Origin of the sequence: Chelatococcus sp. XZ-Ab1, from assembly GCF_029309855.1 — a bacterium.
GTDB lineage: Bacteria > Pseudomonadota > Alphaproteobacteria > Rhizobiales > Beijerinckiaceae > Chelatococcus_A > Chelatococcus_A sambhunathii.
In genome coordinates this window covers 55,415-110,522 of sequence record NZ_JARKII010000009.1, presented here as the reverse complement: position 1 = coordinate 110,522, position 55,108 = coordinate 55,415, and the positions used below count along the sequence as shown (strand labels likewise).

Genomic DNA, 55,108 nt, shown 5'->3' with positions numbered 1-55,108 from the left:
CTCGGCCGGGGGCTCGATCCAGCCCGCCTTGACACGCGCGGCCATGATCATGTCCTCGGCCTGCTGGCGCGAGACCTCGAAGTCATCGAGGATGCCCTTGTGGCGAGTCGTCTCGGAGCCGTTGCGCTCGGTCCAGCCGGCGAGTTCATCCGTGGCGCAGCCGGCCAGATCCTCGATCGACTTGATGCCGTTCTCGCCGAAGGCGACCAGCATCGCCGTCGTCACGCCGTCGATCTCGCGCAACTCGTCGGCGACGCCGAGCTCCCGGCGCCGGGCGTCGAGCTCGGCCTCGAGCCTGGCGAGATATTCCTCGGCACGGGTCTGGATCTCCTGCGCGGTCTCCTCGTCGAAGCCCTCGATGGTCGAAAGCTCAGGCAGCTCGACATAAGCGATCTCCTCGACCGAGCTGAAACCTTCCGAAGCGAGCAGTTGGCCAACGACCTCGTCGACGTCGAGCGCTTCCATGAACAGCTTGGTGCGCTCGACGAATTCTTTCTGACGGCGCTCCGATTCCTCGGCCTCGGTGAGGATGTCGATGTCCCAGCCGGTGAGTTGGGAGGCGAGGCGCACGTTCTGGCCGCGCCGGCCGATGGCGAGCGACAGCTGCTCGTCCGGCACCACGACCTCGATACGCTCGGAATCCTCGTCGAGCACCACCTTCACCACCTCGGCTGGCTGCAGCGCGTTGACGATGAAGGTCGCCGCGTCCTGCGACCAGGGGATGATGTCGATCTTCTCGCCCTGCAGCTCCTGCACCACGGCCTGCACGCGCGAGCCGCGCATGCCGACGCAGGCGCCGACGGGGTCAATGGAGCTGTCGCGCGAGATGACCGCGATCTTGGCGCGCGAGCCCGGATCGCGCGCCACGGCCCTCACCTCGACGATGCCGTCGTAGATCTCCGGCACCTCCTGGGCGAAGAGCTTCGCCATGAACTGCGGATGCGTGCGCGAGAGGAAGATCTGCGGCCCGCGCGTCTCGCGGCGCACATCGTAGAGATAGGCGCGGATGCGGTCGCCGGGGCGGAAGGTCTCGCGCGGGATCAGCTCATCGCGGCGCACGATGGCCTCGCCCCGGCCGAGGTCGACGATGACGTTGCCGTATTCGGCGCGCTTGACGGTGCCGTTGACGATCTCGCCGATGCGGTCCTTGTACTCCTCGTACTGCCGGTCGCGCTCCGCCTCGCGCACCTTCTGCACGATGACCTGCTTGGCCGACTGGGCGGCGATGCGGCCGAAGTCGAAGGGCGGCAGCGTGTCGGCGATCACGTCGCCGACCTGGGCGGCCGGATTGTGGCGACGGGCATCGTCGAGGCTGATCTGCGTCGCCATGTCCTCCACATCCTCGACCACCTGGAGGTGGCGCGCCAGCCTGAGCTCTCCCGTGCGCGGGTTGATCTCGGCGTGGATGTCCGTCTCGGCCCCGTAACGCGAGCGCGCCGCCTTGGCGATCGCATCCTCCATCGCCGCGAGCACGATGGTGCGATCGATCACCTTTTCCCGGGCAACCGCGTCCGCGATCTGCAAAAGCTCGAGCCTGTTGGCGCTGACGGCCATGTCCGTCACTCCTCCTCCTGATGCCCCGCCGCCCGGCATACCGCCCGGCCGGCAGGATGAAATGCGCTGCCGCAGCCCCGCTGCGGCTAGTGGGTTGCGTCCCCTGTGCCGTCGCCCGCATCCTCGCCGGCATCGTCGCCCGTCTGGGCAGCCTTGCCGCGACGCAGCGCCTCGGTGATCAGGGCGTCTGTGAGGACGAGCCGCGCCTCCGCGATATCGGCGAGGGCGAGCGTCACCTCGGGCTCCTCATCCGGCCTTGCGTCGCTGCGCCGCAGCCTGACGCCGCCGTCGGCCAACCCAAGAAGAATACCACGAAAACGCTTGCGGCCCGAAACCGGCAGGCTGGTTTCCACCTTGGCCTCGTGGCCGCTCCAGCGCTCGAAATCGGAGGCGCGCACCAGCGGCCGGTCAATGCCGGGCGAGGAGATCTCGAGGTGATAGGCGCGCTCGATCGGATCCTCGAGGTCGAGCACCGGCGAGACCCCGCGGCTCACCGCCTCGCAGTCATCCACCGTCATCGTGCCATCCGGCCGCTCGGCCATGATCTGCACGGTGCAGCCGTTCTGGCCCGTCACCTTGACGCGCACGAGTCTATAGCCGAGATCCCCGAGCACGGGCGCGACGATCGCGGCGACGCGCGCGGCAACGCCCGTCTCCTCGATGATGCGGGCCTCGTCGAGCTCCATGATACGGCGTCCTCCAGCCGGTGGCGCGGCCCCGGAAGAGGCGCGCAGCAAAAGATGCCGACGTCCAGAACGAAAAAGAGCGGACCCGCCGGGGCCCACTCCGTCACGGTTCCATCCGAACCATTCTGGATGTCAGGATGGCCGCAACATAATCGCGCCGCCGCGCCGACGCAACCCCCGCAGCCGGCAAAGCGGCGTCGCCGCGCCCTAGAGAAGCCCCATGGGGCGCTCGCCCGCCGCCCAGGCAAGCGCCCTTTCCAGCCGGTCGTTGCCCCAGAACATCTCGCCGTCGGCGGTGAGGAAGGTCGGCGCACCGAAGATGCCGCGCGTGCGCGCCTCCTCCGTCTCGGCCCTGAGCCGTGCCTTCACCGCATCGCCCTGCGCAGACGAAACGGTAGACGCGACATCGACGTCGAGGTCGCGCAGGATATCGCTGATGACGGCCATTTCCGAGATCGAGCGCCCCTCGCCGAACTGGGCGGCGAAGACGGCGCGCGTGAAGGCCGGCGCCAGCCCCTTCTCGCGCAGCGCGATGGCGAGCCGCGCCACTATCAGGCTGTTCTGCGGGAAGGGGTCGGGTCGCGTCAGCGAGAGGCCGAGCTGAGCGGCCTCTCGCGCCACGTCCCGCCACATGTAGCGCCCCTTGCTCGGATAGAGGTTGAAGGGCGAGGATGTCCAGCCGTGGCTGGCGAAGATCGGCCCGAGCAGGAAGGGCCGCCACCTTAGCTCGACGCCCGCCGCCTCGGCGAGTGGCTCGATGCGCATGGCGGCGAGATAGGAATAGGTCGAGGCGAAGTCATACCAGAAGTCGAGGACGGGACGTTGCGGCACTGAGAACTCGAAACGCTGGAGGAGGCGGGGCGGGGAAGCGACGTTCCCTCACCCATAATCGCGGCTTTCGCGTGGCATGCACGCGCCACCGCTCTCCGTCCCCGCTATCCACGGCTTGCACCCGGCCGCAGCCTCACTATAGTCCGCCCGCTTTCACTGCTTTATGGCGGCAGCGGCCGCTCACACGAGCCTCACGAGTTCCCGATCATGTCCGACAAGCGCGTGAAGAAGGTCGTCCTCGCCTATTCCGGCGGCCTCGACACCTCCATCATCCTCAAGTGGCTGCAGACGACCTACGGCTGCGAGGTCGTCACCTTCACGGCCGACCTCGGCCAGGGCGAGGAGCTGGAGCCCGCGCGCCAGAAGGCCCTGCTCCTCGGCATCAAGCCGGAGAACATCTTCATCGAGGACCTGCGCGAGGAATTCGTGCGCGACTACGTCTTCCCGATGTTCCGCGCCAATGCCCAGTACGAGGGCCTCTATCTCCTCGGCACCTCGATCGCCCGTCCGCTCATCGCCAAGAAACAGATCGAGATCGCCGAGAAGGTCGGCGCCGATGCGGTCGCCCACGGCGCCACCGGCAAGGGCAACGACCAGGTGCGCTTCGAACTCGGTTACTACGCCCTCAAGCCCGACGTCACCGTCATCGCCCCCTGGCGCGAGTGGGACCTGACCTCGCGCACCAAGCTCCTCGAATTCGCCGAGCAGAACCAGATTCCGATCGCCAAGGACAAGCGCGGCGAAGCGCCCTTCTCGGTCGACGCCAACCTCCTGCACGCCTCCTCCGAGGGCAAGGTACTGGAGGACCCGGCGCAGGAGGTGCCGGATTATGTCTACTCGCGCACCATCGACCCCGAGGCCGCGCCCGACACGCCGACTTACATCACCATCGATTTCGAAAAGGGCGACCCCGTCGCCGTCGACGGCGTGAAGATGTCGCCGGCGACCCTGCTCGCGAAGCTCAATGAGCTCGGTCGCGCCAACGGCATCGGCCGCCTCGACCTCGTAGAGAACCGCTTCGTCGGCATGAAGAGCCGCGGCATGTACGAGACGCCCGGCGGCACGATCCTTTACGTCGCACACCGCGGCATCGAGTCGATCACGCTCGACCGCGGCGCCGCACACCTCAAGGATGAGCTGATGCCGAAATATGCCGAGCTCGTCTATAACGGCTTCTGGTTCTCGCCCGAGCGCGAGATGCTGCAGGCCCTCGTCGACAAGAGCCAGGAATTCGTGACGGGTCAGGTGCGCCTCAAGCTCTACAAGGGCGGCGTCCACCTCGTCGGCCGCGACAGCCCCTATTCGCTCTACGACCAGGAGCTCGTGACCTTCGAGGAAGGCGCCGTCGCCTACGACCACCGCGACGCCGCCGGCTTCATCAAGCTCAACGCCCTGCGGCTCAGGACGCTCGCACAGCGCAAGAAGAAGCTCGGGCTCTGAGCCGCCCTTCACGCCCGCGCCTGTCGCGCGGCCGTCCGTCCCCCTCCCATCATGGCCGGGCTTGTCCCGGCCATCCACGCCGTTGACGTGCTCAACCCTGAAGGCGTGGATGCCCGCGACAAGCGCGGGCATGACGGCGCAGAGGCGAGCCGGGAAAAGCGCCGGCCGAAACGTGTGACCGCTCAACACCTGCGTGACGGCTGAAGCGTTGCCCGAGGAAGATGCCCGTACCGCACCGCACCACGGCCCCTCGTTGACAAACCCCGGCAAAAGCCCAAGACTCTCGCCCCATGTTCCGAGGGGGGCCCCGCTAGGGGGCTGAGATACCGCCGGCGACGGGCGCGAAACGTCCAGACAACGCGGTGACCCTTAGGACCTGATCCGGGTCATGCCGGCGAAGGGACGGAAACGCGCGATCGACGCCAATCCCAAACAAATCGCTGATGCCCGGGTCTCCTTGTCGAGCGAGGAGGAGATCCACATGACAGTGCATACCAAGCCCGCGACCGCCACTCCGGACGCCGTCACCACCGGCCCCATCGCCGGGTCGCGGAAGATCTATACGAGCCCCGAAGGCCGCCCCGACATCCGCGTGCCCTTCCGCGAGATCGCGCTTGCGCCGACCTCCGGCGAGGAACCGTTCCGCACCTACGACACCTCCGGCCCCTACACCGATCCCGAGGCGGTGATTGATCTTGCCGCTGGTCTCGCCCCGGTGCGCGGCGACTGGATTGCGAAGCGCGGCTTCGCTAGGGTCGAGGCCCGTGCCGTCAAGCCGGAGGACAACGGCAACGTCTCGGCCGACAAGCTTGTGCCGCACTGCCCCGCCCGCCGCGAGGTGCTCGCGGGCAAGCCGGGCGAGCCGGTGACACAGCTCGAATTCGCGCGCGCCGGCATCATCACCGAGGAGATGGTCTACGTCGCCCACCGCGAGAACCTTGGCCGCGCCGCCATGCTCGCCGGCGCCGAGGAGCGGTGCGCCGACGGCGAGGCTTTCGGCGCCGCGATTCCGCCCTTTATCACGCCCGAATTCGTGCGCCAGGAGATCGCGCGCGGGCGCGCCATCATCCCCGCCAACATCAACCACCCGGAACTCGAACCGACCATCATCGGCCGCAACTTCCTGGTGAAGATCAACGCCAACATCGGCAATTCGGCCGTCACCTCCTCGGCGGCGGAAGAGGTGGAGAAACTCGTCTGGGCCATCCGCTGGGGCGCCGACACGGTGATGGATCTTTCCACCGGCCGCAACATCCACAACATCCGCTCCTGGATCATGCGCAATGCGCCGGTGCCGATCGGCACCGTGCCGATCTACCAGGCGCTGGAGAAGGTGAATGGCGAGCCCGAGAAGCTCGACTGGGAGGTCTTCAAGGACACGCTCATCGAGCAGGCGGAGCAGGGCGTCGACTATTTCACCATTCACGCCGGCGTGCGCCTCGCCTACGTGCCGCTGACGGCCAGGCGCGTCACCGGCATCGTCTCGCGCGGCGGCTCGATCATGGCGCGCTGGTGCCTCGCGCACCACAAGGAGAGCTTCCTCTACGAGCGCTTCGACGAGATCTGCGACATCATGCGCAAGTATGACGTCTCCTTCTCGCTCGGCGACGGCCTGCGCCCCGGCTCCATCGCCGACGCCAACGACGCGGCCCAGTTCGCGGAGCTGGAGACGCTCGGCGAACTCACCAAGATCGCCTGGGACAAGGGTTGCCAGGTGATGATCGAGGGCCCCGGCCACGTGCCGATGCACAAGATCAAAGTGAACATGGACAAGCAGCTCGCCCATTGCGGCGAGGCGCCGTTCTACACCCTCGGCCCGCTGACGACGGACATTGCCCCCGGCTACGACCACATCACCTCGGCCATCGGCGCGGCGATGATCGGCTGGTTCGGCACAGCGATGCTCTGCTACGTCACGCCCAAGGAGCATCTTGGCCTGCCCAACCGCGACGACGTGAAGACCGGCGTCATCACCTACCGCATCGCGGCGCATGCGGCCGACCTCGCCAAGGGCCATCCCTCGGCCAAGCTGCGCGACGACGCCTTGTCGCGAGCGCGCTTCGAGTTCCGCTGGGAGGACCAGTTCAACCTCTCGCTCGACCCGGACACGGCGCGCGCCTTTCACGACGAGACCCTGCCCAAGGACGCGCACAAGGTGGCGCATTTCTGCTCCATGTGCGGCCCGAAATTCTGCTCAATGAAGATCACGCAGGACCTGAGGGCCGAAGCCGAACGCATGGTCGGCCTCGAGCAGAAGGCGCAGGAGTTCAAGGACAAGGGCGCCGAGATCTACGTGCCTGCCGAATAGGCGGGGGAGGATCGACCTGCCACGTCGCGGGGCGGCCCTCCCCCGCGACTTGACACCGGCAGCACCGCTGCCACAAAGCCTCGACGAATGCCGCTGAGGAAGAGCCAAGGAACAGCCATGACGCACGCCGATCTCGCCACCACCATCGACACCGCCTGGGAAGAGCGGGCCGGCATCTCGCCCGCGACGCGCGGCCCCGTGCGCGAGGCGGTGGAGACGGCGCTCGCGCTGCTCGATTCCGGCAAGGCGCGCGTCGCCGAGAAGGTGGACGGCGCCTGGCAGGTCAACCAGTGGCTCAAGAAGGCTGTGCTCCTCTCCTTCCGCCTCAACGACATGACGGTCATCCCTGGCGGGCCGGGCAAGGCCACCTGGTGGGACAAGGTGCCCTCGAAGTTCGACGGCTGGGATGAGACCGCGTTCAAGGCCGCCGGCTTCCGCGCCGTGCCCGGTTGCGTGGTGCGCCGCGGCGCCCATGTCGCGCCGGGCGTCGTACTGATGCCCTCCTTCGTCAATCTCGGCGCCTATGTAGACGAGGGCACCATGGTCGACACCTGGGTCACGGTCGGCTCCTGTGCGCAGATCGGCAAGAACGTGCACCTGTCCGGCGGCGTCGGCATCGGCGGCGTCCTGGAGCCCCTGCAGGCGAATCCGGTCATCATCGAGGATGACTGCTTCATCGGCGCCCGCTCGGAGGTCGTCGAGGGCGTCATCGTGGGCGAGGGTTCGGTGCTGTCCATGGGCGTCTTCATCAGCGCCTCGACCAAGATCATCGATCGCGCCACGGGCGAGGTCTTCGTCGGCCGCGTGCCGCCCTATTCCGTCGTCGTGCCCGGCAACCTGCCCGGCAAGCCGCTGCCCGACGGCACGCCCGGCCCCTCGCTCTACTGCGCCGTCATCGTCAAGCGCGTCGACGCCCAGACACGGGCCAAGACCAGCATCAACGAGCTTCTCCGGGACTGAGGCTCGTCGATCGTCATTTGGACGTCGTGGCCGGGACAAGCCCGGCCATGACGCCGTAAAGCCGCCTATCCGAGGCTCCCCATGACCTCAGCCGACCCCGTCGCCCTCGCCGAGGCGCTGATCCGCTGCCCCTCCGTCACGCCTGACGAGGCCGGGGCGCTCGCCTTCTGCGAGAAGGTGCTCGCCGAGGCGGGCTTTGCGACCGAGCGCGTCACCTTCTCGACGCCCGGCACGCCGGATGTCGAGAACCTCTATGCGCGCTGCGGCACGGGTGCGCCCTATCTCCTCTTCGCCGGCCACACCGACGTGGTGCCGCCCGGCGACGCCGGACGCTGGCGCCACGATCCCTTCTCCGGCACCATCGAGGACGGTGTCCTCTACGGCCGCGGCGCCTGCGACATGAAGGGCGGCGTCGCCGCCATGCTCGCGGCCGCCATCCGTTTCGTGATGGCCAATCCCGGCTTCGGCGGCTCGATCGGCTTCCTGCTGACGGGCGACGAGGAAGGCCCGGCCGTCAACGGCACCGTCAAGCTGCTCGAATGGGCCAAGGCGAGGGGCGAGCGCTTCGACCACTGCATCCTCGGCGAACCGACGAACCCGAAGCATCTCGGCGATATGATCAAGATCGGCCGGCGCGGCTCGCTGACCGGCCACCTGACGGTGCACGGCCGGCAGGGCCATGTCGCCTATCCGCACCTCGCCGACAACCCTGTCCACGGCATGGTGCGCCTCATCTCGGCGCTGCTCGCCGAGCCGCTCGATGCCGGCACCGCGCATTTCGCGCCGTCGAACCTCGAGATGACGACCTTCGACGTGGGCAATCCCGCCTCCAACGTCATCCCGGCCGAGGCGCGGGCGACCTTCAACATCCGCTTCAACGACACGTGGCTGCCCGCAACGCTCGCCGCCGAGATCGAGCGCCGCCTCGCCGCGGCGGCCGGCAATGCCGTGCGCTACGAGGTCGCCTTCGCGCCCACCAACGCCACTGCCTTCGTGACCGAGCCCGGCGATTTCGTCACCCTCGTGCAGGATGCGGTCGAAGCCCATACCGGCCGGCGGCCGGCGCTGTCGACCACGGGCGGCACGTCCGACGCGCGCTTCATCAAGGACCATTGCCCGGTGATCGAATACGGCCTCGTGGGCGAAACCATGCACCAGGTCGACGAATGCGCCCGCGTCAGCGACATCGAGGCGCTCACCGCCATCTACGAGACGGTGCTCGGCCGGTATTTCATGCCGTCCTGACGTGATCCACCGGCATGGACAAGCCGGCGCGGCGCGGGCACCCTGCGGCGGCACGATTCAGGCGCCGGCACGGCGCATTCCCGACGAGGCGCGCATGGGCTTTCTGCCGCAGGAAATCATCCGCAAGAAGCGCGACGGAGCGGCGCTCACCGAGGAGGAGATCTTCTTCCTCATCGAGGGTCTGACCCGTGGGCGGGTCACCGAGGGCCAGGCGGCGGCCTTCGCCATGGCCGTCTTCTTCCGCGGCATGGGCCTCGACGAGCGGGTGGCGCTGACCGAGGCCATGATGCGCTCGGGCGAGGTGCTGCAGTGGGACCTGCCCGGCCCGGTGCTCGACAAGCATTCGACCGGCGGCGTCGGCGACACGGTGAGCCTCGCCCTCGCGCCCGCCGTCGCCGCTTGCGGCGGCTACGTGCCGATGATCTCCGGCCGCGGCCTCGGCCATACCGGCGGCACGCTCGACAAGCTCGATGCCATCCCCGGCTATGTCTCGCAGCCCGATGCCGGCACCTTCCGCGCCGTCACGCGCAACGTCGGCTGCGCCATCATCGGCCAGACGGGCGACCTCGCCCCCGCCGACAAGCGGCTCTACGCCATCCGCGACGTCACGGCGACGGTCGAGTCGATCCCGCTCATCACCGCCTCGATCCTGTCGAAGAAGCTCGCCGCCGGGCTCGAAGGCCTCGTCATGGACGTCAAGGTGGGCTCCGGCGCCTTCATGGCGAGCCTCGAGGAGGCGCAGTCGCTGGCGAAAAGCCTCGTGACCGTGGCGAACCGCGCCGGCCTGCCGACGAGCGCGCTTCTCACAGACATGGACGCGCCGCTCGCGAGCGCGGCGGGCAATGCGGTCGAGGTCGCCTATGCGGTCGACTATCTCACCGGCCGCCGGCGCGAGCCGCGCTTTCACGAGGTGACCATGCGGCTCGGTGCCGAGATGCTCTTCCTCGGTCGCATCGTGGCGAGCATTGGCGACGGCCGTGTGCGCATGGAAGAGGCCATCGCCAGCGGCCGGGCGGCCGAACGGTTCGGCATGATGGTCGCGGCGCTCGGCGGGCCGACGGATTTCGTCGAGGCGAGCGAGCGCCACCTCGCCCGCGCGCCGGTGGTGCGCGCCGTCCATGCGCATCGCACCGGCTTCGTCACGTCGGTCGACACGCGCGCCGTCGGCATCGCGGTCATCGCGCTCGGCGGCGGCCGCACCCGCGCCGAGGATGCGATCGACCATGCCGTTGGCCTCACCGACCTTGCCGGCCCCGGCGACGAGGTGGGTCCCGGCCGGCCGCTCGCCATCGTGCACGCCCGTGGCGAAGGCGCGGCCGATGCGGCCGAGGCCACGCTGCGCCGGGCCTACGTGATCGGGCAGGACAAGCCGGCCGGGCGCGGCATCATCCTCGAGCGCATGGCGGAGCGTGTGGCATGACCATTCTCGTCGCCCTCACGGGCTGGCACGTCGATTCCTGGGTCGAGCGGCTGGAGCGGCTGCTGCCGGGCCGGCGCGTCGTGCGCCTCGGCGATGCCTACGACCCCGCGGCGGTTACCTATGCCGTGGCCTGGAAGCACCCGCCCGGCGCCTTTCGCGGCCTGCCGAACCTGAAGGCGATCTTCTCCCTCGGCGCCGGCGTCGACCACCTGATGGGCGATCCCGACCTGCCGGACGTGCCGATCACGCGCGTGGTCGACGACGACCTCACCAACCGCATGAGCGAATATGTCGTCCTGCACTGCCTGATGCACCTGCGCCAGCAGCGCCGTTACGACGCGCAACAGCGCGCGCATATGTGGGAGGACGACCGCCACCAGCCGGCCGCGCGCGACGTCAGGGTCGGTGTCATGGGGCTCGGCGTCCTCGGGCAGGATGCCGCCCGCAAGCTCGCCGTCATGGGCTTCGACGTCGCGGGCTGGAGCCGCACGCCCAAGGACTGTCCGGGGCTCCAGGTCTTCACCGGCGAGGCGGAGCGCGCCGCCTTCCTCGCCCGCACCGACATCCTCGTCCTTCTCCTGCCGCTCACGCCGGAGACGCACGGCATCGCCGATTACGCCCTGTTCAGGGGCCTCGCCCGTGGCGGGCGTCTCGGCGGCCCGGTCTTCGTCAATGCCGGCCGCGGCGGGCTGCAGGTGGAGGAGGACATCCTCCGGGCGCTCGACGACGGCACGCTCATGGCAGCCTCGCTCGACGTGTTCGAGACCGAGCCGCTGCCCGACAGCTCACGCTTCTGGGACCATCCAAGCGTGATCGTGACGCCGCACAATGCCGCCATGAGCGACCCGGACAGCATCATCCGCCTCGTGGCCCGCCAGATCGCGCGCTTCGAGGCCGGCGAGCCGCTCGAGCACGTCGTCGACCGGCAGCGGGGATATTGAGGCTCAGAGCCGCTTGATGCTGGTGACCGGCCCGGCACCGGCAGCTTCGATCCGCGCCGCCGCGACGGCAAGCGGCTCGATCGCCGTCGCCATGTGGTGGCCGTTGGCGTGCAGCAGGTTGGCACTGTCGACCATGATGCCGACGTGCCCCTTCCAGAACACGAGGTCGCCGCGCCTGAGCCCCGTGAACTCCTCGGTGATAGGCAGTGGCGAGCCGAGCGTCCGCTCCTGCAGGTCGCTGTCGCGCGGCGCCTCGACGGCGGCAGCCGAGAGCGCGAGCTGCACGAGGCCTGAACAGTCGATGCCCAGGCTGGTCTTGCCGCCCCACAGATAGGGCACGCCGACGAAGCGCTCGGCGATGGTGACGAAATCATCGGCAAGCGGCGGGCCGACGAAGGCGAGGTGCCGCGCGAAGATGGCGCTGCCATCGGCAAGCCGCGCGAAATCGCCCTCGAAACCGCTCACCGTCACGCCCGCCATGAGCGATAGCGCCCCAACCGGCGGCAGCTTGATGGACGGGCCGGGGTAGACGAAGGTACGCAGCACGGCCACCCGATGCGTCGGCGCGGGCTCGAAGGCGCCGAGCGCCGACACCGGCAGGTAGCCGACATAGCCGTCGCCGGCGAGTTGCGCCCAGGCCCAGCCCTCCTCCTCCTCGAAGACGCGCACGGCCTCGCCGGCGAGCGCCTCGGTGTCGAGCGGCGCATCGGGCCGCGGCTCCCGCCGGAGCGGTGCGCTCGCCGCGACTATGCGCCGCTCCCGCGCCCTGACGTAGCGCGTGGCCACCACCGTGCCCGCGAGGAAATCGGCCGCGAGGTCGGGTCGGGCCGGGGTTGTGCGCGGATCGGTCAGCATCATTTCCGTGTATCCCTCTATCGCGGCAGCACCCTGCCATGCGCGACGATGAGGTCGCCCAGCCGCTCCACGGCGAGCGCGCCCTTCACCGTCCGCTGTATCACGACATTGCGGCGGTCCGCATCATCCCTGCGGCGGGCGACGAGATCCAGCCGGCCCATTGTGTCGAGCGCGCGTGTGATGACCGGCTTCGTCACGCCGAGCTTGCCGGCGAGCCCGCGCACCGTGTGCGGCGGCGGCTCCAGATAGATCGTGAGCAAAATGGCAAGCTGCCGCGCGGAGAGGTCATGCGACAGATCCTGCCCGTCCTCGCGCACGAGATCGAGTGTGACGCGATGCCAGAGGGTGAGAGCTTCGAGGGGCCGCAGTTCGACGGGCATGGAACGCAAGGGGGTCGGATCGTTTCGGTTCCGTATTATTTCGGCCGGGCGATCGGCGGGCAAGCACGACCCGTGCGCGCGGTTAAGAAAGGCCTCATGCAGCCTTCGCGAGCAACATTCGGGCACCTGTCGCTTGGCTCTTGCCCCGGCTCGCCACCAGACGTGAAGCGGCAAAGCGCGACGCTTCCCTGTTGTCATGGCCGCGCCTGTCGCGGGCATGACGGCTGAGCGGGACGCGCCACCTCTAGACAAAAGGCCTACGACTTTCGTATTATATGCAACGCAACATCCGAGGCTGACATGCTCATCACGGCCGACGAGGTGGCCCGCTCGCTACGCGGCTGCTGGCAGGTCCTGAACCGCAGCAAGGGCGCGCTCGAAACCTTCGACGTCAGCTTCACCGGCTTCTGGCACTCGTTCCTCGCCATGGCGCTCGCCGCGCCAGCCTTCGTCGTCGGCGTCGCCGCCGCCCGCTTCACCCGCTCCGGCCCGGACTGGATGCACGACGGCGGGCTCTTCGACATGCCCGACATCCTGTTCGCCCAGGCGCTCGTCATCGCCTCGGCCTGGCTGCTCTTTCCGCTGCTGATGCTCGGCTTCGTGCGGCTCATGGGGCTCGAGCGGCGCTATGTCGGCTATATCGTCGCCTACAACTGGTCGAACGTGGCGGCCCTTCTCCTGCTCGCCCTACCGCCGGCGCTGCATGTGCTGGGCCTCGCCACGGCGGGCCTGGCCGTGTTCTACGCCCTCGCCTTCGGCTTCATCGTCTTCTATTTCCGCTGGGTCCTCGCCCGGATCGCGCTCGGCATCTCCGCGGGCCTTGCCGGCTTCATCGTCGCCATGGACATCGCCACCTTCGTGCTGGTGCGCACTTTCGTCGGCTGACGATCAGTAATCGACGCCGACGAGATACAGCCCGCACGCCGGCGCCATCGGCCCGCACGCCTTGCGGTTGCGCGCCTGAAGGGCGCGGCGCACGTCCTCCGGCCGCCACTTGCCAGCACCCACGCGCTCCAGCGTGCCGACCATCGAGCGCACCTGGTGGTGCAGAAAGGAGCGCGCCGAGGCCTCGATGCGGATCTCGTCGCCGAGGCGGCTGACATCGAGCCGGTCGAGCGTGCGCACGGGACCGGATGCCTGACATTCCGCGGCACGAAAGGTCGTGAAATCGTGTCGGCCGACGAGGTGCTGCGCCGCCTCGTGCATCGCCGCAGCGTCGAGCGGCCCGGGCACATGCCAGACGAGGCGCGCATCGAGCACCGGCTGCGGCCGTCGGTTGAGGATGCGGTAGAGATAGTGCCGCTTCACGGCGGAGCGGCGGGCATCGAAATCCGCCGGCACCTCGGCGGCAAGGAGCACCGCTGCCGCATCGCCCATGAGCTTCAGATGCGCATTCGTCGCATCGCGCAGCGTATCCGTGCGCCACGGCCGGGAGAGGTCGAAATGCACCACCTGGCCGATGGCATGCACGCCGGCATCGGTGCGCCCGGCGCATTGCACACGCGGGCTTTCGCCGCAGAAGCGGGCGAGCGCCTCTTCCAGCGCCTGCTGCACTGAGCGCCCCGTCTCCTGCCACTGCCAGCCGACATAGGGACTGCCGTCATATTCGACGATGAGCCTGTAGCGCGGCATGATCACGCCAGTACGGTGCCTGGCGCGAGACGGGCGCCACGCAGAAACTCCTCGCCGCTCGTCACGTCGCGCCCGGCGCGCTGCACCTGCAGAAGCTCGACGGCGCCCTCGCCGCAGGCGACGACAAGCCCGCCCGCAAGCAATTTGCCCGGCGGCCCGGCGCCGTCAGCGCGGCGCGTGCGCAGCACCTTCACGCGCTCGGCCCCCTTGCCGAGGTCGACCATGAGAAAGGCGCCGGGAAAGGGCGACAGGCCGCGCACCAGGTTGTGCACCTCGCCGGCCGGACGCGACCAGTCGATGCGCGCCTCCTCGTTGGTGATCTTGGCGGCATAGGCGACACCCTCAGCGGCCTGCGGCACGAAGGAGAGCGCATCGCGTGAAAGCGCCGCGAGCGCGCGCACCATCAGGTCGGCGCCGAGCACGGCAAGCCGGTCGTGCAGCTCACCGGCCGTCATGTCCGGAGCGATGGCAATCCGCTCCACCATCGCGACAGGCCCGGTATCGAGCCCCTCCTCCATCTTCATGACGGCAACACCAGTCTCGGCATCGCCTGCCATCACGGCGCGCTGGATGGGAGCGGCGCCACGCCAGCGCGGTAGCAGCGAGGCATGCAGGTTGAGGCAGCCGAGCCTCGGCGCCTCCAGCACCGGCACGGGCAGGATGAGGCCATAGGCGACGACCACCGCGACATCGGCCGCCAGCGAACGCAAGGTCTCCTGTTCCTCCGGGCCGCGCAGACTCCTGGGCGTATAGACGGGGATGGCGAAACGCTCGGCCATCTCGTGCACCGGCGAGCGCTTCTCGCCCATGCCGCGCCCGGCCCTGGCCGGCGCGCGGGTGTAGACGGCGACGACTTCGTGGCCCTGGCCGACGATTTCGGCGAGCGTCGGCACGGCGAAATCGGGCGTGCCCATGAAAACGATGCGCAGCGACATGGCACCTGCCGGATGTGGGGCGGCGAGCGGCGCCGCAAGCGCCCTTCCCTAAACGCCTGCGGCAGGCAAGGGCAAGCCCCATGCTCCGCGGCCGCCGCACTCTGCTGCCGCTCACAGCCGAAAGCCGCCGTTGCCGACAGAAACAGGATCTGCGCGATGGCCCGCCTTCCACCCGTCATGGCCGGGCGCGTCTCGGCCATCCACGCCCTCAACGTTGCGCAATGAGGCGTCGATGCCCGCGGCTGGGGCGGGCATGACGGGCAATGGTGCTGATTACCCTGCCGCCTCGCGCCGGGCCACCTTGGAGAACTTCTTCATCACGCGGTCGCGCTTGAGCTTCGACAGGTGATCGAGGAAGAGAATCCCGTCGAGATGGTCGATCTCGTGCTGCAGGCAGGTGGCGAGCAGCCCGTCCGCCTCGATCTCCTGCGCCTTGCCGTCCAGGTCGACATAGCGAACCCGCACGCGCGCCGGCCGCTCCACCTCCTCATAATATTCGGGGATGGAAAGGCAGCCTTCCTCGTAGGTGCTCGTCTCTTCCGAGGACCACACGATCTGCGGGTTGATGAACACCATCGGGCGCTTGTCCTCGCCCTCGCGCGAGACGTCGAGCACGAGGATGCGCTTCATGACGCCGATCTGCACGGCCGCGAGGCCGATACCCGGCGCGTCATACATCGTCTCCAGCATGTCGTCGGCCAACTGGCGGATCTCGTCCGTAACCGCCTCGACGGGTGCGGACGGCTGCTTCAGGCGGGGATCGGGAATGACGATGATGCGACGGATGGTCATGGCACACGCTGGGTTGGAAACACAGGCGACATAATCATTCCCGTCGCGCCGGTCAACGTGTTCCGCTTTCGTTCGCATCGGGCGCACGAATCAGCTAGCGTTGGGTGCATGAACGACATCGCCCTCACCATCGGCGCTCACGCCTTCACCTATGCCCAGGTGGCGCTCGGCTTCGCGCTCGCCGTCATCCTGCTGCTCGCGCTGCTCGCCCGCAGCACCGCCCGAGCGGGGCGCGAGCGCTCGCTGGAGGCGGCCGCCGCGGCGGAACGTGCGCGCGAGTTCGACGACAAGGTGGCGGAGATGACGCGCCTGCAGGCGGAGATGCAGGGTCGCATGCAGACGATGGCCGAGATCTTCGGCACCCGCCAGGCGGATCTCGCGCGCCTCTTGAGCGAGCGGCTCGACGGCCTGCAGCACCGGGTCGGCCAGGGGCTGGAGACGACGGCCCGCCAGACGAGCGAGAACATCGCCCGCCTCAACGAGCGCCTCGCCGTCATCGACGCCGCGCAGAAGAACCTCACCGATCTCACCGGCGAGGTGGTCGGCCTCAAGGACATCCTAGCCAACAAGCAGGCGCGCGGCGCCTACGGCCAGGGACGGATGGAGGCGATCATCCGCGACGGCCTGCCGGCGGGTGCCTATACCTTCCAGGCGACGCTGTCGAACCGTACGCGGCCGGACTGCCTCGTGCACCTGCCGGGCGACCATCCGCTCGTCATCGACGCCAAGTTCCCGCTCGAGGGCTTTTCGGCCTTTCGCGAAGCCAAAAGCGAGGAGGCGCGTCGGCAGGCCGGCCAGCGCGTGAAGGCGGATGTCGCGACCCACGTGCGCGACATCGCCGAGAAATACCTCATCCCCGGCGAGACGCAGGACATGGCGCTGCTCTTCGTGCCGTCCGAGGCCATCTATGCCGACCTGCATGAATATTTCGACGACGTGGTGCAGCGCGCACACCGTGCGCGCGTCGTGGTCGTCTCTCCCTCGCTCCTGGCGCTCGCCATCCAAGTGATGCAGACGTTGGTGCGCGACGCACGCATGCGCGAGGAGGCGCAGAAGATCCAGGTGGAGGTGCGGCGTCTGCTCGACGACGTGAAGCGCCTGAGCGACCGAGTGGAAAGGCTCGATACCCACTTCCGCCAGGCCCAGGAGGATGTGGGCCAGATCCGCATCTCGACCGACAAGATCGTCAAGCGCGGCGAGCGCATCGACGCCCTCGAGTTCGACGATGCCGAGCAGCCGCGCCCGGCCATTGCCAGCCCCGTCAGGGCGGCGGAATAGGGCACCGTTCGATAAGCGGTGCACCGGCCCATCGGGGGTCTCTTTGCGTTTCCGCCGCTCCGTCATGGCCGGCGCGTCCCGGCCATCCACGCCCTTGCGTTGCGCGATGTTCGGCGCGGCGCGGATGCCCGCGACAAGCGGGGGCATGACAGCCCATGGAAGCCGCCGGCCTCACATCCTCAAACGAACTGCCCCGCCACCAGCGCCTCGATCGCCGCCTTGTCCGGAATGCTCGGCTGCGCGCCGGCCTTCGTGCAGGCGAGGCTGCCGGCGGCAACGCCACGTTGCAAGGCTCCGGTGAAGCCGTAGCCACCGGCGAGCGCTGCGGCGAAAGCGCCGCAGAACGTATCGCCCGCCGCCGTCGTGTCGACCACCGCGACGGGCGGCGCCGGCACGGCCCGGCGCACCCCGCCCGTCCAGGCGACGAGCCCTTCGGCTCCGAGCGTCACGATGGCCGCGATGCCGTGGCGGGCGTCGATCACGCGGGCGATGGCATCCGGGTTGCCTTCCGCGATGCCAAGGGCGTCGGCCATGACCCGCGCCTCGTGCTCGTTCATGACAAGGATGTCGAGGAGGGCCACGAGTTCCGGGTCCGGCCGTCCTGCCGGGGCGAGGTTGAGCATGACGCGCGCGCCATGAGCCTTGGCGATGCGCGCGGCGGCGATGCACTCGGCTTCCGGCACCTCGCGTTGCAGGAGCAGGATCGCTCCGTCCTCCCAGGCAATCCCGGCGAGCGTCTCGGCGCGTGCATGGCCATTGGCGCCGGCCGCGACGACGATGGCGTTCTCGCCCGCCGCATCCACCGTGATGAAGGCAGCGCCCGTCGGCTCATCGAGACGCGCGACAAGGGAGAGATCGACACCCTCGGCGGAGAGGAGGCCGAGCGCCGCCTTGGCGAGCCCGTCATGCCCGACCGCCCCGGCCATGATCACCCGCGCGCCCGCCCGGGCGGCGGCGAGCGCCTGGTTGGCACCCTTTCCCCCGGGGTGCACGGCATAACCGGGACCGATCACGGTCTCGCCCGGCGCCGGAATGTGCCCGACGCGCGTGACGAGATCGGCGTTGAGCGAACCGAAGACGACGATCATGGCTGCAGTCACTTGGTGCCGTACATGCGGTCGCCGGCATCGCCGAGACCCGGCATGATGTAGCCGTGGTCGTTCAGTCGCTGGTCGATGGCCGCTGTCCAGATCGGCACGTCCGGATGCTCTCCACGCAGCTTCTCGATACCCTCCGGAGCGGCCAGCAGACAGACGAAACGCATCTCCTTGGCACCGCGCTCCTTCAACCGGTCGATGGCGGCCACGGCGGAATTGGCCGTCGCCAGCATCGGGTCCATGACGATGACGAGACGCTCGGCGAGATTGGCCGGGGCCTTGAAGTAATATTCGACGGCCGTCAGCGTCTCGGGATCGCGGTAGAGACCAATGTGAGCGACACGCGCGGAGGGCACGAGATCGAGCATGCCGTCGAGGAATCCGACGCCGGCGCGCAGGATGGGCGCGAAGACGAGTTTCTTGCCCGCCAGCATCGGCGCGCGCATCGGCATCAGTGGCGTTTCGATGTCGACGTCCTCGAGCGGCAGATCGCGCGTTACCTCGTAGCACAGCAGCATGCCGATCTCGTTCAGCAGCTGGCGAAAGCCCTTGGTGGAGCGCGACTTGTCGCGCATCAGCGTCAGCTTGTGCTGCACCAGCGGATGGTCGACGACGGTAACGCCTTCCATGGATCGGCTCCGGCCTCTGGATGGTTGACACGTGCGGTTCTGCGCCGCTTGCCCGACAATAAGCACCGGCGCGCCACCGCGGGAAGGCGGAATCAGAACACCGTGCCGTCGCTGGCGATGGAAAGCGGTGGAGAACCGTCGCCGCGAGTCTCGCGCGCGATGCGGCGGCCGGCCGCCCAGGTGCCGCCCTCGAGCACGCGGGCAAGCGGCATCGCCCGCTCGTCGCAGCCGAGCCGTTCGCGCACGAGGCGAGCCACCGCGTCGAGCAGGGCCACCGTCAGCGCCCGCCACTCGACGACCAGCGGCGAGGACACCTCGTGGGTGCGCGCCAGATCCTCCGGATCCTTCAGGCGAATCGCGCCGAGGTCGATGAGGAGGCCGCCGTTGCGATATTCCGGCAGGCCCGTGAGCCCATCGATGCCGGTGACGACAAGCCCCGCCTCCTCCAGCGGCTCGATGAGCGAATAGGCCAGCCATTGCGACAGCTTGTGGAAGGGTACGAGGCCGGCCGTGCCCCCCTCGCCCGGCATCAGCGGGTGCATCCACGTGTCGCCGAGCTCGATGCCGGCGATGGTGAGCCGCGCCGGCCAGACCGCGGACAGATGGGCGAGCAGCATGTGCAGGATCAGCTCCGCCGGCACCTCGCCGCCAGCGCCCTCGGCCACGAGGGCATCGAACAGCCCGCCGGGGCGCGGCCCGTCGGCGCGGGCGAAGACCTCGGGCTTGGCCGCAGCCACCGTGCCGAGGCCGTAGAGCAGCGCGGCCCGGCCCTCGAGCCCGACGAGCGCGTTCTGCTCGCTCGCCTTGAAGCCGGTGGCGAGGTCGCGCGCGGTCACCTCGCGCAGCCGCTTGGCGTCGGCACGCAGCGGATCTTCGGCGCAGAAGGAGAAGAGCCCCGCCTCGAACATGCGCAGCGAGGCGACCGCGAGGCCCTCGGAGCGGGCATAGGCCTCCCCCGTCTCGTCCTCCCGGTAGCGCCAGACGGGACCCGCGCCGGCGTCGAGGAGCACGCTGAGGATGGCGAGGTCGAAGGCGGCCCGGGCCTTGCCGGCGGTATCCGGCCAGCGCGTTCGCGCCGCGAGCGCCCCCCAGCGGTCATGGCCGCCCGCCGCGAAATGCCGCCAGCGGGCGTGGAAGGGGATGGCGAGCGTCGGGTAATTGGCCCGGATCGTGTCGACGACATAATCCGCCACGAGGGGCAGCCGGTCCATATCGACGGCGCAGTGGAGGAGGCGTCCGTCCTCAGCGAGGCCGAGCATGGTGCGAGCCCGCTCGCGCACCGCCCGCGCCGACAGCAGCGCCCTGACCGCATCGGGCGAAACGCCCCCGGCCTCGCTCGTACGCACCGACAATTCCGTCATCACCCGCCAGTCCCTCAATAGCGATCGAGGTCGCGGCCGACCGTCGCCTTGAGCGCGGCCTCGTCCGGCGGCGTCTCCGGCGTATAGTAGCCGGCCGCCTTCTTGGCCGCGAGTTCCACCTGCGCATCGGGCGGCACGAGTTCGTCCGGGATCGGCACCCGCTCTCCGATCTCAATGCCCGAGCCGGTGATGGCGTCGTACTTCATGTTGGACATGGAGACGAACCGGTCGATGCGGCGGATGCCGAGCCAGTGCAGCACATCCGGCATCAGCTGCTGGAAGCGTGCGTCCTGCACGCCGGCAACGCATTCCGTGCGCTCGAAATAGGTGGCCGCCTGGTCGCCGCCCTCCTGGCGCTTGCGGGCGTTGTAGACGAGGAACTTCGTGACCTCGCCGAGCGCCCGCCCCTCCTTGCGGTTGTAGACGATGACGCCGGCGCCGCCCTTCTGCGCTTCGCGCACGCATTCCTCGATGCCGTGCACCAGATAGGGGCGGCAGGTGCAGATGTCGGAGCCGAAGACGTCGGAGCCGTTGCACTCGTCGTGCACCCGGCAAGCGATGGTGCGCTTCTCGTCGGTCAGCGCCGCGACCTCCCCGACGATATAGACCGTGGTACCCCCGATGGGCGGCAGGAAGACGTGCAGGTCCGGCCGCGTCACGAGCTCCGGGAACATGCCACCCGTCTGCTCGAACAGCGTGCGCCGCAGCTTCTGTTCGCTCGTGCCGAAGCGCTCGGCGACCCCCGGCAGGTGCCAAACCGGATCGATGGCAATCTTGGTGACGGCGATGTCGCCGGAGGCGTGCAGGATGGTGCCGTCGGCCGCGAGGCGGTGGCCGGCGATGGCGGCGAGGATCTCGAGCAGGTTGAGCCGCGCCCGGGTGACGGCGATGGAGGGCCGGATGTCAGCCCCCTCCGCCACATCGCGAGCAAAGGCGCTCGCCACCATGTGGCCGAAGGGATCGAGCGAGACGATGCGGCCGGGCTCGCTCCATTGCGGATGCGGCCCGATGGCGACAACGGGATCGGTGTTGGTGAGGTCGGGCCGCACCAGCGGGTTGAGCGCGCCGGACGAGACAGCGAGCGCGCGGTAGAGCGCATAGGCACCACCATGCGCGCCGATGACATTGCGCAGGCCCGGATTGGTGACGGTGCCGATCACCGGCCCCCGCTCCGCGGGCGTGTCCGCGCCCCAGCGGATGGGAAAGCGCGCAGGCGTCTCGGGCTCGGGATGGGAGGTGAGACGGATATGGCTCGACCGATTCGGCGTCGTCATGGCCTGTGCCCCGAAGAGAACGAGCCCTCGCCGAAAAGGCTGGAGGGCTCGAAGGGTCTCGACCGGAGGGAGCTTGCTGCACCGCGGCGATGGCGTCAACTCGCAGCGCAAATGGTGCGCGTGTGACCTGCATCAAACCAAACGGCGTCGCCTGCGCCGAACATAGCGACTGTTCTCGATGGGATGAGTGCATGCGTAAGATCACCATTCTCCAGGGCCACCCCGACAATGATCCCGCCCGCCTGTGCCGCGCCCTGGCGGCCGCCTATGCGGAAGGCGCCCGCGCCGGCGGCCATAGCGTGAAGGAGGTCGATATCGCCCGGCTCGACGTGCCGTTCCTGCGCACGCAGAACGATTTCGAGCTCGGGCTGATGCCGGAAGGCCTTGCCGAGGCGGGCGAGGCACTCGCCTGGGCGGACCACGTCGTCCTCGTCTTCCCCCTCTGGCTCGGGACATTGCCGGCCCTTGCCAAGGCCTTCCTCGAGCAGGTGCTGCGCCCCGGCACCGCCTTTCGCTACAACGACGGCGGGGTGCCCGAGAAGCTGCTCACCGGCCGTTCCGTCCGCATCGTCGTGACCATGGGCATGCCGGCCTTCATCTACCGCTGGTGGTACGGTGCCCACGGCCTGCGCGGCCTTGAGCGCAACATCCTTTCCTTCGTCGGCCTGGGGCCGATCCGCCGCAGCCTGTTCGGCGGCGTCGGCACGGCCAACGAGGAGAAGCGCCGGCTCTGGCTTGCGCGCATGGCGAGCCTCGGGCGCGAGGGCCGCTAGCGGCAGATATCAGATGAAGGACCACGGCCTGCCAGGCCCCGAACCTGGCAAGCCGAGATGGGCGGCGAGCGTTTCGCCGATATCGGCGAAGGTTGTCCTGAGGCCGATCGACCCCGGCGCGACGGCCGGACCGAAGGCAAGCACCGGCACCTGCTCGCGGGTATGATCGGTGCCGCGCCAGGTCGGGTCGTTGCCGTGATCGGCGGTGACGACGGCAACATCCGCGGGTCCGAGCAGGGCCTCGATCTCCGGCACGCGCCGGTCGAAGGCCTCGATGGCGGCAGCATAGCCGGCCACATCCCGGCGGTGGCCGTACTCGGTGTCGAAATCGACGAGATTGGAGAATACGAGGCCACCGTCCGGCAGCGTGCGGAAGGCTTCGAGGGTCGCCGTCAGCACGGCGTCGTTGCCGTGCGGCTTGATCTCCCGCCCCGTGTGCCGATGGGCGAAGATGTCGCCGATCTTGCCCACCGTGACGACGGCGCGGCCGGCATCGTCGAGCCGGTCGAGAATTGTTCCTTCCGGCGGGGGGATGGCAAAATCCTTGCGGTTGCCAGTGCGGGTGAAGCCACCATCCGGCGTGCCGACGAACGGCCGAGCGATGACGCGGCCGATCCTGAGCGGGTCGACCAAGGGGCGGACGATGCGGCACAGCTCGTAGAGCCGCTCGAGGCCGAAGGTCTCCTCATGCGCGGCGATCTGCAGCACGGAATCGACGGAGGTGTAGAGGATCGGCTTGCCGCTCGCTACGTGCTCGGCGCCGAGCTCCTCGATGATGGCGGTGCCGGAAGCATGCCTGTCGCCGAGGATACCGGGCAGCTTCGCCGCCGCGACGATCTTCGCCACGAGCTCCGGCGGGAAGGCGGGGCGCGTGTTCGGGAAGTAGCCCCAGGCGAAGGGTACCGGCCGCCCCGCGATCTCCCAGTGGCCGGAGGGAGTGTCCTTGCCGATGGAGGTCTCGCGCGCGACGCCCCACTGCCCCGCCGGTTCGTCCGGCCGCGCCACGCCGGCGAGCGGGCGCCCGGTCGACAATTCGCAGGCCTGCGAGAGCCCGAGGCGGGCGAGGTTGGGGATCGCGAGCGGCCCCCGGCGCAGGCCCTGCCTGTCCGCCTCGCCCGAGGCACAGGCCGCGGCGATATGGCCGAGCGTGTTGGCCCCCTCGTCGCCGAAGGCCGCGGCATCGGGGGCGCCGCCGGCGCCGACCGAATCGAGCACGATAAGCAGGGCGCGTGGCATGGCGTCGGGTCTCAGAGGAATGTGTGGGAGGCCGGTTGTAAGGTGCGCCCGGCAGCCTGCGAAGTCATTTAACTTTGCAGATTGTTTCAGGTCGCCTCTGCGGCTCGCGCGAAGGCCGCGGCGAAGAGCCTGCGCGTGTATTCGTGCTTCGGAGCCGCGAAGATCGTCTCCGCGGGCCCCTCTTCCACGACGACACCGTCCTTCATCACGATGAGCGCATTGGCGAGCGCCCGCACCACCTTGAGGTCGTGCGAGATGAACATGTAGGCGAGGTCCCGCTCGGCCTGCAGCTTGCGCAGCAGATCGACGATCTGCGCCTGCACCGACATGTCGAGCGCCGAGGTCGGCTCGTCGAGCACGACGAACTTCGGGTCGAGCGCCATGGTGCGCGCGATGGCGATGCGCTGGCGCTGGCCGCCGGAGAACTCGTGCGGGTAGCGGTCCATCGCCACCGGGTCGAGCCCGACATCGGCGAGCGCACGGGCAACGATCTCGCGCCGCTCATCGTAGGACAGGCCCGGCTTCTGCACGTCGAGCCCCTCACCCACGATCTCGGCGACGGACAGACGCGGGCTCAGCGACCCGTAGGGATCCTGGAAGACCACCTGCAGGTCCTTGCGCAGCGGTCGAATCTCCTTCTGCCTGAGGCCGTCGATGTTCCGGCCGAGGAAGACCACGGGCCCCTGGCTGGCGATGAGCCTGAGGAGCGCAAGCCCGAGCGTCGTCTTGCCGGAGCCCGATTCGCCGACGACGCCGAGCGTCTCGCCGGCGCGGATGGACAGCGAGATGCCGTCGACCGCCTTGACGTGGCCGACCGTTCGCCTGAGCAGCCCTTTCTTGATGGGAAACCACACCCTGAGCGGCCCGGCCTCGACGACCACGGGCGCCGTCTTGGCCACCGGCCGCGGCTCGCCCTTCGGCTCGGCCGCGAGCAACTTGCGCGTATAAGCGTGCTGCGGCCGCGTGAAGACCGCTTCCACCGGGCCGGTCTCGACGATACGCCCCTCCGTCATCACGCAGACCCGGTCGGCGATACGGCGCACGATGCCGAGATCATGGGTGATGAAGAGCAGCGCCATGCCGAGCCGTGCCTTGAGTTCGGCGAGCAGGGCGAGGATCTGCGCCTGCACCGTGACATCGAGCGCCGTCGTCGGCTCGTCGGCGATGAGCAGGTCCGGCTCGTTGGCGAGCGCCATGGCGATCATGACGCGCTGGCGCTGGCCGCCCGAGAGCTGGTGCGGATAGGCTTCGAGCCGCTCGCCGGCCGACGCGATGCCGACGAGCTCGAGCAGCTCGAGCGTGCGGGCGCGGGCGGCTTGCCCGCTCATGCCGCGGTGCAGCCTGAGGATCTCGCCGATCTGCCGCTCGATGGTGTGGAGCGGATTGAGCGAGGTCATCGGCTCCTGGAAGACCATGGTGATGTCATTGCCGCGCACGGCCCGCATCTCCGCCTCGCTCGCCGCGATGAGGTCCCGCCCCTTGAACAGCACCTGCCCGGACGGATGACGCGCGGCCGGATAGGGCAGCAGCTTCAGCACCGACAGGGCCGTCACGGTCTTGCCCGAGCCGGATTCCCCGACGATGGCCACCGTCTCGCCCGGCGCGACGTCGAAGGACACGCGGTCGACGGCCAGCGTCTCCTGCTCCGCCTGGCGGAAGGCGACGGACAGGTCCTGGACGGAAAGGAGGGGGGCAGTCATGGCTCAACCGAAGGTCTTTCGCGGGTCGAAGGCATCGCGCACCGCTTCGCCGACGAAGATCAGCAGCGACAGCATGATGGCGATGACGAAGAAGCCGGTGAGGCCGAGCCACGGCGCCTCGAGGTGGTTCTTGCCCTGCGCCAGCAGTTCCCCGAGTGACGGCGAGCCCGGCGGCAGGCCGAAGCCGAGGAAGTCGAGCGACGTCAGTGTCGTGATCGAGCCGTTGAGGATGAAGGGCAGGAAGGTCAGCGTCGCCACCATGGCATTCGGCAGGAGGTGGCGGAGCATGATGGTCCCGTTCGGCAGGCCGAGTGCCCGGGCGGCGCGCACATATTCGAAATTGCGCGCACGCAAGAATTCGGCCCGCACCACACCGACGAGCGCCACCCACGAGAACAGCAGCAGGATGCCGAGCAGCACGAAGAAGCCCGGCGTGATGACGGCCGAGATGATGATGAGGAGATAGAGCGCCGGGATCGCCGTCCAGATTTCGATCAGCCGCTGGAAGAGGAGGTCGATCCAGCCGCCGAAATAACCCTGCACCGCGCCCGCCGCGACGCCGATCAGCGAGGAGACGACAGTCAGGGTCAGGCCGAAGAGGACGGAGATGCGGAAGCCGTAGATGAGCCGCGCCACGACGTCGCGGCCCTGGTCGTCGGTGCCGAGCCAATTCCATTCGATGTCGGCGCAGGTGCTGCCGCCGACGCGCTCGGCGGAGGGGCGGCACTCGGCGTCGCTGAGCAGCCACGTCGGCGGCGAGGGCGCCGGCACCGGCAGGTTGCGGTTGTGCGTGTTGTAGGAGAAGCGGATCGGCGGCCACAGGGACCAGCCGTTCTCGGCAATCTCTGAGGCGATGGCGGGGTCGCGGTAGTCGGTGACGGCGAGGAAGCCGCCGAACTTCTCCTCCGGATAGTCGATGAGCACCGGCATCAGGAACTCGCCCTTGTAGGAGACGAGAATCGGCCGGTCATTGGCGATGAACTCGGCGAAAAGGCTGAGAACGAAGAGCGCGAGAAAGATCCAGAACGACCAGTGGCCGCGCCGGTTCGCCCGGAAATTGGCGAGACGACGGGCGTTGATCGGCGACAGGCGCAAAACCCCTCGGCGCGGCAGCGGCGGGGCGAGCTTGGCCGTCTTCTCGGGCTTCGTGAGGGTCGAGGTCTCGGCCACGTCACACCTCGCGCGTCTCGAAATCGATGCGCGGATCGATCCACATGTAGGTGAGGTCGGAGAGGAGATTCACGAGAAGGCCGATGAGGGCAAAGATGTAAAGATTGGCGAAGACGACGGGATAGTCGCGGTTGACGATGGCCTCGAAGGACAGGAGCCCCAGTCCGTCGAGCGAGAAGATGGTCTCGATCAGCAGCGAGCCGGTGAAGAAGGCACCGATGAAAGCGCCCGGAAAGCCCGAGACCACGATCAGCATGGCGTTGCGGAAGACGTGCCCGTAGAGCACTTGCCGCTCCGACAGGCCCTTCATCCGCGCCGTCAGCACGTAGTGCTTGCGGATCTCCTCGAGAAAGGAGTTCTTGGTCAGCAGTGTCGTCGTCGCGAAGGCGCCGAGCGTGAGCGCCAGCACTGGCAGCGCGATGTGCCACAGATAGTCGCCGACCTTGGCCATGAGCGACAAGTCGCGCCAGTTGTCCGAGGTCAGCCCCCTGAGCGGGAAGAGCTGCCAGAAGGAGCCACCGGCAAGGAGCACGATGAGCAGGATGGCGAAGAGAAAGCTCGGGATGGCATAGCCGACGACGACGACGGCCGAGGTCCAGGTGTCGAAGCGCTCGCCGTCGCGCACCGCCTTGGCGATGCCGAGCGGAATCGAAATGGCATAGGAGATCAGCATCATCCACAGCCCGAGCGAGATCGACACGGGCAGCTTTTCGGCGATAAGGTCGACGACGGCGATGTCGCGGAAGTAGCTGCGGCCGAAATCGAAGGTGGCGTAGTCCACCATCATCTTGGCGAAGCGCTCGGGCGCCGGCTTGTCGAAGCCGAACTGCCGCTCGAGCTCCTTGATGAAGGCCGGGTCGAGCCCCTGCGCGCCGCGATAGCGCGACTGGCCAGCATCCCCCGCGCCGCCGCCTGCGAAGCGGGCCGTGGCGCCGGCGTCGGTGCCCTGGATCTGTGCGAGCACCCGCTCCACCGGGCCGCCCGGTGCGAACTGCACGATGACGAAGGAGACGAGCATGATGCCGAACAGCGTCGGCACCATGAGGAGAATGCGTCGCAGCGCGTAGGCCAGCATTTACGACGCCACCGCCTTTCTGCCGACCGGGCCGAGATGTGTATCGCAAAAGCCGCTTGCGTATTTCAGCCCGTAGCCGAGCGTCCTGTCGAAACCGATGTGGGCGACCCAGATCGCAGCCACCGCAAGCACCTCCTGTGCCCCCAGCGCAAACCCGACCGCGGCGAGCAGAACGGGCGCGATATGCGAGTGAAGAGCATTGTAGGCGATTGCCCCGATCCGCGCACCGGCCAGATAGCCAAGGAAACTGACGTCCGGCACGAAGAAGAGCGCCGCATAGAGCCACCAGGGAGCCCCGGTGAGGGAGAACGCGAATGTCGCAGCCCCCCAGGTCAGCAGCGCTTCGATCTTCAGGATCGTTCGCGGCAAGCCGGCAACGCCTCTAAATTCGTCCGACATATTCATCGCTCGACGCCGATCCGCCTTGCCTTCGTCGTGTCGTACCACCACGTGCCCGGCGCGCCCGAGCCGTATTTCGGCGTCTTGTCCGGCCGCGAGAAGACATCCCAGTAGGCGACGAGTGTCTGGTCCTTGTACCACATCGGCACCCAGTAGCGGCCGGCCCTGAGGACACGGTCCAGCGCCCGGCAGGCGATGGTGAGCTCCGCGCGCGTCTTGGCCCGGCCGATGCGCTCGATGAGCGCGTCGATGGCAGGGTTCGCGATGCCGGCGACGTTCCGCGAACCTGGCGTCTTCGCCGCCTCCGAGCCGTAGACGACGCGCATGCTGTCGCCGGGCGTCAGGCTACCGGTCAGTGCCATGCTCGCCATGTCGAAGTCGAATTCGTCCATGCGTCGCCGGTACTGGGCCGCATCGACGATGCGCGAGCGCGCCTCGATGCCGAGCCGCTGCAGGTTCTCCTGGAAGGGCTGGGTGTGCGGCTGCAGCGTCGGCTGGAAGTCGAGGAATTCGATGGTGAAGGGCTGCCCATCCGGCAAGAGAAGCCGCCGCCCCTCGCGCTTGCAGCCCGCATCGCGCAGGAGCTCATCCGCCCGCCGCAGCAGGGCGCGGTCGCTGCCGGAGCCGTCGGACACCGGCGGCACGTAGGGCTCGCCGAAGACCTCCTCCGGTAGATCGGTCCGGAACGGCTCGAGGAGCGCCAGTTCCTCCGGCGATGGCATGCCCGTCGCCTTCATCTCCGAGGCCTCGAAGAAGGAGGTCAGCCGCTTGTAGGCCGAATACATGATGTTCTTGTTCGTCCATTCGAAATCGAAGGCGAGGCCGATCGCCTCGCGCACGCGCGGGTCGCGGAACTGGGCGCGGCGCGTGTTGAAGTACCAGCCCTGCGTCGGCACGGCCGAGCGCGTCGGGATCTCCTCGCGCTTGACACGGCCTTCACGCACGGCGGGGAAGTCGTATCCCGTCGCCCAGATGCGGGCCGTATATTCCTCATGGTAATTGAAGGCGCCGGACTTGAAGGCCTCGAAGGCCACCTGCCGGTCGCGGAAATACTCGTAGCGGATGCGGCCGAAATTGTTGCCGCCGACATTCACCGGCAGATCGCGCGCCCAATAGTCCTCCACCCGCTCGAACTCTATGAAGCGGCCAACCTCGAAGCGCCCGACCCGGTAGGGACCGGAGCCGAGCGGCGCCTCGAGCGTCGTCGCCTCGAAGTCGCGCCCGTTCCAGTAGGCCCTGGAAAAGACGGGCAGGCTCGCCACGACGAGGTGCAGGTCGCGGCTGCGCTGCGGCGACAGGCGGATGGCAACGACATCCTCGCGCTCCACCTCCGCGCCGACGACTTCCGTGAGAATGGCGCGGTAGTTCGGATGCCCCTTGGTCTTGAGGGTATCGAGCGAGAAGGCGACGTCCTCGGCCGTGATACGCGAGCCGTCGTGAAAGCGCGCTTCAGGCCGCAGCACGAAGCGGTAGGTCAGTTCATCCGGCGAGATGCGCACGGCACGCGCCACGAGGCCGTAGAGTGCATCGGGCTCGTCACCCGAGCCGGCCATCAGCGTGTCGTAGGTCAGGTCCATCCCCGCCGCGCCGTCGCCGCGCAGCACGAAGATGTTGAGGGTGTTGAAGGTGTCGAAATTCTGGTTGCCGCCCGCCTGCTTGATCTGCAGCGAGAGCGTGCCACCCTTCGGCGCGTTTGGGTTAACGTAGCTGAAGTGCTTGAAGTCCGGCGGATAGGCGAGGTCGCCGAAGGCGGACAGGCCGTGCACCTCGGCCTCGTCGGCCAGCCCCATGCGCGGCATGAACAGTCCGGCGGCCGTCGCGCCGCCCGCCGCGAGCAGGGCGCGCCGGGTGAAAGAAAAGCGCGTCGGGTCGAACAGCGGTCCGTTCACGTGTCTCGTCTCCTACGTCACGAAGCCGGGTGCGCCGATCAACGGACCAGGCGGCCAGCCTCCTGCGCGCCCCTGCTTTTGACGGGCGCGATGATCGGCACACTAAGACGGCCGGCAGGGTCAGCGGAACCCCGGTTGTCGAAATTGTGTGGCGGGAGAAGCGCCGGCGCGGCGTCCAGAAACGATTCGGCCGGGCTAATGGCCCGGCCGTTTCAACTGTCCCGGATATCCCTCTCACTCTGCCGGCAGTGGCGCCGGGTTGTCGGAGAGGGTGCGCAGGTAGGCGAGGATATCCGCCCGCTCTTCCGGCTTGGCAACGCCGGCGAAGGCCATGATCGTGCCCTTCATATAGCCGCGCGGGTTGGCGATGAACTCGTTGAGGTGCTCAAAGGTCCACTTCTCGCCGTTGGCGCCGTGTTCCTTGAGTGTGGCAGAGTAGCTGAAGTCCGACACTTCCGCGATCTGCCGGTCAACGACGTCCCAAAGGTGCGGGCCGACCTTGTTGGGGCCACCCTTCTCGAAGGTGTGGCAGGCCTTGCACTTGGCAACCGCCTTCTCACCGCGGGCCGGGTCGGCCTTCGCCAGGAGTTCGGGCAGCGGCACCGTCGGCGTCTGGGGTGTGGCCTCGCCGCCACCCGCGGTCGCTTCCTCGGCCGAAGGCAGGTCGTAGCCGGGCACTGCGGGCCGGTGCGGGGCAAAGACGATACCCGCCACGATATTGAGGCCCATGACAAACAGAAGGGTGCCCAGCACGGCGCCCGCGATCTTGTTGAGCTCGAAGGAATCCATCGGTCGGCAGCTCCGGTCCGTCGCTACGGACGAGGTGTCGGCAAAGGCAAGGCGCCGCACGGGGCGAGCCCCCTGCGGCGGCGGATGATTACCCGCTTTGGCGGGCGCTTGGCAATAAGGCGCGTGCGGTTATGTCGTCGCACCGCCCTCGCGCGCGCAATTGTCCACCGCGCGTCGGGGAGGACGGACGGCGCAGCGCCTGCTATAAGCGCCCGGCGCACCGGCCGCTCCCCGCGGATATCCGGCGGCCGCAACGAGAACGACCAGCGAAACGCCGACATGCCCGATCCCATCGTCCTCATCCCCGCCCGCCTCGCCGCGACACGCCTGCCGGATAAGCCCCTCGCGGACATCCACGGGGAGCCGATGATCGTGCACGTCTTGCGGCGGGCCGAGGAAGCGGGCATCGGCCCGGTCGCCGTGGCAACCGACACGCCCGCGATCGCCGAGGCCGTCACGAAAGCCGGCGGACGCGCGGTGATGACGCGCTCGGACCACCAGTCGGGCTCGGACCGGATTTACGAGGCTCTCGAGCGCCTCGACCCCGATGGCCGGCACGACATCGTTGTCAACGTGCAGGGTGACCTGCCAACCATCGATCCGCGCGTCATCGTGGCCTCGGCGCGCCCCCTCGCCGACCCCGCCGTCGACATCGCGACGCTTGCCGCGGTCATCACCCGCGAGGAGGAGCGGACGGAACCGAGTGTGGTCAAGGCCATCGGCAGCGAGATCGCGCCAAGGCACCTGCGCGCGCTCTACTTCACCCGCGCCACCGCACCCTACGGCGAAGGGCCGCTGCTGCATCACATCGGCCTCTATACCTATCGCCGTGCCGCGCTCGCGCGCTTTGTCGCCCTGCCACCCTCGCCGCTGGAGCGCCGCGAGCGGCTCGAGCAGCTGCGGGCGATCGAAGCCGGAATGCGCATCGACATCGTCGTCGTGGACGACGTGCCACTCGGCGTCGACACGCCGCACGATCTCGAACGCGCCCGCGCCATGCTCGCGCCGCGCCGCTGACCTTTTATCCGCGAGGACTTCCCCAATGGCCAAGAAGATCATCGCCTATCAGGGCGAGCCCGGCGCCAATTCGCACATTGCCTGCAAGGACGTCTATCCCGACTGGGAACCCCTGCCCTGCGCGACCTTCGAGGACGCCTTTGCCGCGGTGCAGGAGGGGCGAGCGGAGCTCGGCATGATCCCGATCGACAACTCGATTGCCGGGCGCGTCGCCGACATCCACCACCTCCTGCCGACCTCCGGCCTTCACATCGTCGGCGAATATTTCCTGCCCATCCACTTCCAGTTGCTCGCGCCGAAGGGAGCAACGCTCGCCACGATCAAGACGGTCTACAGCCACGTGCACGGGCTCGGCCAGTGCCGCAAGATCATCCGCAAGCTCGGTCTGAAGGCCGTGGTCGCGGCTGATACGGCAGGATCGGCCCGCATGGTCGCGGAATGGAACGATCCCGCCTCGGCCTCGCTCGCCACGCGGCTCGCCGGCGAGATCTACGGCCTCGACACGCTCATGGAGGACGTCGAGGACGAGGCCCACAACACCACCCGTTTCGTCATCCTGTCGCGCACGGCGCAGTGGACGGAAGCCGGCAACGGAAAGGCTGTCACCAGCTTCGTCTTCCGCGTGCGCAACGTGCCGGCGGCGCTTTACAAGGCGCTCGGCGGCTTCGCCACCAACGGCATCAACATGACGAAGCTCGAGAGCTACATGATCGAGGGACATTTCTTCGCCACCCAGTTCTATGCGGAGGTCGAAGGCCACCCGGATGACAGGTCGCTCAAGCTGGCACTGGAGGAACTCGGCTTCTTCTCGCGCGAGCTCAACATTCTCGGTGTCTTCCCCGCCCATCCCTATCGCGAGAATATTCGCGAGGCGGCCGAGTAGAAGCCGCGGGCCGCGGTGCTGCGCGGCCTGCCGCAACGTGATATGGTACCGCAACAAGATGAAGCTGGCCCCGTCAGCCGGCTCAGCGAAAGTCGTGTTGTCGTACCAGTGTCGCCCTTTTGTGGCCGTTCTCCTGGTCGAGGCTGCACGCCAATCGCTAGATCAGGGAGCCGCGCCATGTCGATCATCATCAGACGTGCCACACCGGCCGACATCGAGGCCATCGGTCGTCTCGTCATCGACGTTTGGCGGGAGACCTACCGCGGCATCCTGTCCGACTATGTGCTCGCGACCCAGACCGTGCCGGTCGGCGAGCGCAGCATCCGCTTCGTCGGGCTCGACAGCGACGGCAGCGGCCGCGCCGCGCTCGTCGCCGAGCGGGCCGGCGCAATTGTAGGCTTCGCCGCCGCGGGTCCCGCGACTGACGGCAGCCTCGGCACCGCAGCCGAGATCGCGCCCCCCTATGTCGCCCGACGGCTCCAGTTCCGCGGCATCGGCGGACGCCTGATGGGCGGCCTCGCCCATGCGCTCATGGCCTCTGGTCATGCCAGCGCCGGCCTTTGGATTCCGCGCGACAACGTGGCGGCGGTGGCCTTCGCCCGCGCGCTGGGCGGCACCGTCGCCGGCACGCGCAGCACCTGCGCCGGCGAGACGATGCTCGAGGAAATAGCGGTCATCTGGCCCGATCTCAACGATCTCGCCGTCTGGCACGAGGAGCCGGTCGCACTCTCCCGCGCCGGCCGGGCGGCACCGGGCCTTGCGGCATCCGACATCGTCGCCGCCGATGCGCTCGCCCGACTGCGGCCAGGCGGCTGATCGGCGGCTCAGAAGCTCTCGCCCTCCTCGACGAAGGCCTTGAGGATGTGGTGCGCGATGGCGAAGGGCAGCGGGGCGGTGAACCCGTCCGGGTGCTCGCCGCGCAGCATGGCACCGACCTCCGCCCGCGTGAACCAGCGCGCGTGCTCCAGTTCGATCGCATCCACCACGAGATCCTCGTCGAGGGCCTCGGCGAGGCAGCCGACCATCAACGACGACGGAAACGGCCAGGGTTGCGAGGCGAGGTAGCGCACCCTCCCGGTGCGGATGCCTGCCTCCTCCATGGTCTCGCGGCGCACGGCGTCCTCCACCGTCTCGCCCGGCTCCACGAAGCCGGCGAGGCAGGAATACATGCCGGGCGCGAAGCGCGCCTGCCGGCCGAGCAGACAACGGTCTCCACGAACCGCCAGCATGATGACGACCGGGTCGGTGCGCGGAAAGTGCTGGGCCCCGCAGGCGGCGCAATCCCGCCGCCAGCCGCCGCTGGCGCTCGCCGTCCGCGCTCCGCAATTGGCGCAGAAGCCGTGCCGGCGGTGCCAATCCATCAGGGCCTTGCCTTCGCCGAGCGGGCCGATTTCGTCCTGCGGCAACAGACCCTGCACGGCGATGGAGCGCAGGTCGATGGCGAACAGGCCGGTCTCCTTGAGCCGCTCCACCTCGCCGGTTGCGATCAGCGTCGCGAACAACGGCGTACCGTCGAGCGTGCCGAGCAGGGCCGTCTCGGCGACCGGGGCGAGCGCCCCGGCCTCGGCCATGGTGAAGCGGGGCGTGAAGGCCTCGCCATCGCGCCTGAGGATCGGGACGTCTCCGGCGATGACGAAGGAGCGCGCCTCGGGCAGCGCCATCATCGCTGCAATGTCGCTCGCCTTCTCGCGCCGCTCGGAGTGGCGGACGAGACGGTTGCGGGAGAAGCCGATCCGCGCCGACCGTTCAGGAAAGATCTCGCCGGCCGGTAAGGCCGTGTTGTCGGACATGTTGCGGGCCATACATTCCATTCCTGTCATAGGCCAAGCCGGGCGCGCAGTCCCGCCATGAGGCGCTCGGCCGCGGCGACATCATAAGGCTCGGCACGGCCGGCGCCCCAGACCGGGCCCGGCCAGGCGGCATCGCCCCTCGTACGCGCGATCACGTGGACATGCAGCTGCGGCACCATGTTGCCCAGCGCCGCCACGTTGAGCTTGTCCGTCGGCACGAGATCGCGCAGCGCCTGCGACACCTGCCTAATCTCGGCGCTCAGCGCCGCGTGGTCCGCTTCCGACAGATCGACGAGTTCGCGCGCCTGCGCCCGGCGCGGCACGAGGATGAGCCAAGGAAAGCGGCTGTCGTTCATCAGGAGGAGACGCGACAGCCCAAGCTCGCCAATGGCGCGCGTGTCCGCCTCAAGGCGTGCATCGAGCTGGAAGGCATCGGTGGCGCTGTCTGGCATGTCGGGGAGGTCCGCATCCGGTCGGTCCGGCAATTGCCCAATCTATAGGCCTGCCGCGGCGATCGGCCAACGACGAAAGTGGGCGGGCGCGCATTCGCGCGCCCCGCGCTGTGGAGCGGCTCCCGCTTGAAGCTTGCACAAGCGGCCACGATCCCCGATATAGGGGGCGGGAGGTTGGCGTTGGACGTTCCACTCGCCAACCGGGTCAGGTCCGGAAGGAAGCAGCCCTAACGAGCACGGGCGGGTCTTCGTTCAGCCTCCCACCTATCAGACCGGGATCTGGCCTCGCTCTCGGAACGTCGCCCACGGCGTCGGACACCTGGTTGCGGCCACGCTCCCCGTGAGCCGCAGCGTGAAGGGGCCGATGACGGATTTCGACACCGTGACGGACGAAAGCGGCGCACCGGACGATGCGCCTGCCCTGCCGGGCCTGCCGCAGCCGACCCCCGCGCCACAATCCGGCGCCTACCGCGTCCTCGCCCGCAAGTACCGCCCCCGCGCCTTCCCCGATCTCATCGGGCAGGAGGCGATGGTGCGCACGCTCTCCAACGCCTTCGAGACCGGCCGCATCCCGCAGGCCTGGATGCTGACCGGCGTGCGCGGCGTCGGCAAGACGACGACCGCGCGCATCCTCGCCCGCGCCCTCAACTACGAGCGCCCCGGCGTCACCGGCCCCACCGTCCACATGCCCGAGCTCGGCGTGCACTGCGAAGCCATCATGGAATCGCGCCATGTCGACGTGATGGAGATGGACGCCGCCTCGCACACCGGTATCGACGATGTGCGTCAGATCATCGACGGCATCCGCTACGCCCCCGTCTCGGCCCGCTACAAGGTCTACATCATCGACGAGGTTCACATGCTCTCGGAGAAGGCATTCAACGCCTTCCTGAAGACGCTGGAGGAGCCGCCGCCGCACGCCAAGTTCGTCTTCGCGACGACGGAGATCCGCAAGGTCCCCGTCACCATCCTCTCGCGCTGCCAGCGCTTCGACCTGCGCCGCGTCGAGGCGGGCACGCTCGTCGCGCATCTGACGCGGATCTGCGCTGCCGAGGCGGTGGAGGCCGAGCCGGAAGCCCTCGCCATGGTGGCCCGTGCCGCCGAGGGCTCGGTGCGCGATTCGCTTTCGTTGCTCGACCAGGCCATCGCCCACGGGGCGGGCCGCGTCGGCGTCGAGGAGGTCCGCGCCATGCTGGGCCTCGCCGACCGCGGCCGCATCATCGACCTGTTCGAGCATGTGATGCGCGGCGACCTGCCGGCCGCGCTCGGCGAGTTGAAGAGCCAGTATGACGCCGGTGCCGATCCCGCCGTCATCCTCACCGACCTGGCCGGCTTCACCCATTTCGTCACCCGCCTCAAGCTCGTGCCGGCCGCGGGTGAGGATGCCGCCATAACGGACGTCGAGCGCACGCGCGGCACCGACTTTGCGGCGCGGCTCTCGGTGCGCATCCTCTCGCGCACCTGGCAGATGCTGGTAAAGGGCATCGCGGAGGTGCAGGCGGCGCCCCGACCCATCGCGGCCGCCGAGATGGTGCTGGTGCGCCTCGCCTATGCCGCCGACCTGCCGACGCCGGACGAGGCGCTGCGCCTCCTGCGCGAGGGCAATGCCTCCGCGCCCGCGGGCAGCGGCGGTGCCGGGCCCGCCGGTGGCGGCGCGACGATGAGCGGCACCGAAAGCCCGCGCCCGATGCTGGCCGCGAGCGGCCCTGCCCTGGCCCGGGCGCCCGCCGCGGCCCCGGCCATGGAGCCCGCCGTGCCGCAGATGCGGCTCGCCCGCTTCGAGGACCTCGTGGCGCTCGCCGGCGAAAGGCGTGACATCGGGCTGAAGCGCGCGCTGGAGCGCGACGTGCGCCTCGCCCATTTCGAGGACGGGCACGTGGAATTTGCGCTCGTCGACGGGGCGAGCAAGACGCTCGCCGGCGACCTCTCGCGCCGCCTGCAGGAGTGGACGGGTCGGCGCTGGGTCGTCTCCATCGCCCGCGAATCCGACACCCCGACCCTGCACGAGAAGGCGGAAGCGGAAGCTGCCGAGCGCCTCAGCGGCGTCGCCGGCCACCCGCTCGTCCAGGCGGTGATGCAGCGCTTTCCCGGCGCCGCGATCGTCGACGTGCGCAACATCACGGCCGAGGAGGCCGCCCCGCCGCCCGTGGAGGAAGGGCTCGCCCCGGCGGACGAAGAGCTCTATATCGACGATGACTTCTGATCGGACCGGCGTCCGGTCGCCCGATGTTCTGATCGCTTGAGCGGGAGCCACGACCATGAAGGACCTGATGGGCCTGATGAAGCAGGCGCAGGCCATGCAGCAGAAGATGGCCGACATGCAGGCCGAGCTCGGCAACCTCGAGGTCGAGGGCACGGCTGGCGGCGGCGTGGTCTCCATCCGTATGACCGCCAAGGGCGAAGTCCGCGCCGTTAGCATCGACCCGAGCCTGATGAACGCCGACGAGAAGGAGATCCTCGAAGACCTCCTCGTCGCCGCCAGCAACGACGCGCGCCAGAAGGGCGAACGCCTCGCCCAGGAGCGCATGGCCGAACTGACCAAGGGCCTGCCGCTGCCGCCCGGGATGAAGCTGCCGTTCTGAGGGGTATTTCGTGTTCCTAGAACAGAGCCTTGCTGCAATTCTCGGAGGTATCGTGGCGGGCGTATTTGCGCTTGCGGGTGCCTATTGGTCTTTGCGTTGGCAGTTCACCAGACAGCAACGTGAGCGTGACCTAAGCGTGAGAACGCTTTGTAAATATACAATATCATATGTCCATGACATGGCTATTGAGCTTGACAATATTTATAAGATCAATGGATTTATATCGTACAAGATTATCGACATAATAGAAACAACTATACAGATTTTTAATAGAAATATGGAGCATATGATTTTTGTAACGGACGAAAAATTACGGGAAGAAGTTCGATATTTTTTGTACGAGATGTTTTACAGGATTCAGACGGCAAAGAATATACAGATTTCCCTTGACCAGGTACTGCGACAGGCAGGACTGGATGCTACAAGCGGAAAGATGGAAGAAGCAGCCGCCGCCGAAAAGGTGAACGAGCTTAAAGGCGCCGCGCAAGAAGCTATACTTCAGATTGTCCGCCATTCACTCGCAGGGGCGGAACTGAAAACAAAATTGCAGTAAGAATAATGCCCTCACCCGTCGGACCCGAGATCGAGTGTCTCATCCAACTTCTCGCCCGCCTGCCCGGGCTCGGCCCCCGCTCGGCCCGGCGGGCGGCGCTGCATCTCATCAAGAAGCGCGAGCAATTGCTCGCGCCGCTCGCCGAGGCTGTGCGCATCGCCGCCGAGCGCGTCGTCGTCTGCTCCAGCTGCGGCAATGTCGACACCAGCGACCCCTGCGCCATCTGCGCCGATGCGCGGCGCGACCCCTCCGTCCTCATCGTGGTCGAGGACGTGTCCGACCTGTGGGCGCTGGAGCGCGCGGCCGTCATGAACGCGCGCTACCATGTTCTCGGCGGCGTGCTCTCGGCGCTCGACGGCGTGCGGCCGGAGGATCTGAACCTCGAGGGGCTCGTTGCGCGCGCCGCTGCGCCGGAGGTCAAGGAAGTCATCCTCGCCCTCAACGCCACCGTCGACGGCCAGACGACAGCCCATTACATCACCGACCTCCTCTCGCAGCTGCCGGTGAAGATCACGCGCCTCGCCCATGGCGTGCCTGTCGGCGGCGAGCTCGACTATCTCGACGAGGGCACGCTCTCGGCCGCCATCCGCCAGCGCACGTCGTTCTGATGTCCACGCCGGCAGTTCACGCGCCGTTCATGCTTGCCCCGCATGATGGCGCCGGACGTCGCCGCGCGCGAGGAAGGGCTGCATGACGGGGTTCATCGTGAAAACCACGGCGGCGGCGCTCGTCGTGGTCGCGCTCGCCCTGTTCGTCACGGCCGATCTTGCCGGACGCCTCTCGGGGCCGGGCGGACCCGCCGACACGGAGGCGGCCGCCTCAGCCGTCGACATCCCTGCCCCATCGCCGGCGAGCGGCACGAGCGAACACCTGACCAAGGACCGCAACGGCCATTTCGTGGCCGCGGCGCACATCAACGGCGTCGCTGTGCGCATGCTGGTCGACACAGGCGCGAGCCTTGTCGTCCTCAACGAGGACGATGCGGCGCGCGTCGGCATGCGCCCCTTCCCGAGCGACTACAGGCACCGGCTGAACACCGCCAACGGTGTGACGCTGGGCGCTCGCAGCATCTTGCGCGAGGTGCGGCTCGGAAGCATCGTCGTGCGCGACGTGGATGCCGTCATCCTCAAGCGCGAGGCGCTCGCCACCGGCGGGCTCCTCGGCATGTCGTTCCTCTCCCGCCTCGGCGGCTTCGAGACCACTGCCGACACGATGGTGTTGAAACCTTGAGGCAAAAGCGACGTTGATCCCCTCGGTCCAGCTTCCGCCGCCATTGGCGGCGAGGCTTGGAGCCGAGCCATAGCCCGTTATCCCGAGTGCCCATCAGAAGGACGAAGCCAACTCCATGTTTCCGAAGCCTCTGCCGGCCCTGACGCCGAACACCTACGACTACGAATCGCTGCCGATGGTGAAGCCGACCGGCTTTCGCGAATATGACGCCCGCTGGCTGTTCCAGAAGGAAATCAACCTCATGGGCGTGCAGGCGCTGGGCATGGGCCTCGGCACGCTCATCAAGGAGATGGGGGTCAAGCCCGAGATCGTGACCGGGCACGACTTCCGCGGCTATTCCTCGGCCATCAAATATGCCCTCGTCTCCGGCCTCATGGCCGCCGGCGTCCGGGTGAAGGACATCGGCCTCGCTCTGTCGCCGATGGCCTATTTCGCACAGTTCGACCTCGACGTGCCAGCGGTCGCCATGGTCACCGCCTCGCACAACGACAACGGCTGGACGGGCGTGAAGATGGGCGCGCGCCGCCCCGTCACTTTCGGCCCCGAGGAGATGGGCCGGCTCAAGGACATCGTGCTGTCGGCAAGCTTCGACCTCACCGGCGGCGGCGCCTATGAATTCGTCGAGAACTTCCCCGCCCGCTACATCGCCGACCTCACCGACCGGCCGAAGCTGACGCGCAAGATCAAGGTCGTCGCCGCGTGCGGCAATGGCACGGCCGGCGCCTTCGCGCCGAAGGTGCTGGAGGCGATCGGCTGCGAGGTGATCCCGCTCGATGCCGAGCTCGACCACACCTTCCCGCGCTACAACCCCAACCCCGAGGACATGAAGATGCTTCATGCCATGGCGGAGAAGGTGCGCGCGACGGGCGCCGACGTCGGCCTCGGCTTCGACGGCGACGGCGACCGCTGCGGCGTCGTCGACAACGAGGGCAACGAGATCTTCGCCGACAAGATCGGCGTCATGCTCGCGCGCGACCTGTCGAACCTCCACCCCGGTGCCACCTTCGTGGTGGACGTGAAGTCGACCGGCCTCTTCAACACCGATCCCGCCCTGCAGAAGAATGGCGTGAAGGTGGATTACTGGAAGACCGGCCACAGCTACATCAAGCGCCGCGTCAGCGAGCTTTCGGCGCTCGCTGGCTTCGAGAAGTCGGGCCACTTCTTCTTCAACAAGCCGGTCGGCCGCGGCTATGACGACGGCATCCTGACGGCCCTCGCCGTCTGCGACATGCTGGACCGCAACCCGACGAAGTCGATGGCCGATCTCTACCGCGACCTGCCGAAGACCTGGGGCTCGCCAACCATGGCGCCCCACTGCGCCGACGAGGTGAAGTACGAGGTCGTCGAGCGCGTGGTGAAGCGCTTTGTCGCAATGAAGGACGCGGGCGAGGCCGTCGCCGGACAGAAGATCGCGGACCTCGTCACGGTGAACGGCGTGCGCGTCGTCGCCGAGGACGGCACCTGGGGTCTCGTGCGCGCCTCCTCCAACAAGCCGGAACTCGTCGTCGTCGTCGAGAGCCCGGTGTCGGAAGCGCGCATGCGCGAGATGTTCAAGGCCGTCGACACGGTGCTGCGCGAGAACCCGGAAGTCGGCACGTACAACCAGACGATCTGACCGTCTGTATCACACGGGCAGGCCCTCGGCCCTGAGGGCCTGCGCCAGGCGGACAGGATCGGTGAAATGGTGCGCGGCCATGCCGACGGCACGGGCCGCCGCCACATTGGCCGGGCTGTCGTCGATGAAGAGGCACTCCGCGGCAGTGAGGCCGTAACGCTCGACGAACAGGCGGTAGATCGCCTCGTCCGGCTTAACCAGCTTCTCCTGCGCCGAGACGACGGTGCCGAGGAAGCCCTCGAGGAAGGGAAAGCGCGCACGCGCGAGGGCGAACTTCTCGGCCGAGAAATTGGTGATGGCATAGGTCGGCACACCGGCGGCGCGCAACGCCTCCAGGATGCGCACCGTGCCCTCGATGGCACCCGGCACCATCTCGTCCCAGCGCCGGTCATAGGCCTCGATCTCCGCCCGCCACTGCGGGAACGCCGCCACGCGTTCCGCAATTGCCTCGGCGAAGGAACGGCCGCGATCCTGCTCCAGGTTCCATTCCGGCGTGCAGACCTCCGCCAGGAAGCGCTCGACCCGCTCCTCGTCACCGTCGAAAATGCGGCGGTAGAGGTGGCGCGGATCCCAGGAAATCAGAACGTTGCCGACGTCGAAGACGACGGTGGTGATGCGCGTCCTGGTCGCGACCTCACGGTCGATCATGGTGCGGCTGGCTCCCTGAGGCTGAATCGCGGGCTGCAATCTGCGCCACGGCGGCGGCGCGCACAAGTCGCCGGCGCGGGTCCGCGTTCAGCTCACCTTGCAGGTCGACTGGCCGTCGCGCGCGACCTGCGCCACCGAGCGTGGGCGCATGTAGGTCGTCTCCGTCATGCGCAGGACGCCGTTGTCGAAGACATTGCCGAACAGGCCCAGCATCTCGAAGACGCCGGCAAGACCGGTGGAATAGGGGTAGGTCACCTGGCCGACGATGACGGAAGAACTGACGTTGCTGGCAAGATCCGCCGCCGACGCGGGGAAGGTGTAGGCCGACCCCGCCGCCGGCGCGATGCCGGCCTTGTTGGCATCGGACCAGCACACGCGCGCCGCCCCCTTGCTGTCGATGTAGACGCTGAAGAGGGCAAGCTCCGCCGCGGCCGGAGAATAGGGCGCCATCACCGCCGCCGCGGCCGCGAAAATGTTGTCCTTCTCGCTGTCGCTGATGCGGCTGCGCTGGGCGGTGAGATCGGCCAGCGCCCGCGAGGCGATGGTCAGCTTACGATCGATGCTGATGCCGATAGTCGTCACGGCCATGCCGAGATACATGATGAGCATGAGCGGCAGCACGAGCGCGAACTCGACCGCGGCAACGCCACGCCGATCGCACCTGAAGGCACGGAACCGCGCTGTCAAACGGGTCGGGGCTGCGGAGATTTTGCCGGCAACGCTCATGCACTCATGCCCCCGAGGCCTGCGGCTGCGGAAATGGCTCGTTGCGGAAGGCCGCCGAGGACATGATCAGCCGGTTGCCGTTGGCGAGATTGCCGAGGCCGGGATTGAGCAGCGGCACAAAGATCCGCACCTCGAGCGCGACGCGCACCACGACGATGTCGCCCGCCTGGCCCGGCGAGAAGGTGAAGTCGCGCGTGTCGACCTCGCCCCGGTCGTTGATGGGTAGCGACGTGTCCGCCCCGGCAAAACCGGCGACGGTGCGCACGTCGATGGCGGCGCGCGCGCGGCACTCCTCCGCGCTGACCAGCACGAAGGGGCCCTGCGCGCACACGTCCTCCTTGAATCTCTTCAGCTTTTCATCCATCGAGCCGCCGTAGGCGCCGGCCTGCACCTGGCCGGTAAGGATGAGCCGCGCCGAATTCTGCACCGCCGTCTCGAGCGACTGTTCCGTAAAGAAGACGAGCGCTGTCTCGATCAGCGTGAACATCAGGGCTATAAACGGGATGACGACGATGGCGAATTCGACCGCCGTCGCGCCCTCGTCATTGCGGCCGAACAGCCGCAACAGGGATATGAAACGGCGGGAACGTTGCCTGGTCGAGCCCATTTGGCTTTCCCCCTGCCCATCGTCATCGCCGCCGCCCGCACCGGCCGACAGTGCCTTCCTTCAACGGGATGCAAGATATGGCCATGCAATCCGCAGCGCCAGCAAAAGCCGGAACGATGGTTACGGCAACTATTCGCCGGTGGCGAGCTTGTTGCGCTGCTTGGCCTGTTCTGTCCGCTCGGAGAAGTAGCTCATGTCGTCGCCGAGCGTCAGCATGGGCTGGCAATTCGGCGTGCACGACAGCGACTCCCGCCCGGTGCCGCGCATGACGGTGACGACCGTCGCCGCCGGCGCCTCCACCTGGATCAGGGATTCGGCAACGACATTGCCGCCCGCGTCGATCGCGATGAGATTGGTGGTGCCGTAGCTCTTGCCGGTGACGACGAGGACGCCGTTGCGCTGCAGGTTCACGTCCGCGATGGCCGGATTCCCGACGACGACCGTCTGCGCGCCGGCCGGCAGGCGCACGAGCCGCGCCTGGTCGGCCGTGACCGTGACCGTCTCGCCCGCCGTCAGCGCTTGCGCCGGCGAGGAGGCCGCAAGACAGGCAAGCGCTACGGCAACCGCGGCAAGTCCGGCCCGGCCATAGGCCAAGCTCATGTTCCAGCGCCCCATCATGCCGCCAATCCCTCACCTTCCCACGAATATTGCCGACAACTTGCCGGAGAATGGTGAAACTTTGCCTAACGCACCTCGCCCCCATGTCCATTGATGCAAACAGTGCAACAGCACGCGCTGGAGTGCGCGACCGCCTCCAGCCGTCATGCCCGGGCTTGTCGCGGGCATCCACCTCCCGGAAGTCGCGCAACATCAAGGCGTGGATGGCCGGGACGAGCCCGGCCATGACGGGAGCGGTGCGCCCAGCGCCGCCGAAACGCTCACATGCGGAACAGCTTCGACAAACCCGGCGCAGGACCAGATTGGGCATCCCCGCCGCCCCTCCTCCGGACGGGACAGTTACTATTTGTCGACAATTGTAATAACCTACGTTTAACTATGTTGCGCAAGTCGTCAGCATGTGCCACTTTCTCTGATCACTTTAACTTTGCCGAAAGAAGCAGGCGATAACGTCGACGCCAGTTCCGAGCGGTGCAGCGAAAACAACCGGCGGACAGTGCAGCAGTGATAGCAGGAGTTCATCCATGAAGATGCTGTTTTCCCGTTTTGTCAGCGACGAGTCCGGCGCCACCGCCATCGAATACGGTCTGATTGCCGCTTTAGTAGCCGTTGCCATCATTACCGCGCTTACTACGCTCGGAACGGATCTCGGCAGCATCTTCGGCAAGGTCAGCGGAGAATTGCAGAAGGCGGCAAATTAAAATTTGCGCTTTGTAGGATAACGGCCCTATGCGGGGCCGTTATCCCTATTTGAAGCTCCGGATGTCTGGATACAGATCAAACATCCCTTGGAGTCGCAGCCATGATCGACATCGCCATCCTTACGCTCTTTCCTGCGCTCATGGCCTTCGCGGCCGCGAGCGACATTGCGACGATGACGATCTCGAACAAGGTCAGCCTCGCGCTTGTCGCCGGTTTCTTCCTCGTCGCCTTCGCCGCCAGCCTGCCGCTGCCGGTGATCGGCTGGCATCTGGTGGCGGGCGGTCTCGTTCTGGGGATCACCTTCGCCCTCTTCGCTGCAGGTTGGATCGGCGGGGGCGATGCCAAGCTCGCGGCGGCGACCGCGCTCTGGTTTGGCTTCGGCCACCTGGTGCCTTATCTCATCGTCACCTCAGTCCTCGGCGGCCTTCTCACCCTCGTGTTCCTGAAGCTGCGCAGAACGCCGCTGCCGGCCTTCGCCCTCGGCTGGGGCTGGGCGCAGCGCCTGCATGCCGCCAACCGCGGCATTCCCTATGGCGTCGCCCTCGCCGGCGCCGCGCTTTTCGTCTATCCGCACACGGACATCTGGCAGGCAGCGCTCATAGCCCGTTGAGGGATCCACCCACGCGCACCATTCGAGCGGTCGGACATACGTTCTGTTAACCATAATTTGACGATTGGCTGATCAGATTCGCGACAATGGGGGAGTGACCCTCGTCCGGGTCTCTGATCGACATGAAACCAGCCCGTCTCGTCATCCTCGGCGTCGCGCTCGTCGCGGGCGTGGCCGCAGCCTATCTCGCTGCAGGCCGCAAGCCGCCGCCCGCGCCGGCTCCCGTCGCGACCGCCCCGGCGCAGAAGATTGAAGAAGTGCTCGTCGCCGCCGTCGACGTACCCATGGGCAACGGCCTCAAGGCGGCGGACCTGCGCTGGCAGGCCTGGCCGGAGGATGGCGTACCAAAGGGCGCCATCACCCGCGCGGCAAGCCCCGGCGCCATGGAGGACATCTCCGGCGCGATCGCACGCACCGCCATCCTGGCGGGCGAGCCCGTCCGACACGAGCGACTGATCAAGGCCGACGGCTCGGGCTTCATGTCAGCCATCCTGCCCACCGGCAAGCGCGCCATCGCCATCAGCATCGACAACCGCGGCGCCTCCTCCGCCGGTGGCTTCATCCTGCCCAACGACCATGTCGACGTCATCCGCACCTGGCGCGACGAGGAGGCCTCGAAGCAACAGGGCGTCGACGTGACGGTGGCCGAGACCGTCCTCACCAACATCCGCGTGCTCGCCATCGGCCAGACCGTGCAGGAGAAGGACGGGGAAAAGGTCGTCACCGGCGAGACGGCGACGCTTGAGGTCGATCCCGCCCAGGCGGAAGTCCTGACGCTCGCCCAGAAGGTGGGGCAGATCTCGCTCGCCCTGCGCTCCCTCGCCGATGCCAACGATACCGGCGCGATCACCCGCGGCGACGATGGCCCGCTCACCATCGTGCGCTTCGGCGTGCCGGTGCAGACCCCGAGACGCTGAGCCATGGCAGCCCCGATGCACAAGACAGCACAGCCGGCGGCGCCCGGGCCGCAAGCCACCGGAACCGCCGAGCGGAGGAGCCTGCGGCTTCTCCTGCTCGCCGGCCTCGCCGCCGCGGCACTCGCCCTGCCGGCGGCGGCTTCCCCGCAGGGAACGATGGCCGCCCCCACGCTCGCTGTTGGCGGCGACGAGCATGCCATCGCCCGCCGCATCGACCTCTCCATCGGCCGTTCGATCGTGGTCGATCTGCCGCGCGACGCCAAGGAGGTCTTTGTCGCCGACCCCAAGATCGCCAATGCCGTGGTGCGCTCGACGCGCAAGGTCTTCCTCATCGGCGTCGCCGACGGCGCCACCTCCATCTTTGTCATGGACGCCGCCGGCCGGCAGATCGCGGCCTTCGAGATCACAGTGGGCCGGGACCTCAACATCCTGCGTCAGACCTTGCGCACGGCCATGCCGCATGCCCAGATCGAGGTGAAGCCGGCGGGCGAATCCGTGCTCCTCGTCGGCTCCGTCGCCAATGCGGGCGAGGCCCAGCAAGCGAGCGATATCGCCGGTGCCTTCCTCGGCGACACCGGCGGCGCCAATGGAAGTGGCGGCCAAGGAGCGGGCGGCTCCCCGAGCCGAGTCATCAACGCGCTCACGATCCGGGGCAAGGATCAGGTCATGCTCCGCGTCACCGTGGCGGAGATCAAGCGCAACGTCGTCAAGCAGCTCGGCATCGACACGACCGGTGAATGGCGGCTCGGCGACATGACATTGACCGGGGCCGTCACCAACGCCTTCGGTCTCGGCAATGAATCGCCGGCGAGCAGTATCGGCGTCAGCGGCGGCGGCAATTCCGCGACCTTGCGCGCCCTCGAGCAGGCCGGCGTCGCCCGCACCCTCGCCGAGCCGACGCTCACCGCCGTTTCGGGCGAAACGGCGACCTTTCTCGTCGGCGGCGAGGTGCCGATCCCGACCGGCTACGACTGCCAGGGTCCGAACGGCAGCAACTGCACGACGACGGTGACCTTCAAGAAGTTCGGCGTCGCCCTCACCTTCACGCCGGTCGTGCAGTCGGAAGCACGCATGAGCCTGCGCGTCGCGACCGAGGTGTCGGAGATCGACAACCAGAACACTTACCGCAGCAACACCCTCATCATCCCCGGCTTCACCGTGCGCCGGTCGGAGACCACGGTCGAACTGCCTTCCGGCGGCACGCTCGTCACGGCCGGCCTCATCCAGCAGAAGTCGCGCCAGGCCATCAACGGCTTCCCGGGCCTGCTCAACATCCCGATCCTCGGCACGCTCTTCCGCTCGCGCGACTACCAGCGCGACGAGAGCGAGCTGATGATTGCCGTCACGCCCTATATCGCCAAGCCCATGAGCGCCAATGCCGTTACCCGGCCTGACGCCGGCTTTGCCGACGCCATGGATCCGCAGACGGTCTTCCTCGGACGCCTCAACCGCGTTTACGGCAAGGGCAGCAACGCTCCGCAGCCCGCCGTGGCGCGCGGTATCTTCGGTTTCATCAATGACTGACGGGACCAGCCACTCGCGCGGAGACGCCGCCATGCCCCGCACCCGCTCCACAGCCCTCCCTCGTCTTGCCGCGGCGCTCCTCGCCCTGCCCTTCGCCGCCTGCGGAGCCGACCGCTACGTGACCAACGCGACCTATCCGGCCGACTTCCGCGAGCGTCACCCGATCACCCTTGTCGACGCGCCGGAGACACTGGACGTCTTCGTGACATCGGCCCGCGGCATCGATGCCCGCCAGCGCGCCGATATCCTCGCCTACGCGGCCGAATACCGCCGCCACGGCAAGAGCCTAGTCACCGCCTACATGCCGGCCGGCACCGGACAGGAACGCGCCCTCCACGGGGCGCTGCAGGCGGTTCGGCAGGTCTTTTCCGAGGCTGGCGTACCGGCCTCCGCCCTGACCGTGGCGCGCTACAATCCGACCGAGCCGATGCTCGCGGCGCCCATCCGTCTGAGCTATGCCAAGCTGGGCGCCCGCGTCGACAGCAAGTGCGGCGAGTGGCCTGAGGACCTCGCCAGCGGCAGCAGCGTCGACGGCTGGAAGAATCGGCCCTACTGGAATCTCGGCTGCGCCTACCAGGCCAATTTCGCGGCGCAGGTCGCCGATCCGCTCGACCTTGCCCGGTCGCGGCCCGAGGGGCGTGTCGACACTGTCAAGCGGCTCAACGCCAACGAGAAGCTGCGCCAGGGGCAGGATCCCTCGACGAAATACACCATCGACGCCACCCAGATCAGCGACGCGGCCGGAGGCAACTGATGGCGAGCGCCCATGACCCTGCGCGCAACGAGACCGGAGAGCGCCTGATCGCGCCGGTGCCGCGCGTCACCATCGAGGCCTTCTGCGAGACGCCGGCCGTCGCCGCGGTAATGGAGATCGTCGCTGCCGACCGGCGCCTCGCCCGCGCCCAAACCAAGCTCGCCATGGGCGGCGCCTCGGCGGCGGTCGAGGCCTTCCGCCACGCCCCTACGCCCAACGTCATCATCCTCGAGACGAACAGCGACCGCGAGGCGATCCTCACCCATCTCGACAGTCTGTCGGAGGTCTGTGACGTCGGCACCCGGGTGCTCGTCGTCGGCCATGTCAACGACGTTCAGCTCTATCGCGAGCTCGTGCGCCGCGGCGTCAGCGACTATCTCATCGCCCCGCTCTCCGTCGTCGACACAATCGCCGCCATTTCGGATCTGTTCGCGACGCCCGGGGCCGAGCCGCTGGGACGCACCATCGCGGTCATCGGCGCCAAAGGCGGCGTCGGCGCCTCCACCGTGGCGCACAACCTCGGCTGGTCCATCGCCCGGTCGGCGCATCTGGCCACCGTCATCGCCGATCTCGACATCGCCTTCGGCACCGCCGGCCTCGACTTCAACCAGGACCCGCCGCAGGGCATCGCCGAGGCCGTGTTCTCGCCGGACCGGGTCGACGCCAATCTCGTCGACCGCCTGCTGTCGCGCTGCAGCGACAATCTCAGCCTGCTGGCCGCCCCGGCCGTGCTCGACCGCACCTGTGACCTCAACGAAAGCGCCTTCGACCAGCTTCTCGACGTGTTGCGCGCCTCGATCCCGGCCATCGTCCTCGACATGCCGCACGTCTGGACGGCCTGGCTGCGCCGGGTGCTGATCGCCGCCGACGAGATCGTCATCGTCGTCGAACCGGACCTCGCCAACCTGCGCAACGCCAAGAATCTCGCCGACCTCCTGCGTCAGACGCGCCCGAACGACCGCAAGCCGCGCCTCGTGCTCAACCGTGTCGGCGTGCCCAAGCGGCCGGAGATCACGGCTGCCGACTTCCTGAAGGCGTTCGACGCCGAGCTCGCCGCCACCATTCCCTTCGATGCGCAGCTCTTCGGAACGGCGGCAAACGGCGGGCAGATGCTGTCGGAGGTGCAGCCCTCCGGCAAGGTGCCCGCCGTCTTCGACGAGCTCGCCGCAGCCATCACCGGGCGGGCCGAGCAGCGGCGGGGGCGGGCTAGTGCCTTCCTGACGCCTATCATCGCCCGGCTCGCCCGGCGCAAATCATAGCGGCGGCACAGAAACGGGACGCGACATGTTCGGCAAGCGGACGAGCCAGAACGGCCCCCTCGGCGGGGCGGCACCGGCCTTCCAGCCGGCGCGGCCCACTCCGGCCGCCGCGCCGGCGCGGGTCGATCCGCCGCCACGCGCCGCGCCGGCGCCATCGACCCCGCAGCCCGAGCCGCCGCGGCCGGAAAAGCGCCACTCGGAGGAATATTACCAGACGAAGAGCATGATCTTCGGCGCCCTCATCGAAGCGATCGATCTGTCGCAGCTCGTCAAGCTCGACACAGAGACGGCGCACGACGAGATCCGCGACATCGTCACCGAAATCATCGCCCTCAAGAACGTCGTCATGTCGATCGCCGAGCAGGAGGAACTGCTCGACGACATCTGCAACGACGTGCTCGGTTACGGCCCGCTCGAGCCGCTGCTCGCCCGTGACGACATTGCCGACATTATGGTCAATGGCGCGGGCCACACCTACATCGAGGTCGCCGGCAAGATCCAGCGCTCCAACGTGCGCTTCCGTGACAACCAGCAACTGATGAACATCTGCCAGCGCATCGTCAGTCAGGTCGGCCGGCGCGTGGACGAGGCGTCCCCCATCTGCGACGCGCGCCTGCCGGATGGCTCGCGCGTCAACGTCATCGTGCCGCCGCTCGCCATCGACGGGCCAGCGCTCACCATCCGCAAGTTCAAGAAGGACAAGCTGACGCTCGACCAGTTGGTGACCTACGGCTCCGTCTCGCAGGAGGGCGCCGAGGTGCTGCGCATCATCGGCCGCGTCCGCTGCAACACCATCATCTCGGGCGGCACGGGTTCGGGCAAGACGACCCTGCTCAACTGCCTCACCCGCTACATCGACCACGACGAGCGCATCATAACCTGCGAGGATGCGGCCGAGCTGCAACTGCAGCAGCCGCATGTGGTGCGCCTGGAGACGCGCCCTCCCAACCTCGAGGGCCAGGGCCAGGTGACGATGCGTGACCTCGTGCGCAACTGCCTGCGCATGCGCCCCGAGCGCATCATCGTCGGCGAGGTGCGCGGCGCGGAGGCCTTCGACCTCCTGCAGGCCATGAACACCGGCCACGACGGCTCCATGGGCACACTCCACGCCAACTCGCCGCGGGAGGCGCTGTCGCGTCTCGAATCCATGATCACCATGGGCGGCTTCGCGCTGCCCTCGCGCACCATCCGCGAGATGATCTGCGCCTCGGTCGACGTCATCATTCAGGCCGCGCGCCTGCGCGACGGCTCGCGCCGCATCACCCACATCACCGAGATCATGGGTATGGAGGGTGATGTGATCATCACACAGGACATCATGACTTACGACATCACCGGCGAGGACGCGAACGGGCGCCTCCTCGGCCAGCACCGGTCGACGGGCATCGGACGGCCGCGCTTCTGGGAGCGGGCGCGCTATTTCGGCGAGGACCAGCGCCTTGCCGCCGCGCTCGATGCCATGGAGCGCACGGGCGGCGAAGCCATCGCGTGAAGGCCGCACCATGGACGAGATGCTGCTGACCCTCTTCGGTTCCTTCGCCCCCGCGAACCTCGCCGTCGCGGCGCTGGTGACGGTGGCGGTCGGCGGCGTCGCCTACGTCCTCGTCTATCCTTGGCTGTCGGGCGAGAAGCGGGCCGAGGCACGGCAGAAGGCGCTCGTCGGCACCTCCGCCCAGCGCGCCGCCGAGCGGCTCAACGCGGCCACCGCCAGCAAGCGCGAACAGGTGGCGCAGAGCCTCAAGGAGATCGAGGCCCGCGAGAAGCGGCGCAACAGGCTCTCCCTCGAGATGCGCATCACCCAGGCCGGCCTTGCCTGGACGAAGCCGCACTTCTTTCTCGTCAGCGCCGGGCTCGGCCTTGCCACGGCGCTCCTCCTCTTCCTCATGACGCATCGGCCCGCCATGGCACTCGCCGGCCTCTTCGTCGGCGCCCTCGGCCTGCCGCGCTGGCTGCTCGCCCACCTGCGCGGCAAGCGGATGAAACGCTTCGTCGAGGAACTGCCGAACGCCCTCGACGTCGTGGTGCGCGGCGTGCGCGCCGGCCTGCCACTCGGCGACTGCCTGAAGATCATCGCCTCGGAGGCGGCCGAGCCGGTGCGCTCCGAGTTCCGCGCCATCGTCGAGGCGCAGGCGCTCGGCCTCTCCGTGACGGACGCCTGCGCGCGACTGCCCGAGCGCATGCCCATTCCCGAAGCGAATTTCTTCGCCATCGTCATCGCCATCCAGCAGAAGGCGGGCGGGAACCTGTCGGAGGCGCTCGGCAACCTCTCGCGCGTTCTGCGCGAGCGCAAGAAGATGAAGGGCAAGATCCAGGCGATGAGCATGGAAGCCAAGGCCTCCGCCGGCATCATCGCCTCGCTGCCCTTCGTCGTCGCCATCCTCGTCTACATCACGAGCCCCAGCTACATCGAACTTCTGTGGCTCAAGGACACGGGCAAGATCGCCCTCGCCGTCTCGGGCGGCTGGATGCTGGTCGGGATCATCGTGATGCGCAACATGATCGACTTCGACTTCTGAGGAGGCACGGGTGGCGATCGTCGAGGCCCTCACCGACCGGCTGCTCGACAGTCAGTTCATGCTGGCGCTCCTTGCGGCCATCGCCGCCGCCGGTACGGTGCTGACGCTCGCCCTGCCGCTTGTCGAGCGCAACGCGCTCGACAAGCGCATGAAGGCGGTGGCACTGGAACGGGACAAGATCCGCGCCCGCGAGCGCGAGCGCATGATGGGCCAGCAGCGCGCTTCCCTGCGCCAGCAGCCCAAGGCCTACATGAAGCAGGTGGTCGACCGGTTCAACCTCGGCCACTGGCTCGGCACCGACACGGCCCGGGCACGCCTGACAATGGCCGGCTACCGCGGCCAGCAGGCGGAAATCGCCTTCTTGTTCTTCCGCATGGTGCTGCCCATCGGCCTGTGCCTCGTCACGGCCTTCTACGTCTTCGTGCTCCTCAAGCTGCATCAGCCGCTCGCCATCCGGCTCGGCATCGTCATCTTCGCCGCCTATGCCGGCATCAAGCTGCCGGAGCTCTTCGTCTCCAACGCCATCCAGAAGCGGCAGACTTCGATCCGCCGGGCTTGGCCGGACGCACTTGACCTGCTGCTGATCTGCGTCGAATCCGGCATGTCGATCGAGCAGGCCTTCCGCAAGGTGGCCCAGGAGATCGGTCCCCAGTCCGTGCCGCTCGCCGAGGAGCTGACGCTTGCCACGGCGGAACTCTCCTACCTGCCGGACCGGCGCGCCGCCTTCGAGAATCTCGGCACCCGCACGGGCCTCGACATCGTCAAGAACGTCGCGACCGCGCTCATCCAGGCCGAGCGCTACGGCACCTCGCTCGGCCAAGCCCTGCGCGTACTCGCGCAGGAGAGCCGCGACCAGCGCATGAACGAGGCCGAGAAGAAGGCGGCGGCCTTGCCGCCCAAGCTCACCGTGCCGATGATCCTCTTCTTCCTGCCGGTGCTCTTCGTCGTCATCATCACCCCGGCCCTTATCCAGGTCTTCGGCTGGAAGTGACGGATCGGCCCGCCGGAGGAAGGCAGCCATCACTCCGTGCCTGGTCGCGTGCTCGAAGGATCGCGCGCAGCTGCGCCGGCACAAAGCCGGCCTGCCACCTGCGAGCCTTACAGCACGGCATGCATGGCGCGAAAGAGTCGCGGCGCGACACCGAACCGGCGCTCGAAGGCTTCCGTGAGCCGCGCGGGCGGAAAGAGGCCGACCTGCGCCGCGACCGCTTTCAGTGAGAGCCCCCGCGACAACAGCATGCGCGCCGCATCGAGCCGCGCGGTCTCCACGAAACGGGCGGGCGTCTCGCCCGTCGCGGCCACGAACCGGCGGTGGAAGGTGCGCTCGGTCATGCCAGCGCGGGCGGCGAGCGATGGCACATCGAGCGGAGCATCGAGGTTGGCCTGAATCCATCCGATGAGGTCCGCGAACGGGCTGTCGCCCTTGACCTGCGCCTTGAGGACGGGGCTGAACTGGGACTGGTAGCCGGGGCGGCGGGCATAGAGGATGAGCCGCTTCGCGACCTCGCCGGCGATCGTTGCGTCGAGGTCGTGCGCGATCATCGCCAGCGCCATGTCGATGCCGGTCGTCACCCCGGCCGAGGTCCAGAGCCGCCCGTCGACGACATAGAGCGCGTCCGAATCCACCGCGACCTTCGAAAAGGCGTCGGCAAACCGTCGGCATGCATCCCAGTGGGTCGCGACGCGATGGCCGTCGAAGAGACCGAGCGCCGCCAGCACGAAGCCGCCGGTGCAGACGGAGCCGAAGCGCTCGGCCTGCCGGACGAGTGGCGGCAGAGCGGCCCGCAACACCGGGTCCGCCACCGCCGGCAGGAGGTGCTCCCGTTCCGCGCCGACGACCAGCACGGTCTGGAGGTCCCCAGGGCGCACATCGGTAATGGACCGCGTCTCGACCGCGACCCCGCTGCTGCTCTCCACGGCCCCGCCTGCGGCCGACAGCAGCGTGACTCGGTAGAACGCGGACCTCCCGTTCTGACCGAGAGCACGATTGGCGCCGGTGAACACGGATGCCGGCCCCGAGGGATCGAGCAGTTCGAAACCGGGATAGACCACGAAGGCCACGTGATGCATTGGCAGAAATTAGCGGTTATTTGTCATTCTTGCCAGAACGGACGACATCTAGTGTTGCTCGGGAAGCGCTGGGAGGCGCTCGATGCCGGAGCAGCTGCGCATGTCGAAGGTCCACCTCTTGTCAGGCGTTATGGTGGTCCTCATCCTCTGCCTCGCAGGTTTCGGAGGCTGGATCCTCAGCCTGCCGGCAGCACCGGCAGCTGTCGCGGCGCCGCCGGTCCCACGGGAGGAGGCGGAGGCCATGCTCGCTGCACTGAAACCCGCGAAACGCGCGCGTCCGCTCATCGCCGTCATCGCCCTCAACAACGCCACGGAGACGACCGACTATCTGGTGCCCTCGGGAATCCTGCGGCGCGCCGGTGTTGCCGATGTAATGATGCTCGCAACCGGCCCGGGGCCGGTGACGCTCTATCCGGCCCTCCGGGTCGTCCCCGATGCGACGCTCGCGCAATTCGACGCCGCGCATCCCGAAGGGGCGGACTATGTCATCGTGCCCGCCATGAGCCGCGACGACGACCCGGCCGTGCTCGCCTGGCTTACGTCCCAAGCGGCCAAGAAGGCGCGGATCATCGGCATCTGCGCCGGTGCCAAGGTCGTCGCTGCTGCCGGCCTGCTCGATGGCAGGCGCGCGACGACCCACTGGTATTATCTGCGCGAAATGCTGCGATGGAGCCCGACGACCACCCATGTCGCCGACCGGCGCATGGTGAGCGATGAGGCCGTCACGACCACCACGGGCATCAGCGCCTCCATGCCGATGATGCTGACGCTGATCGAGGCGATCGCTGGCCGGACCAAGGCAGAGGCAGTGGCCCGCGACCTCGGCATCGGGGCTTGGGATGCCCGGCACGCGAGCGGCGCGTTCAGGCTCACGCGCCCCTTCGCGGTGACCGTGCTCGCGAACAGGATCGCCTTCTGGAACCGGGACGAGTTCGGCCTCCGCCTCGAGCCGGGCGTGGACGAGGTGTCGCTGGCGCTGATGGCCGATGCCTGGTCGCGCACCTACCGGTCGCACGTCACGAGCTTCGCCGCTTCGGCGGATGCGATCGAGACCCGCAGCGGCCTTCGGCTCATCCCGGAAAGCCTTGCCGATGACTGGCCGGAAACCCGGCGCATCCTGCCCCTGCCGGCCGAGCGGCCGGCCCATGCGCTCGACCGGACGCTCGACGCGATCGCCGCGCGCTACGGAGGCGCCACCGCCGACGTGGTCGCCATGCAGCTCGAATACCCCCGCATGACGGCAGGCCGTTAGGCCGAACACGCGGCTCCCCCACGGCCTCCGCCTCGCGGGTCCGGCAGTGAACACCAGCAGGAGCAACCGACATGAGAAGGATCATCGCAACCGCCTATGTGTCACTCGACGGCGTCATGCAGGCTCCGGGGGGC

The 55,108-nt window shown here is 68.1% G+C and carries 55 protein-coding genes, 1 other RNA gene and 1 riboswitch (2 of these 57 cut by a window edge); of the genes, 30 read left to right on the top strand and 26 right to left on the bottom strand.

What is annotated here, in order from left to right; all coding sequences use genetic code 11:
• The 3 genes from nusA to P2T65_RS14730 all read right to left on the bottom strand — a co-directional run.
• On the bottom strand, window positions 1–1,554 hold the 5' portion of the coding sequence (nusA, locus tag P2T65_RS14740; protein ID WP_055460196.1) for a transcription termination factor NusA. 60 nt of this gene lie to the left of the window's left edge; the window shows 1,554 of its 1,614 coding nt (coding positions 1–1,554); the start codon lies at window positions 1,552–1,554; the stop codon falls past the left edge of the window.
• 86 nt (window positions 1,555–1,640) lie between these two features.
• Window positions 1,641–2,240, bottom strand: coding sequence for a ribosome maturation factor RimP (gene rimP, locus P2T65_RS14735; RefSeq protein ID WP_055460195.1), 600 nt, complete (start codon window positions 2,238–2,240; stop codon window positions 1,641–1,643).
• A 207-nt stretch (window positions 2,241–2,447) separates the two neighbouring features.
• Entirely contained in the window at window positions 2,448–3,071 is a 624-nt protein-coding gene (locus P2T65_RS14730; RefSeq protein ID WP_055460194.1) for a 2-hydroxychromene-2-carboxylate isomerase, read from the bottom strand.
• A 207-nt stretch (window positions 3,072–3,278) separates the two neighbouring features.
• On the opposite strand from P2T65_RS14730, the gene P2T65_RS14725 reads away from it, so the two are divergent.
• From P2T65_RS14725 to P2T65_RS14700, 6 genes are all read left to right on the top strand, one after another.
• Window positions 3,279–4,511 (top strand): argininosuccinate synthase, encoded by a 1,233-nt coding sequence (locus tag P2T65_RS14725; RefSeq protein WP_055460193.1) that lies wholly within the window; start codon window positions 3,279–3,281, stop codon window positions 4,509–4,511.
• Between the two features lie 288 nt (window positions 4,512–4,799).
• A riboswitch (TPP riboswitch) is annotated at window positions 4,800–4,931 on the top strand.
• A gap of 61 nt (window positions 4,932–4,992) precedes the next feature.
• Window positions 4,993–6,819 (top strand): phosphomethylpyrimidine synthase ThiC, encoded by a 1,827-nt coding sequence (gene thiC / locus P2T65_RS14720; protein WP_276200070.1) that lies wholly within the window; start codon window positions 4,993–4,995, stop codon window positions 6,817–6,819.
• Window positions 6,820–6,936: 117 nt separating this feature from the next.
• A complete protein-coding gene (gene dapD / locus P2T65_RS14715; protein WP_063185368.1) occupies window positions 6,937–7,779 on the top strand; it encodes a 2,3,4,5-tetrahydropyridine-2,6-dicarboxylate N-succinyltransferase in 843 nt (280 codons plus the stop codon).
• 81 nt (window positions 7,780–7,860) lie between these two features.
• On the top strand, window positions 7,861–9,024 hold the full coding sequence (gene dapE / locus P2T65_RS14710; RefSeq protein ID WP_055460191.1) for a succinyl-diaminopimelate desuccinylase: 1,164 nt from the start codon (window positions 7,861–7,863) through the stop codon (window positions 9,022–9,024).
• Between the two features lie 94 nt (window positions 9,025–9,118).
• On the top strand, window positions 9,119–10,444 hold the full coding sequence (deoA, locus tag P2T65_RS14705; RefSeq protein ID WP_063185458.1) for a thymidine phosphorylase: 1,326 nt from the start codon (window positions 9,119–9,121) through the stop codon (window positions 10,442–10,444).
• Window positions 10,441–11,385 (top strand): glyoxylate/hydroxypyruvate reductase A, encoded by a 945-nt coding sequence (locus P2T65_RS14700; RefSeq protein ID WP_276200069.1) that lies wholly within the window; start codon window positions 10,441–10,443, stop codon window positions 11,383–11,385. Before deoA ends, P2T65_RS14700 begins: the two co-directional genes overlap by 4 nt.
• 3 nt (window positions 11,386–11,388) lie before the next feature.
• On the opposite strand, the gene P2T65_RS14695 is transcribed toward P2T65_RS14700, so the two are convergent.
• Window positions 11,389–12,243 carry an NlpC/P60 family protein gene (locus tag P2T65_RS14695; RefSeq protein ID WP_276200068.1) on the bottom strand — a complete coding sequence of 285 codons (855 nt, stop codon included), beginning with the start codon at window positions 12,241–12,243 and terminating at the stop codon, window positions 11,389–11,391.
• Between the two features lie 14 nt (window positions 12,244–12,257).
• Window positions 12,258–12,620 (bottom strand): MarR family winged helix-turn-helix transcriptional regulator, encoded by a 363-nt coding sequence (locus P2T65_RS14690; protein ID WP_055460188.1) that lies wholly within the window; start codon window positions 12,618–12,620, stop codon window positions 12,258–12,260.
• 300 nt (window positions 12,621–12,920) lie between these two features.
• On the opposite strand from P2T65_RS14690, the gene P2T65_RS14685 reads away from it, so the two are divergent.
• A complete protein-coding gene (locus tag P2T65_RS14685) occupies window positions 12,921–13,505 on the top strand; it encodes a hypothetical protein (RefSeq protein WP_055460187.1) in 585 nt (194 codons plus the stop codon).
• Window positions 13,506–13,508: 3 nt separating this feature from the next.
• Here P2T65_RS14685 and truA read toward each other — a convergent pair whose 3' ends face one another.
• The 3 genes from truA to P2T65_RS14670 form a co-directional block, all read right to left on the bottom strand.
• Window positions 13,509–14,252: a tRNA pseudouridine(38-40) synthase TruA gene (gene truA / locus P2T65_RS14680; protein WP_055460262.1), complete on the bottom strand. Its 744-nt coding sequence runs from the start codon at window positions 14,250–14,252 to the stop codon at window positions 13,509–13,511.
• Window positions 14,253–14,254: 2 nt separating this feature from the next.
• Window positions 14,255–15,187, bottom strand: a complete 933-nt coding sequence (gene fmt / locus P2T65_RS14675; protein WP_276200067.1) for a methionyl-tRNA formyltransferase — start codon at window positions 15,185–15,187, stop codon at window positions 14,255–14,257.
• Window positions 15,188–15,460: 273 nt separating this feature from the next.
• Window positions 15,461–15,979, bottom strand: a complete 519-nt coding sequence (locus P2T65_RS14670) for a peptide deformylase (RefSeq protein WP_055460185.1) — start codon at window positions 15,977–15,979, stop codon at window positions 15,461–15,463.
• A gap of 108 nt (window positions 15,980–16,087) precedes the next feature.
• Between P2T65_RS14670 and rmuC the strand changes: the two genes are divergently transcribed.
• Window positions 16,088–17,257 (top strand): DNA recombination protein RmuC, encoded by a 1,170-nt coding sequence (gene rmuC, locus P2T65_RS14665; protein WP_055460184.1) that lies wholly within the window; start codon window positions 16,088–16,090, stop codon window positions 17,255–17,257.
• Window positions 17,258–17,436: 179 nt separating this feature from the next.
• Here the strand turns inward: rmuC and P2T65_RS14660 are convergent, their stop codons facing one another.
• The 4 genes from P2T65_RS14660 to P2T65_RS14645 form a co-directional block, all read right to left on the bottom strand.
• A complete protein-coding gene (locus P2T65_RS14660; RefSeq protein WP_055460183.1) occupies window positions 17,437–18,345 on the bottom strand; it encodes a ribokinase in 909 nt (302 codons plus the stop codon).
• Between the two features lie 8 nt (window positions 18,346–18,353).
• Window positions 18,354–18,983 (bottom strand): uracil phosphoribosyltransferase, encoded by a 630-nt coding sequence (upp, locus tag P2T65_RS14655; protein WP_063185350.1) that lies wholly within the window; start codon window positions 18,981–18,983, stop codon window positions 18,354–18,356.
• A gap of 92 nt (window positions 18,984–19,075) precedes the next feature.
• Window positions 19,076–20,344: a URC4/urg3 family protein gene (locus P2T65_RS14650; RefSeq protein WP_055460181.1), complete on the bottom strand. Its 1,269-nt coding sequence runs from the start codon at window positions 20,342–20,344 to the stop codon at window positions 19,076–19,078.
• A 14-nt stretch (window positions 20,345–20,358) separates the two neighbouring features.
• A complete protein-coding gene (locus tag P2T65_RS14645; protein ID WP_276200066.1) occupies window positions 20,359–21,618 on the bottom strand; it encodes a GTP cyclohydrolase II in 1,260 nt (419 codons plus the stop codon).
• A gap of 191 nt (window positions 21,619–21,809) precedes the next feature.
• Between P2T65_RS14645 and P2T65_RS14640 the strand changes: the two genes are divergently transcribed.
• Entirely contained in the window at window positions 21,810–22,391 is a 582-nt protein-coding gene (locus P2T65_RS14640; protein WP_055460179.1) for an NAD(P)H-dependent oxidoreductase, read from the top strand.
• A gap of 9 nt (window positions 22,392–22,400) precedes the next feature.
• Here the strand turns inward: P2T65_RS14640 and P2T65_RS14635 are convergent, their stop codons facing one another.
• The 7 genes from P2T65_RS14635 to P2T65_RS14605 all read right to left on the bottom strand — a co-directional run bounded on the left by P2T65_RS14635 (window position 22,401) and on the right by P2T65_RS14605 (window position 30,649).
• Complete coding sequence (locus P2T65_RS14635) at window positions 22,401–23,627, bottom strand: phosphopentomutase (protein ID WP_055460178.1); 1,227 nt, start codon at window positions 23,625–23,627, stop codon at window positions 22,401–22,403.
• 86 nt (window positions 23,628–23,713) lie between these two features.
• On the bottom strand, window positions 23,714–25,327 hold the full coding sequence (locus P2T65_RS14630) for an ABC transporter ATP-binding protein (RefSeq protein ID WP_055460177.1): 1,614 nt from the start codon (window positions 25,325–25,327) through the stop codon (window positions 23,714–23,716).
• 3 nt (window positions 25,328–25,330) lie between these two features.
• Window positions 25,331–26,440, bottom strand: a complete 1,110-nt coding sequence (locus P2T65_RS14625; protein WP_245280587.1) for an ABC transporter permease — start codon at window positions 26,438–26,440, stop codon at window positions 25,331–25,333.
• A gap of 58 nt (window positions 26,441–26,498) precedes the next feature.
• Complete coding sequence (locus P2T65_RS14620) at window positions 26,499–27,572, bottom strand: microcin C ABC transporter permease YejB (RefSeq protein WP_276200065.1); 1,074 nt, start codon at window positions 27,570–27,572, stop codon at window positions 26,499–26,501.
• On the bottom strand, window positions 27,573–27,971 hold the full coding sequence (locus tag P2T65_RS14615) for a DUF4260 domain-containing protein (protein ID WP_245280580.1): 399 nt from the start codon (window positions 27,969–27,971) through the stop codon (window positions 27,573–27,575).
• A 2-nt stretch (window positions 27,972–27,973) separates the two neighbouring features.
• A complete protein-coding gene (locus tag P2T65_RS14610; protein WP_276200093.1) occupies window positions 27,974–29,770 on the bottom strand; it encodes an extracellular solute-binding protein in 1,797 nt (598 codons plus the stop codon).
• A gap of 324 nt (window positions 29,771–30,094) precedes the next feature.
• The gene (locus tag P2T65_RS14605; protein ID WP_055460172.1) at window positions 30,095–30,649 is read right to left on the bottom strand and encodes a cytochrome c family protein; all 555 of its coding nucleotides are present in this window, start codon (window positions 30,647–30,649) and stop codon (window positions 30,095–30,097) included.
• 279 nt (window positions 30,650–30,928) lie between these two features.
• Here P2T65_RS14605 and P2T65_RS14600 point away from each other — a divergent pair, with 279 nt between their 5' ends.
• The 3 genes from P2T65_RS14600 to P2T65_RS14590 all read left to right on the top strand — a co-directional run bounded on the left by P2T65_RS14600 (window position 30,929) and on the right by P2T65_RS14590 (window position 33,365).
• Window positions 30,929–31,666: a 3-deoxy-manno-octulosonate cytidylyltransferase gene (locus P2T65_RS14600; protein ID WP_055460171.1), complete on the top strand. Its 738-nt coding sequence runs from the start codon at window positions 30,929–30,931 to the stop codon at window positions 31,664–31,666.
• Between the two features lie 25 nt (window positions 31,667–31,691).
• The gene (locus tag P2T65_RS14595; protein ID WP_055460170.1) at window positions 31,692–32,549 is read left to right on the top strand and encodes a prephenate dehydratase; all 858 of its coding nucleotides are present in this window, start codon (window positions 31,692–31,694) and stop codon (window positions 32,547–32,549) included.
• Between the two features lie 177 nt (window positions 32,550–32,726).
• Window positions 32,727–33,365, top strand: a complete 639-nt coding sequence (locus P2T65_RS14590; protein ID WP_055460169.1) for a GNAT family N-acetyltransferase — start codon at window positions 32,727–32,729, stop codon at window positions 33,363–33,365.
• 8 nt (window positions 33,366–33,373) lie between these two features.
• On the opposite strand, the gene nudC is transcribed toward P2T65_RS14590, so the two are convergent.
• Together nudC and P2T65_RS14580 are read right to left on the bottom strand one after the other, a co-directional pair.
• Window positions 33,374–34,351 carry an NAD(+) diphosphatase gene (nudC, locus tag P2T65_RS14585; protein ID WP_276200064.1) on the bottom strand — a complete coding sequence of 326 codons (978 nt, stop codon included), beginning with the start codon at window positions 34,349–34,351 and terminating at the stop codon, window positions 33,374–33,376.
• Between the two features lie 14 nt (window positions 34,352–34,365).
• Complete coding sequence (locus tag P2T65_RS14580; RefSeq protein WP_071924292.1) at window positions 34,366–34,791, bottom strand: HIT family protein; 426 nt, start codon at window positions 34,789–34,791, stop codon at window positions 34,366–34,368.
• A 167-nt stretch (window positions 34,792–34,958) separates the two neighbouring features.
• Here P2T65_RS14580 and ffs point away from each other — a divergent pair.
• The 7 genes from ffs to P2T65_RS14545 all read left to right on the top strand — a co-directional run bounded on the left by ffs (window position 34,959) and on the right by P2T65_RS14545 (window position 40,771).
• Window positions 34,959–35,057: signal recognition particle sRNA small type (ffs, locus tag P2T65_RS14575), an RNA gene on the top strand.
• Between the two features lie 98 nt (window positions 35,058–35,155).
• Window positions 35,156–36,994 (top strand): DNA polymerase III subunit gamma/tau, encoded by a 1,839-nt coding sequence (locus P2T65_RS14570; RefSeq protein ID WP_276200063.1) that lies wholly within the window; start codon window positions 35,156–35,158, stop codon window positions 36,992–36,994.
• A 55-nt stretch (window positions 36,995–37,049) separates the two neighbouring features.
• A complete protein-coding gene (locus P2T65_RS14565) occupies window positions 37,050–37,373 on the top strand; it encodes a YbaB/EbfC family nucleoid-associated protein (protein WP_055460167.1) in 324 nt (107 codons plus the stop codon).
• Window positions 37,374–37,425: 52 nt separating this feature from the next.
• Window positions 37,426–37,926: a hypothetical protein gene (locus P2T65_RS14560; RefSeq protein ID WP_276200062.1), complete on the top strand. Its 501-nt coding sequence runs from the start codon at window positions 37,426–37,428 to the stop codon at window positions 37,924–37,926.
• A gap of 5 nt (window positions 37,927–37,931) precedes the next feature.
• Window positions 37,932–38,534, top strand: coding sequence for a recombination mediator RecR (gene recR, locus P2T65_RS14555; RefSeq protein WP_276200061.1), 603 nt, complete (start codon window positions 37,932–37,934; stop codon window positions 38,532–38,534).
• A gap of 82 nt (window positions 38,535–38,616) precedes the next feature.
• Window positions 38,617–39,156, top strand: coding sequence for a TIGR02281 family clan AA aspartic protease (locus P2T65_RS14550; protein WP_055460165.1), 540 nt, complete (start codon window positions 38,617–38,619; stop codon window positions 39,154–39,156).
• A 115-nt stretch (window positions 39,157–39,271) separates the two neighbouring features.
• On the top strand, window positions 39,272–40,771 hold the full coding sequence (locus tag P2T65_RS14545) for a phosphomannomutase/phosphoglucomutase (RefSeq protein ID WP_063189818.1): 1,500 nt from the start codon (window positions 39,272–39,274) through the stop codon (window positions 40,769–40,771).
• A gap of 9 nt (window positions 40,772–40,780) precedes the next feature.
• Here the strand turns inward: P2T65_RS14545 and P2T65_RS14540 are convergent, their stop codons facing one another.
• From P2T65_RS14540 to P2T65_RS14525, 4 genes are all read right to left on the bottom strand, one after another.
• Window positions 40,781–41,419 (bottom strand): HAD family phosphatase, encoded by a 639-nt coding sequence (locus tag P2T65_RS14540; RefSeq protein ID WP_055460163.1) that lies wholly within the window; start codon window positions 41,417–41,419, stop codon window positions 40,781–40,783.
• Window positions 41,420–41,506: 87 nt separating this feature from the next.
• Window positions 41,507–42,145: a TadE/TadG family type IV pilus assembly protein gene (locus P2T65_RS14535; protein WP_055460162.1), complete on the bottom strand. Its 639-nt coding sequence runs from the start codon at window positions 42,143–42,145 to the stop codon at window positions 41,507–41,509.
• Between the two features lie 4 nt (window positions 42,146–42,149).
• A complete protein-coding gene (locus P2T65_RS14530) occupies window positions 42,150–42,752 on the bottom strand; it encodes a TadE/TadG family type IV pilus assembly protein (RefSeq protein ID WP_063189814.1) in 603 nt (200 codons plus the stop codon).
• Window positions 42,753–42,881: 129 nt separating this feature from the next.
• A complete protein-coding gene (locus P2T65_RS14525; RefSeq protein ID WP_245280578.1) occupies window positions 42,882–43,352 on the bottom strand; it encodes a pilus assembly protein N-terminal domain-containing protein in 471 nt (156 codons plus the stop codon).
• Window positions 43,353–43,894: 542 nt separating this feature from the next.
• On the opposite strand from P2T65_RS14525, the gene P2T65_RS14520 reads away from it, so the two are divergent.
• The 9 genes from P2T65_RS14520 to P2T65_RS14480 all read left to right on the top strand — a co-directional run bounded on the left by P2T65_RS14520 (window position 43,895) and on the right by P2T65_RS14480 (window position 52,643).
• The gene (locus P2T65_RS14520; protein ID WP_063189812.1) at window positions 43,895–44,071 is read left to right on the top strand and encodes a Flp family type IVb pilin; all 177 of its coding nucleotides are present in this window, start codon (window positions 43,895–43,897) and stop codon (window positions 44,069–44,071) included.
• A gap of 101 nt (window positions 44,072–44,172) precedes the next feature.
• Entirely contained in the window at window positions 44,173–44,682 is a 510-nt protein-coding gene (locus P2T65_RS14515) for a prepilin peptidase (protein ID WP_055460159.1), read from the top strand.
• Window positions 44,683–44,804: 122 nt separating this feature from the next.
• Window positions 44,805–45,599, top strand: a complete 795-nt coding sequence (gene cpaB, locus P2T65_RS14510) for a Flp pilus assembly protein CpaB (protein WP_055460158.1) — start codon at window positions 44,805–44,807, stop codon at window positions 45,597–45,599.
• Between the two features lie 3 nt (window positions 45,600–45,602).
• Complete coding sequence (locus tag P2T65_RS14505) at window positions 45,603–47,123, top strand: type II and III secretion system protein family protein (RefSeq protein WP_055460157.1); 1,521 nt, start codon at window positions 45,603–45,605, stop codon at window positions 47,121–47,123.
• A gap of 31 nt (window positions 47,124–47,154) precedes the next feature.
• Window positions 47,155–47,877 (top strand): CpaD family pilus assembly protein, encoded by a 723-nt coding sequence (locus P2T65_RS14500; protein ID WP_055460156.1) that lies wholly within the window; start codon window positions 47,155–47,157, stop codon window positions 47,875–47,877.
• Window positions 47,877–49,136: an AAA family ATPase gene (locus P2T65_RS14495; protein WP_055460155.1), complete on the top strand. Its 1,260-nt coding sequence runs from the start codon at window positions 47,877–47,879 to the stop codon at window positions 49,134–49,136. Before P2T65_RS14500 ends, P2T65_RS14495 begins: the two co-directional genes overlap by 1 nt.
• A gap of 25 nt (window positions 49,137–49,161) precedes the next feature.
• Complete coding sequence (locus P2T65_RS14490; protein WP_071924295.1) at window positions 49,162–50,628, top strand: CpaF family protein; 1,467 nt, start codon at window positions 49,162–49,164, stop codon at window positions 50,626–50,628.
• Window positions 50,629–50,647: 19 nt separating this feature from the next.
• A complete protein-coding gene (locus P2T65_RS14485) occupies window positions 50,648–51,652 on the top strand; it encodes a type II secretion system F family protein (protein ID WP_276200092.1) in 1,005 nt (334 codons plus the stop codon).
• Between the two features lie 16 nt (window positions 51,653–51,668).
• Window positions 51,669–52,643, top strand: coding sequence for a type II secretion system F family protein (locus tag P2T65_RS14480; protein WP_245280586.1), 975 nt, complete (start codon window positions 51,669–51,671; stop codon window positions 52,641–52,643).
• A gap of 107 nt (window positions 52,644–52,750) precedes the next feature.
• On the opposite strand, the gene P2T65_RS14475 is transcribed toward P2T65_RS14480, so the two are convergent.
• Window positions 52,751–53,704 (bottom strand): helix-turn-helix domain-containing protein, encoded by a 954-nt coding sequence (locus P2T65_RS14475; protein ID WP_245280577.1) that lies wholly within the window; start codon window positions 53,702–53,704, stop codon window positions 52,751–52,753.
• 100 nt (window positions 53,705–53,804) lie between these two features.
• Between P2T65_RS14475 and P2T65_RS14470 the strand changes: the two genes are divergently transcribed.
• Both P2T65_RS14470 and P2T65_RS14465 read left to right on the top strand, forming a co-directional pair.
• Window positions 53,805–54,974 (top strand): DJ-1/PfpI family protein, encoded by a 1,170-nt coding sequence (locus tag P2T65_RS14470; protein WP_276200060.1) that lies wholly within the window; start codon window positions 53,805–53,807, stop codon window positions 54,972–54,974.
• A gap of 71 nt (window positions 54,975–55,045) precedes the next feature.
• On the top strand, window positions 55,046–55,108 hold the 5' end (the start) of the coding sequence (locus tag P2T65_RS14465) for a dihydrofolate reductase family protein (RefSeq protein ID WP_276200059.1). Its footprint extends 609 nt past the window's final position; only the first 63 of its 672 coding nucleotides appear in the window; the start codon lies at window positions 55,046–55,048; its stop codon lies beyond the right edge, outside the window.

What these genes read in the sequence shown, in the direction of transcription:
- P2T65_RS14495 (WP_055460155.1), top strand. Translation starts at nt 47,877, where the DNA reads ATGGCGAGCGCCCATGACCCTGCGCGCAACGAGACCGGAGAGCGCCTG.
- P2T65_RS14525 (WP_245280578.1), bottom strand. Translation starts at nt 43,352, where the DNA reads ATGAGCTTGGCCTATGGCCGGGCCGGACTTGCCGCGGTTGCCGTAGCG.
- P2T65_RS14600 (WP_055460171.1), top strand. Translation starts at nt 30,929, where the DNA reads ATGCCCGATCCCATCGTCCTCATCCCCGCCCGCCTCGCCGCGACACGC.
- dapD (WP_063185368.1), top strand. Translation starts at nt 6,937, where the DNA reads ATGACGCACGCCGATCTCGCCACCACCATCGACACCGCCTGGGAAGAG.
- deoA (WP_063185458.1), top strand. Translation starts at nt 9,119, where the DNA reads ATGGGCTTTCTGCCGCAGGAAATCATCCGCAAGAAGCGCGACGGAGCG.
- P2T65_RS14515 (WP_055460159.1), top strand. Translation starts at nt 44,173, where the DNA reads ATGATCGACATCGCCATCCTTACGCTCTTTCCTGCGCTCATGGCCTTC.
- P2T65_RS14725 (WP_055460193.1), top strand. Translation starts at nt 3,279, where the DNA reads ATGTCCGACAAGCGCGTGAAGAAGGTCGTCCTCGCCTATTCCGGCGGC.
- P2T65_RS14490 (WP_071924295.1), top strand. Translation starts at nt 49,162, where the DNA reads ATGTTCGGCAAGCGGACGAGCCAGAACGGCCCCCTCGGCGGGGCGGCA.
- P2T65_RS14620 (WP_276200065.1), bottom strand. Translation starts at nt 27,572, where the DNA reads ATGCTGGCCTACGCGCTGCGACGCATTCTCCTCATGGTGCCGACGCTG.
- P2T65_RS14615 (WP_245280580.1), bottom strand. Translation starts at nt 27,971, where the DNA reads ATGTCGGACGAATTTAGAGGCGTTGCCGGCTTGCCGCGAACGATCCTG.
- P2T65_RS14500 (WP_055460156.1), top strand. Translation starts at nt 47,155, where the DNA reads ATGCCCCGCACCCGCTCCACAGCCCTCCCTCGTCTTGCCGCGGCGCTC.
- P2T65_RS14695 (WP_276200068.1), bottom strand. Translation starts at nt 12,243, where the DNA reads ATGATGCTGACCGATCCGCGCACAACCCCGGCCCGACCCGACCTCGCG.
- P2T65_RS14645 (WP_276200066.1), bottom strand. Translation starts at nt 21,618, where the DNA reads ATGACGACGCCGAATCGGTCGAGCCATATCCGTCTCACCTCCCATCCC.
- dapE (WP_055460191.1), top strand. Translation starts at nt 7,861, where the DNA reads ATGACCTCAGCCGACCCCGTCGCCCTCGCCGAGGCGCTGATCCGCTGC.
- rimP (WP_055460195.1), bottom strand. Translation starts at nt 2,240, where the DNA reads ATGGAGCTCGACGAGGCCCGCATCATCGAGGAGACGGGCGTTGCCGCG.
- P2T65_RS14630 (WP_055460177.1), bottom strand. Translation starts at nt 25,327, where the DNA reads ATGACTGCCCCCCTCCTTTCCGTCCAGGACCTGTCCGTCGCCTTCCGC.
- fmt (WP_276200067.1), bottom strand. Translation starts at nt 15,187, where the DNA reads ATGTCGCTGCGCATCGTTTTCATGGGCACGCCCGATTTCGCCGTGCCG.
- P2T65_RS14580 (WP_071924292.1), bottom strand. Translation starts at nt 34,791, where the DNA reads ATGCCAGACAGCGCCACCGATGCCTTCCAGCTCGATGCACGCCTTGAG.
- P2T65_RS14650 (WP_055460181.1), bottom strand. Translation starts at nt 20,344, where the DNA reads ATGACGGAATTGTCGGTGCGTACGAGCGAGGCCGGGGGCGTTTCGCCC.
- upp (WP_063185350.1), bottom strand. Translation starts at nt 18,983, where the DNA reads ATGGAAGGCGTTACCGTCGTCGACCATCCGCTGGTGCAGCACAAGCTG.
- P2T65_RS14540 (WP_055460163.1), bottom strand. Translation starts at nt 41,419, where the DNA reads ATGATCGACCGTGAGGTCGCGACCAGGACGCGCATCACCACCGTCGTC.
- P2T65_RS14660 (WP_055460183.1), bottom strand. Translation starts at nt 18,345, where the DNA reads ATGATCGTCGTCTTCGGTTCGCTCAACGCCGATCTCGTCACGCGCGTC.
- P2T65_RS14590 (WP_055460169.1), top strand. Translation starts at nt 32,727, where the DNA reads ATGTCGATCATCATCAGACGTGCCACACCGGCCGACATCGAGGCCATC.
- P2T65_RS14505 (WP_055460157.1), top strand. Translation starts at nt 45,603, where the DNA reads ATGGCAGCCCCGATGCACAAGACAGCACAGCCGGCGGCGCCCGGGCCG.
- P2T65_RS14700 (WP_276200069.1), top strand. Translation starts at nt 10,441, where the DNA reads ATGACCATTCTCGTCGCCCTCACGGGCTGGCACGTCGATTCCTGGGTC.
- cpaB (WP_055460158.1), top strand. Translation starts at nt 44,805, where the DNA reads ATGAAACCAGCCCGTCTCGTCATCCTCGGCGTCGCGCTCGTCGCGGGC.
- P2T65_RS14595 (WP_055460170.1), top strand. Translation starts at nt 31,692, where the DNA reads ATGGCCAAGAAGATCATCGCCTATCAGGGCGAGCCCGGCGCCAATTCG.
- P2T65_RS14670 (WP_055460185.1), bottom strand. Translation starts at nt 15,979, where the DNA reads ATGACCATCCGTCGCATCATCGTCATTCCCGATCCCCGCCTGAAGCAG.
- P2T65_RS14685 (WP_055460187.1), top strand. Translation starts at nt 12,921, where the DNA reads ATGCTCATCACGGCCGACGAGGTGGCCCGCTCGCTACGCGGCTGCTGG.
- nudC (WP_276200064.1), bottom strand. Translation starts at nt 34,351, where the DNA reads ATGGCCCGCAACATGTCCGACAACACGGCCTTACCGGCCGGCGAGATC.
- P2T65_RS14530 (WP_063189814.1), bottom strand. Translation starts at nt 42,752, where the DNA reads ATGGGCTCGACCAGGCAACGTTCCCGCCGTTTCATATCCCTGTTGCGG.
- truA (WP_055460262.1), bottom strand. Translation starts at nt 14,252, where the DNA reads ATGCCGCGCTACAGGCTCATCGTCGAATATGACGGCAGTCCCTATGTC.
- P2T65_RS14640 (WP_055460179.1), top strand. Translation starts at nt 21,810, where the DNA reads ATGCGTAAGATCACCATTCTCCAGGGCCACCCCGACAATGATCCCGCC.
- P2T65_RS14550 (WP_055460165.1), top strand. Translation starts at nt 38,617, where the DNA reads ATGACGGGGTTCATCGTGAAAACCACGGCGGCGGCGCTCGTCGTGGTC.
- P2T65_RS14570 (WP_276200063.1), top strand. Translation starts at nt 35,156, where the DNA reads ATGACGGATTTCGACACCGTGACGGACGAAAGCGGCGCACCGGACGAT.
- P2T65_RS14565 (WP_055460167.1), top strand. Translation starts at nt 37,050, where the DNA reads ATGAAGGACCTGATGGGCCTGATGAAGCAGGCGCAGGCCATGCAGCAG.
- P2T65_RS14470 (WP_276200060.1), top strand. Translation starts at nt 53,805, where the DNA reads ATGCCGGAGCAGCTGCGCATGTCGAAGGTCCACCTCTTGTCAGGCGTT.
- P2T65_RS14520 (WP_063189812.1), top strand. Translation starts at nt 43,895, where the DNA reads ATGAAGATGCTGTTTTCCCGTTTTGTCAGCGACGAGTCCGGCGCCACC.
- P2T65_RS14605 (WP_055460172.1), bottom strand. Translation starts at nt 30,649, where the DNA reads ATGGATTCCTTCGAGCTCAACAAGATCGCGGGCGCCGTGCTGGGCACC.
- P2T65_RS14690 (WP_055460188.1), bottom strand. Translation starts at nt 12,620, where the DNA reads ATGCCCGTCGAACTGCGGCCCCTCGAAGCTCTCACCCTCTGGCATCGC.
- P2T65_RS14635 (WP_055460178.1), bottom strand. Translation starts at nt 23,627, where the DNA reads ATGCCACGCGCCCTGCTTATCGTGCTCGATTCGGTCGGCGCCGGCGGC.
- rmuC (WP_055460184.1), top strand. Translation starts at nt 16,088, where the DNA reads ATGAACGACATCGCCCTCACCATCGGCGCTCACGCCTTCACCTATGCC.
- P2T65_RS14610 (WP_276200093.1), bottom strand. Translation starts at nt 29,770, where the DNA reads ATGCCGCGCATGGGGCTGGCCGACGAGGCCGAGGTGCACGGCCTGTCC.
- P2T65_RS14485 (WP_276200092.1), top strand. Translation starts at nt 50,648, where the DNA reads ATGCTGCTGACCCTCTTCGGTTCCTTCGCCCCCGCGAACCTCGCCGTC.
- P2T65_RS14535 (WP_055460162.1), bottom strand. Translation starts at nt 42,145, where the DNA reads ATGAGCGTTGCCGGCAAAATCTCCGCAGCCCCGACCCGTTTGACAGCG.
- recR (WP_276200061.1), top strand. Translation starts at nt 37,932, where the DNA reads ATGCCCTCACCCGTCGGACCCGAGATCGAGTGTCTCATCCAACTTCTC.
- thiC (WP_276200070.1), top strand. Translation starts at nt 4,993, where the DNA reads ATGACAGTGCATACCAAGCCCGCGACCGCCACTCCGGACGCCGTCACC.
- P2T65_RS14545 (WP_063189818.1), top strand. Translation starts at nt 39,272, where the DNA reads ATGTTTCCGAAGCCTCTGCCGGCCCTGACGCCGAACACCTACGACTAC.